The organism is Microbacterium sp. zg-B185, assembly GCF_030246885.1.
GTDB lineage: Bacteria > Actinomycetota > Actinomycetes > Actinomycetales > Microbacteriaceae > Microbacterium.
This window is the reverse complement of sequence record NZ_CP126739.1, coordinates 1,699,256-1,756,926: the sequence shown is the minus strand read 5'-3', so window position 1 is coordinate 1,756,926 and position 57,671 is coordinate 1,699,256. Positions and strand designations below refer to the sequence as shown.

The following is a 57,671-nucleotide window of genomic DNA, read 5'->3' as shown; positions in this document are numbered from 1 at the left end:
CGTTCGTGAAGAATCCCAGGACGAAGTTGTCCTGGCCGCGTCCGGTCCACAGCGCCAGCGCCGCCGCGCCCGCGGTGGCCAGCAGTCCGCCGATCGCGGCGGACGGCGGCGATTTGGTGACCAGTCGGATGATGGTGAAGATCGCCGCCAGACCCACCGAAAGGCCGAGCGACAGCCACAGGTTCCCGGCCTGCGTGCCGGGGTCGTACGAGACGGTGAACGCCACGACGAAGACGAGGCTCGGCAGGACGGATTCCAGGATGCCGCGCCAGCCGCCCATCGCACGCCAGACGACATGGCCGGTGGCTGCGCCTTCCGCCGGATCCAGCCCCGCCCGCTTGGCCGCGCCGCCCAGCGCTGCACCGAGCACGTCGGAAGCGCTCGGCTCGGAGCGCGCGGCGGCGTCCTCAGGATCGTTCCCCGCCTGCGGACGCGGCGCGTCGGTCATGCCGTTCCCGGCGTGGCCGGCATCCGGAGCGGAATCAGATCACGCGGCGGCATGGGGGTCCCGCCCCGCACCACGACGATGGAGCGGAACAGATCCTCGACCTGGCCCGCTGCTTCCACGTCGCCGGTGGCGGCGCCGCCGATCACGCCGCGCAGGAACCACCGCGGTCCGTCCACGCCGACGAAGCGCGCGAGCCGCTTGTCGGCGGCGCCGTCGGGACCGGCCGAGACCGGGACCTCGGCGAGCAGCTCTGCGCCGAGAGGGCCTTCGCGCTCCTCGACGCGGCCACCCTGCTGGCGGATCTGCGCCTTGATCTGTTCCCGGGTCTCTGCCCACAGCCCCGTGCTGCGTGGTGCCGCGAACGGCTGGACCTGCAGCGTGGAGCCGGCGTAGTCGAGCCCGACCGCGACGATGCGCTTGGTCTGCTCCTCGACCTCCAGGCGGAGGTTCAGACCCTCGCGCGGCAGGATCTTGATGCCGCCCAGGTCGATGTAGGGCCGCACCGGGTTCGCCTCGGCTTCGTCGAAGGGTCCGGCGGTGGCGCGATCGGCGAGAGATCCGCCGGTGGGCGCGTCCGAGGGTGTCGGGTCTGTCATGAGGGGACTCCGTTCTTCTGGTACCCGGTCGAGCCGAAGCCGGCGTCCCCACGGGCGCTGTCGGGTAATGCCTCGACCGGGATGAAGTTCGCCCTCGACACCGGCATCACGATCAGCTGCGCGATGCGGTCGCCGACGGCGATGTCGTAGGCGTGCTCGGGATCGGTGTTCAACAGCGTCGCCTTGAGCTCGCCGCGATAGCCGGCGTCGACCGTGCCGGGGCTGTTGACGATCGTGATCCCGTGCTTGGTGGCCAGGCCGCTGCGCGGCACCACGAAGGCGACGTAGCCGTCCGGCAGCGCGATCCGCACGCCGGTGCCGACGAGTGCGCGCTGACCGGGCTCCAGCCGCAGCGCCTCGGTCGAGACGAGATCAGCTCCGGCGTCCCCGGGGTGCGCGTACACCGGGACGTCGGGGGCGATAATGGGGACGTCCACAGTTTCAGCCACGCAATGAGGGTAATGCAGAAGACAGCGAGCGGCGCCCGCGGCAATTCCGTCACCCGCTACCGAGAACGACTCAGCCCGTCCCTGTGGGTGATCGCAAGCGCAGCCGTCGTCGCCCCGATGGCAGCTCTGGTGCTCTCGCCGTTCGACACGACACTCGCGCTGGTCGCCGGAGCGGCGATCGGGGTGTGCTTCATCTGGCTGCTGGTCGCAGGCTCCCCGGTGGTCGAGGTCCGCGACGGAGTCCTGACCGCGGGGCGCGCGCACATCGACGTCGCCTTGACCGGCGATGTCGCGATCCTCACCGGCGACGAAGCCCGCAACGCGCGCGGCCCCGGTTTGAACCCGAGATCGTGGCACGTCATCCGCGGGGGGATCGACGGCCTGGTGATCGTCGCGATCACCGACCCGGACGATCCGGCGCCGTCCTGGGTCATCTCCACGCGGACGCCGGACCGGCTGGCGGCCGCGCTGCGGCGCGCGCAGGCTACGCCGCGCACTCCCGGCAGATAGGACCGTCGGAGTCCTCGTGATCCAGCTGCGAGCGGTGCTTGACCAGGAAGCAGCTCACGCAGGTGAACTCGTCCTCCTGGGCGGGCAGTACGACGACATCCAGCTCGAGGTCGGAGAGGTCCGCACCCGGCAGCTCGAACCCCGAGGGGTTGTCGGCGTCTTCCGCGTCGACCGATCCGGACAGCTTGTCGGGGACGCGCTCTTTGAGCGCCTCGATCGATTCGCTGTCATCTTCGGTCTTGCGGGGGGCGTCGTAATCCGTGGCCATGCGTAAACGTCTCAACTTCCGGGGAATAGCTTGCGTGCACTGACCCTGTCGGGGCGGCGATAGTTTGCACGACCTGAACTCATTTGGCAAATGCACTGTCGGTTCCGGGTCCTGCGTGCCGTGAAACTCGCGGCGCGCGAGAGATATTCCCGTCGTATGGCAACCGCTGTGTAACCATGGGCGCACACCGCTGGATCGGAGGGGCTTTTCGCATGGAACAGCTCAAAGTGATCGGAACCGAGGACGAGGTGCTCGTCCTGGTGACCGAGTCGGGTGAGCGGTTTTCGCTCCCCGTCGATGACGTATTGCGCGTCGAGCTGCGCAAAGCGCGCAGGGAACGCGACGGCGATCCGCAGACCGTGCGGCCCAGCCCGCGCGAGATCCAATCGCACATCCGCGCGGGCATGTCCGCCGACGAGGTCGCCGCTCTGCTCGGCGCGCGCGTCGAGGACATCGCACGCTTCGAGGGACCGGTGCTCGCCGAACGCGAGCACGTCGTCGGACAGGCCCTGGCCGTTCCCGTTCTCCTCGGCGCCGAACTCGATCCGGATATCCACCCCACTTTCGGCAGCGCAGTCCGCGCCAAGCTGGCCGAGGCCGGCGCGTCGGGTGAGCGCTGGACCAGCTGGAAGGGCCCCGGCGGCTGGATCGTCAAGCTGGAGTTCACCGCGAACGAGGTCGACCACGACGCGCGTTGGGGTTTCGACCCCCGGCGCAGCACGCTGTCGCCGCTGAACGCGGACGCGATTCAACTCTCCCGGCAGGGCTCCCTGCCTGAGGGGCTGATCCCCCGGCTCCGCGCGCTCGACGCGTCACCGGCCAAGGACGACACGCGCTTCGACAGCGGCGCCTTCGGTCCGCGGCGGATGCCCGAGGCGGACATGGAATCCCCCGATCTGCGTGAGCCGGTGGCGCCGGCCGTGCAGGAGGCCGCCATGAAACGCGCGACCGCGATGCCGGTCACGTCCTCGGAGACGGCAGATCTGCTCGAAGCGCTCCGCCGACGCCGGGGCCAGCGGGAGCCGCTGCCGGGCACGGAGGAGCTGCCCTCCGCCCGCCCGCATGCGCCCGTGGCGCTTTTCGACGCACTCGAGCCCGGGTATGACGAGACCCCGCGCGCCGACGCGGAGCAGACGCGCGAGCATGACGACGAGCAGCAATCGGCCGTGGCCGAGGCCGCGGGTCGGCGCAAGGGCCGGCCGTCGATGCCGTCGTGGGACGAGATCGTGTTCGGGGCACGCAGCGACGACTGAACCGTCGGTCAGGCGAACGCGCCGAGTCGGATGAGCGGCACGGTCCGCTCCTCGTCGGTGAGCGATCCGTGCTGCCCGACCATCCGCTGGGCGCCCTTGTCCTCGAGCCGGTCGTCGTAGTAGGCGATCCCGGCACGCGCCGCCACCAGCACGTCGCCGATCCGCGGCAGCACGTCGGTGGACACCGGACCGAACAGACCCGCGTCGACCGCTTGGCTGCGCGAGAGCACCCACGAGCGGTCCGATTCGGATTCCGTCCACCTTCCGAGCAGGTCCTCAGACATACCGGGCTCGGCGTACAGGTGCAGCATCCGGGGTTCCCCGCCGATGTGACGGACTCCGTCGAGCAGATCGTCGTCGTCGGTCAGGAGCACGTGCCGATGTCGGGGGACGTCGACCATGCCGTGGTCGGCCGTGATGACCGCACCGGTACCGGGAGCGAGCGCGTCGGACAGGATGCGGGACGCGGCATCCACCCGCTCCAGCGCTGCCACCCACTCGTCGGATTGCCACCCGCGCTTGTGACCGATCGCGTCCAGATCCGGCGCGTAGACGTAGACGAACGCCCCGGGGTTGCGCGCTGCCAGGTCGGCGGCGGTCCGGGTGCGCTCGGCGAGGTCTTCCACAGCGACGAACTGGGCACCGCGCATGATCGCCGTGGTGAACCCGGTGCCGGCGTACTCCCCCTTGGAGACGATGAACGACGGCCGGCCACCGGCGGCGTGCCGCTCGGTGAGCGGCTCCGCGCGCTGCCACGCGATATCCAGACCGTCCGTGTCCCAGCCGCGCAGCTGATTGAGGACGTGGTCGCTGTCCGGGTCGAGCACCCGATACCCGACGATCCCGTGCTCGCCCGGTCGGACTCCGGTCAGCAGGCTGGTCAGCGCGGAGGCGGTGGTGGACGGGAAGACGGTGCGCGCGACATCCTTCTTCGACGCGGCCGAGGACAGGAACCGGGCATGGCCGGCGCGCGCGCCGAGGTTGGCGGCGCCCAGTCCGTCGATGACGAAAACGATGACGCTGCGGGCCGGGGCGAACCAGTCCGACGTGCCATCCAGCGCGGCGATCATCTGCGGCGCGACACCGGTGAGGCTGCGGGCTCGTCGCGGCTCCGCGGGTAGGCTGAGTGACATCGGGGCCAGTCTCGCACACCGGCGGGAGCCCCTCTCCGACCGCCGTCTCCCGAGGCCACATCGTCATGCCCGCATCGCCCACAGGATCCTCGCCCGCCGAGGAGCGCATCGAAGACGTCGACGTCTCCGCCGAGATGCAGGGCTCGTTCCTCGAATACGCCTACTCGGTCATCTACTCGCGCGCGCTGCCGGACGCACGCGACGGGCTGAAGCCGGTGCAGCGTCGCATCCTGTACCAGATGGCCGAGATGGGTCTGCGACCGGACCGCGGCCACGTCAAGAGCGCCCGGGTCGTGGGCGAGGTGATGGGAAAGCTGCACCCGCACGGCGACGCTCCCATCTACGACGCTCTCGTCCGGCTCGCGCAGTCCTTCTCGCTGCGGGTCCCGCTGGTGGACGGCCACGGCAATTTCGGCTCGCTGGATGACGGTCCGGCCGCGCCGCGCTACACCGAGGCGCGACTGGCCCCGGCGGCGCTCGCACTCACCGAGGGCCTGGATGAGGACGTCGTCGATTTCATCCCCAACTACGACGGCCAGTTCCAGCAGCCCGAGGTGCTGGCCGCGGCCTATCCGAATCTTCTGGTCAACGGCGCGACCGGCATCGCGGTAGGCATGGCGACCAACATGGCGCCGCACAACCTCGTCGAAGTCATCGGCGCCGCCATCCACCTCCTGGAGAATCCGGACGCCACGGTCGAGGACCTGATGGAGTTCGTTCCGGGGCCGGATCTGCCCTCGGGCGCGGTCGTCGTGGGTCTAGACGGCATCAAGGACGCGTACACGACCGGGCGCGGCAGCTTCCGCACCCGCGCGAAGGTCGCGATCGAATCGCTCGGGCCGCGTCGTACCGGGCTGGTCGTCACGGAGCTGCCGTATCTGGTCGGCCCGGAGCGGATCATCGAGAAGATCAAGGATGCCGTCCAGGCCAAGAAGCTGCAGGGCATCGCCGATGTCACCGACCTCACCGACCGCCACCACGGGCTCCGCCTCGTCATCGCGATCAAGACCGGTTTCGATCCGCAGGCCGTGCTGGAGCACCTGTATCGGCTGACCCCCCTCGAGGACTCGTTCAGCATCAACAACGTCGCGCTGGTCGGCGGGCAGCCGCGGACCCTGGGTCTGCGCGAACTGCTCCGCGTGTACCTCGATCACCGTCTGCAGGTCGTGACGCGCCGGAGCCGGTACCGGCTGGCCCGCAAGCAGGAGCGACTGCACCTGGTCGAAGGCCTCCTCATCGCGATCGTCGACATCGACGAGGTCATCCAGGTCATCCGCGCCTCGGACGACGGCGAGCAGGCACGGACGCGACTGCAGGAGGTTTTCGACCTCTCGCTCGCACAGGCCGAGTACATCCTCGAGCTGCGTCTGCGTCGGCTCACGAAGTTCTCCCGCCTCGAGCTGGAGACCGAGCGCGACTCCCTCAAGGCGGAGATCGCCGAACTCGAGCGGCTCCTGGGCAGCGACGTGCTGCTGCGCGGGCAGGTCGCCAAGGAGCTCGGCATCGCCGCCGACACGTACGGCACGCCGCGCCGGACGCTTCTGCTGAACGGCGGACCCGTCCAGCCGCGATCGCGCAGCGCCGCCGCCGTCGCGGACCTGCAGATCTCGGACGCGCCGTGCCGCGTCTTCCTCTCCGCGACCGGGCGGATGGTGCGCGCCGAGATGACGGCGGATGTCCCCAACGGCGGGATCGTGCCGCCCGCGCGCCGTTCCAAGCACGATGCCGTCCGCTCCCACGTGGACACCACCAGCCGCGGCGACATCGGCGCCGTGACCACTGCGGGACGCCTCATCCGCTTCTCGCCGGTGGATCTGCCTTCGGTGCCCGGCAATTCCGTGCAGCTGTCCGCGGGCACGCGGGCAGACCACTATCTCTCCCTCGGCAAGGACGAACACGTCGTCGCGCTGGTTCCACTCGTGGAGTCCCCGACGATCGCGTTGGGCACTGCGCAGGGCATCGTCAAGCGCGTCGCTGCGAGTGAGATCGGCCCCAAGCAGGACGCCGAGATCATCGCGCTCAAGCCCGGCGATCGCGTCGTGGGTGCGGCATCCGCCCCCGACGACAGCGAGCTCGTCTTCATCACCTCCGATGCGCAGCTGCTGCGCTTCGAGGCCGCCTCGGTGCGGCCGCAAGGCCGGTCGGCGGGCGGCATGGCCGGTGTCCGGGTGGCGCCCGGTGAGAGGGTCATCGGCTTCAACGTCGTGGACGCCGATGCGACGGATGTGTTCGTGGTGACGCTCGCGGGCAGCACGCAGGCCCTGGCCGGTGCGGATGCCGTCACCGGGAAGGTCTCGGACTTCGCAGAGTTCCCCGCCAAAGGGCGTGCGACCGGCGGTGTGCGCGCGCAGCGCTTCCTGAAGGGCGAGGACACCTTGACCCTCGGCTGGGTCGGCACAGAGCCGCGTGCCGTCGGCGCGGACGGTGCCACGCGCTCCCTCCCGGAGCCCGGCGCGAAACGGGATGCCTCGGGCCAGCCGCTCGAGGGCGTCATCGCCGCGGTCGGCACCGCCGTCCGCTGACCGCGCGCGGTACCGCCTACCGTGGCGGCGGCCGTCACGTGGCATCGGCGGTGATCCGACTGTGCGGGTGAACTCGGCTCCCCTGTCCCGAGGTGCGGGCGGAGCCTCAGATTGCGACAGGCGAGCGGACGAGGTCGATCGAGTCGCGAACGCCGCGACGCCGGGCAAGGGTTCCCCTGTCCCGAAGTGCGGGCGGGGCCGCAGAGTGCGACAGGCGAGCGGACGAGGTCGATCGAGTCGCGAACGCCGCGACGCCGGGCAAGGGTTCCCCTGTCCCGAAGTGCGGGCGGGGCCGCAGAGTGCGACAGGCGAGCGGACGAGGTCGATCGAGTCGCGAACGCCGCGACGCCGGGCCAGGGCTTCCCTGTCACCAAGCGCGGTGTGAGCCGCAGAGTGCGACAGGCGAGCAGAATGAGGCGCCGAGACGCGAGCAACCGCACACCCACGGCGCGAATACACCCGCGCGAGCGCGGGCTCAGGCGTCGATGCGCTCGCGGCCCAGGCGGTCGCTGGAGTCGATGATGAACTCCTTGCGCGGAGCGACGTCGTTGCCCATGAGCAGTTCGAAGACGGATGCCGCCGCTTCGGCATCCGTCATCCGCACGCGCCGCAGGGCGCGTCCGGCGCGGTCCATCGTCGTGGTCGCCAGCTGATCGGCATCCATCTCGCCGAGGCCCTTATAGCGCTGGATGGGCTCCTGCCAGCGCTTGCCCGCCTTGGTGAGCTTGGCCAGCAGGGCGTGCAGCTCCTGCTCGCTGTAGGTGTAGATCGTGTCGTTCGGCTTCGTGCCGGGGTTCGTGACGATCACGCGGTGCAGCGGCGGCACGGCCGCGTACACGCGGCCGTCGTCGATCAGCGGCCGCATGTACCGGAAGAACAGCGTCAGCAGCAGGGTGCGGATGTGCGCGCCGTCGACGTCGGCATCGCTCATCAGGATGATCTTGCCGTAGCGGGCGGCGTCCAGGTCGAACGAGCGTCCCGAGCCGGCGCCGATCACCTGGATGATCGCGGCGCACTCGGCGTTGGAGAGCATGTCGCTGACCGAGGCCTTCTGCACGTTCAGGATCTTCCCGCGGATGGGAAGCAGCGCCTGATACTCGCTGTTGCGGGCGAGCTTGGCCGTGCCCAGCGCGGAGTCGCCCTCGACGATGAACAGCTCCGAGGAGGCGACGTCGTTGGTGCGGCAGTCGGCCAGCTTCGTCGGCAGCGACGAGGACTCCAGCGCGTTCTTGCGGCGCTGCGTCTCCTTGTGCGTGCGGGCGGAGATGCGCGCCTTCATCTCGGAGACGATCTTGTCCAGCAGCTGCGCGGCCTGGGACTTGTCGTCGCGCTTGGTCGAGGCGAACTTCGCGGCCAGCTCCGACGCCACGACATTCGCGACGATCTGGCGGACGGCGGGCGTACCGAGGATCTCCTTCGTCTGGCCCTCGAACTGCGGCTCCGGCAGACGAACGGTCAGCACGGCGGTCAGACCCGCGAGGATGTCATCCTTGTCGATCTTGTCGTTGCCCACCTTGAGCCGGCGCGCGTTCTGCTCGATCTGCGAGCGGAGCACCTTCATCAGGCCCAGCTCGAACCCGGCCTGGTGCGTACCGCCCTTCGGCGTGGCGATGATGTTGACGAAGGACCGCTGCACCGTCTCGTAGCCGATTCCCCAGCGCAGCGCGATGTCCACGACGCACTCCCGGGCCAGCTCGGTGGGAACCATCGCGCCGGTGGGCTGCAGGACCGGGACGGTCTCGGTGAACGTGCCGGTGCCGGTCAGACGCCACGTGTCGGTGATGGGCGCATCGGGCGCGAGGAACTCCGCGAACTCCGAGATCCCGCCGTCGAAGCGGTAGGAGTTCTCGACCGGCTCGTCCCCGCGCTCGTCGCGGATGACGATCTCGAGACCGGGGATCAAGAACGCCGTCTGCCGCGCGCGCTGCTCCAGTTCGTCGAGGTGGAACGCGGCATCCTTCGTGAAGATCTGCGGATCCGCCCAGTAACGGATCCGGCTGCCGGTGACGCCCTTGGCCACCTTGCCGACCACGCGCAGCTCGCTGCGGTCCTCGAAGGGTGTGAAGGCCGATTCCGGGCTGCCGTTGGCGAAGACACCCGGTTCGCCGCGATGGAACGACATCGCCCAGGTCTTGCCGCCCCGGTCCACCTCGACGTCCAGTCGCGCGGAGAGCGCATTCACGACGGAGGCACCGACACCGTGCAGGCCGCCGGATGCCGCGTACGAGCCGCCGCCGAACTTGCCGCCGGCATGCAGCTTCGTGAACACCACCTCGACCCCGGACAGGCCGGTGCGCGGTTCGATATCCACCGGGATGCCGCGTGCCCGGTCACGGACCTCGACACTGCCGTCACTGTGCAGGATCACGTCGATGCGACTGCCGTGCCCGCCCAGCGCCTCATCGACAGAGTTGTCGATGATCTCCCAGAGGCAGTGCATGACACCGCGAGAGTCGGTCGAGCCGATATACATGCCCGGGCGCTTGCGGACCGCTTCGAGTCCTTCCAGCACCTGCAGATGGTGGGCGGAATACTCGGAGGTCACAATCGTCAAGCGTATCCGCGGTGGTCGGGAGCCCTATGCACAGACACGGGGAACGGGCCGCGCGTACGCGCTGAGCGAAATGTGATGGCTTCCGGGCATTCCCCCATGGATCGCGTGGTTGTATGTGAGGACCCGCAAGGGATCGAGACGAGCGACGCTTACGAGGAGGACCCGAGATGAACACGCTTTCGACACCGACCGAGCCCGCCGTCCTCGAGTACCGCCTGACCGCGCTGGACCGGTGCGACTCGTGTGGAGCACAGGCCTACATCGCCGCCGAGGTCAACGGCAGCGAGCTGCTGTTCTGCGCCCACCACGGTCGCAAGTACGAAGAGAAGCTGCGGTCGATGGCCACCAGCTGGCACGACGAGACGGCTCGACTGCTCGAGTCCGTCTGAGTCCTACCGGCCCGGATACGCCCGCCGCACCAGCGGCGACACGCGCACCAGGAGCTCCTCGCCGACTGTGCCGATCGTCTCGGCCAGATCGGTCGCCGACGTCCCGTCCGGACCGACGACGGCAACCCGCTGCCCCACCGCAGCCCCGCGCCAGGGCGCGACCATCGTGTGGGTCGCGCCGACGTGCCGAACCTCGCGACGGTCTCCGGCCACCTCGAGGTGGGCATGCTGGGCAAGCGTCGAGGGAAGTCCGTGCAGCGAGCCGACGCCGAGCGTGACGGCGTAGTCCGCGACGTGCGTGACCGTCGCGACGAGCGAGGCGACCGGACGGATGCCGAGCTCGTCCTGACCGGGTCCGCCGGCGGGACGGATGCCGTAGCAGAACGCCCCGACCCGGGCGAGGTCGTAGCGGAACTCCGGCCGGGCGAACGAGGCGGCGCTGGCGGACAGGTGGCGCACGTCCAGCGCGAATCCCGCCGCCTCCGCCGCCGTGACCGCGTCCTCGAACAGGGCACGCGCGGTGTCGTCCTCCGCGTCGCTCGCTTCGGCGATGTGACTCCAGACACCGACGACGCGCAGCAGGCCTTCGGTCGCGAGGGCCTGCGCCCGGCCGAGGATCGCGTCCCACTCCTCCGGACGGATGCCGTTGCGGTGCAGGCCGGTGTCGATCTTCAAGTGCACCCGGGCAGGCGCGCCGGCCGTGCGTGCCGCGGCCGCGATGTCTTCCAGGAAGCCGGCGTCGCCGACCCCGAGGTCGATGTCCGCGGCCAGGGCCGCAGTGATCTCGTCCGCCCCGACGGTGAGCCACGAGAAGACGCGGGCCTTGGGGCCGACCGCGGCGCGGGTCCGAAGCGCCTCGCGCACGTCGAACGCGCCGAACCAGACGACGCCCTCGGCCGCAGCTCTGGTCACCACCGCCGTCAGGCCGTGTCCGTAGGCGTCATCCTTGACGATGAGCATGAGCTGCGCCGGGGCGACCCGCGCTCGGACGACCGCGATGTTGGCGGCCAGCGCGTCCAGGTCGACCTGCAGTTCTGGCGCGGTCACGGCGTGTACTCCCGTCCGGCGCGCAGGCCGACAGCGGTGACGAGTTCGGCCGCGCTCAGCCCGGTCGCCGCCGTCCATTCCGTCAGAGCCGGCGCGCCGTCGGCGGGGTCGCCGAAGAACAGGACCTCATCGCCCCGGCGAACCCGCGCCGACCCGACGTCCACCACGCAGACATCCATCGCCACCCGACCGACGATCGGATGCCGCTCTCCGGCGATCACAACCGAGGCCGCATTGCCGAGGGCGCGCACGATCCCCTGCGCGTAGCCGCCGGTGACCAGCGCGACCGTGGTGTCCGCGATCGCACGATGGGTGAAGCCGTAGGAGACGCCCTCGCCCGCGCGGAGGCGCTTCAGGCTCAGCACCCACCCGCTCAGGCTCAGCACCGGTGTGAAGCCGGGAGTCAGCCCGTACACCGCCTCCGGCGCGGTGGCCACGCCGCTGTCAAGCCGGCGCGCAGCGTCGATGACGCCGTCCAGGTCCGGCGCGGCGACGTCGTCGACCAGAAGAGCGGCGGCGCCCGCTCGCAGTGCGATCGGCGCGACCACGTCCACGCCGTGGCCCCACGCATCCGCCCGCAGGTCGATGACGCCGCCACGCCCACTGGCCAGGACCGCGCGCAGATTCCGCTCCACCGCGCCGCGGGATATCCGCGCCACCGGGGCGGTGCGCGCACCCGTGCCCGCGTCGGACGACGCGCGTCCAGGGATGCCGAAGGTCACGCCATCTAGACTATCCGGGGTCCTGTCCCCCACCCCGGAGCACGCATGCCCTCTCCAGGCCTCGGCCTCGCGCCCCGCCTTCGCTATCTCGCCGGCCGCGCACGCCGCATCGACGTCGGCTCCGTTCTGGACCGTGCGAAGGAAGCCTCCGCCCAGCACGGCAAATGGACCCCCGCGATCGTCGTCGACATGCTCTGGCAGGCCGGCCTGCGCAACGTGGGGTTCCAGGACTACATCGACTACGACTTCGCCGCCCTCAGCCGCGCGGAGCGCGCGACCTACATGACGCACCCGGTGTCCAACCAGCTCTCGCAGAAGTACGACGATCCGGCGTTCCGGCACATCTTCCAGGACAAGATCGAATTCGACCGTGTCTTCAGCGAGTACCTGCATCGGGAGTGGATGGTCGTCGAGGAGGACAACGCCGAACGGGTCCGCGCGTTCACGGAGCGCCTGGGCACCATCGTGACGAAGGAGCCGGTCGGACAGGCCGGGACCGGTGTGCACCGCTACCACGCCGCCGAGATCGAGGACTGGGCGGCTTTCCACCGTGGCCTGCTCGCGCGCGGCGAGCTGCTGGTCGAAGAGGTGATCCAGCAGCATGCCGCCCTGGCCGCGGTGTGTCCTGGGACGGTCAACACCACCCGCATCACCGCGTTCTTCGACGGCGAGAAGACGCACATCCTGGCGATGGCGCAGAAGTTCGGACGCGGTGCCGTGAGTGATCAGATGACCTTCGGCGGCTTCTACACGATGCTCGACGACGACGGCCGCGCTGTCGGGCCGGGATACGACTCCCATGGACACGTCTACGCCGCCCACCCCGACTCCGGGTTCGTCATCGATCAGTTCCAGCTGCCCATGATGGAACAGGTGCGCGCGTTCATCGACCGCGTGGCCCGCGTGGTGCCCCAGGTGCAGTACGTCGGCTGGGACGTCGTGGTCACACCCGAAGGGCCCGTGCTCGTGGAGGGCAACTGGGGCGCCGGCGTCTACGAGAACAAACCCAGTGTCACCGGCATCCGCACCGGCCACAAGCCGCGGTATCGCGCCGCGATCGGCTTCTAGGCGGCGCGGACCACACCCAGCGGCGTGGACTGGTGGCCCTGACCGAGCGGGTTGTCCTTCAGGATCTCGACCAGGCGCCGTTCGCCGGCCCTGTCCAGCGTAGAGCCGAGGATGTTGCCGCCGAGGTCGTTGATGTCCACGACCGCCACCTCGGGGACGCCGCCGAGGAGATCCTTCAGATGCTGGGCGACCGCGCGCGGACGCTCGGGACCCAGCACGACCGCCCTGTTGTACGGGGGGATGGTGCCGCTGGTGGGACCGTCGATCGCGCGGGCCTTGTCCCCGGCGATGCGGTAGAAGTCGCCCTTGCGCCCGAGCGCCTTGGTGATGGCAGAGACGGCCGCGGCGAACAGAATGCGCGGGGTTCCGCACTCGCGAAGGGCCATCTCCATCGTCTCGGGCATGCCGAGACCGATGCCGTAGGGCGTGCGCGTGACGTACTTCGACAGGAACAGCGCCAGACGCCGCGGCTGGATGTCCTCGAGCGGGTAGGAGCGTCCCTGCGTGATGGCCACGATCTTCTCCGTCACGAAGAACAGATCACCGGGCTGCACGATGTCGGCCGCGTACTCGCGGATGAAGGCGTCCAAGTCGTCTCCCGGCATGACCACGCGCGTCCGGATGGGGATGCGCGCGTAGGAGGTGCCGTCGATCTCGACGCTGAGCGCCTTTCCCGCGTTGGCCTCTGCCATCACTCGAGGTAGTCCCGCAGGGACTGAGAACGAGACGGGTGCCGCAGCTTGGCCATCGTCTTGGACTCGATCTGGCGGATCCGTTCGCGGGTCACCCCGAACGTGTCGCCGATCTGATCGAGGGTCTTGGGCTGACCATCGCCGAGCCCGAAGCGCATGCGGATCACGCCCGCCTCGCGCTCGCTCAAGGAATCCAGCAGCGACTCGAGCTGGCGCTGCAGCATCGTGAAGCCGACGGCGTCCGCCGGAACGACCGCTTCGGTGTCCTCGATCAGGTCGCCGAATTCGCTGTCGCCGTCCTCGCCGAGGGGGGTGTGCAGCGAGATCGGCTCGCGACCGTACTTCTGCACCTCGATGACCTTTTCGGGGGTCATGTCCAGTTCGCGGCTGAGCTCCTCGGGAGTGGGCTCGCGGCCCAGATCCTGCAGCATCTGGCGCTGCACACGGGCGAGCTTGTTGATGACCTCGACCATGTGCACGGGGATGCGGATCGTGCGGGCCTGGTCGGCCATGGCGCGCGTGATCGCCTGGCGGATCCACCACGTGGCATACGTGGAGAATTTGAAGCCCTTGGTGTAGTCGAACTTCTCCACCGCGCGGATCAGACCGAGGTTGCCCTCCTGGATCAGGTCCAGGAACTGCATGCCGCGGCCGGTGTAGCGCTTGGCGAGCGACACGACCAGGCGGAGGTTCGCGCCGAGCAGGTGCGACTTCGCACGCTGACCGTCGCGAGCGACCCACTGCAGGTCGAGTCCGACCTGATTGGACTTCTCGGCGGCCGTCATGTGCGACAGCTTCTCTTCGGCGAACAGACCCGCCTCGATCCGCATCGCGAGCTCGACCTCTTCGGCCGCGTTCAGCAGCGGGACCTTGCCGATCTGCTTCAGGTAGTCCTTGACCGGGTCGGCCGTGGCTCCCGTGATCATCGTCGAGTAGACGGGGACATCCTCGTCGTCCGACGAGGAGATGACGATCGCGCCGGTGGGCAGCGGCTCGGTGAAAGCCGGCTTCGTGGTCTCTTCGTCCTCGTCGTCCTCTTCCGCCTCCGCCGTCTCGGCTTCGGGCTCAGCGGCGGCTTTGGCCTTGGCCTTGCCACGCGGCGCGGCGCGAGGCTTCTCGTCCTCGTCCACGACGTCATCGAGCGCGACGACGTCGTCTTCGATGTCGACCACGTCGTCGATCTCGACGTCATCGACGAGCTCATCGACGGGCTCGTCGTCGGTCGCCTTGGCGGCGCGGGACTTCGCTGCGGTCTTGGTCGCTGCGGTCTTGGTAGCGGCCTTCGCCGGAGCCTTGGCGGCACCGGTCTTCGTGGCGGCCGTCTTGGCTGCCGCGGTCTTGGCGGCGACCGGCTTGGCCGCGGCCTTCGTGGTCGTCGTGGTGGACTCGTCCGCGGGAGCGACCGCCGCGGGGTCCTTCGCGCTACTTGCGCGTGCTGTGGTCTTCGTGCCTGAGGTCACGGTTCGCCTTTCACCAGCGGGAACGTGTGTCGTCGGTCCCCCGGTAGATTTCGGACACTAGTAAGACCCTTGTCAAGTCCCAACTCTGCAGAGATTGCCTCACGGAGCTGGTTGACAACGGGCCAGGTCATCTATTGTCGCACATCCCTCGAACACATCCGACGATGCGACCGACACTGCGGATACAACGCGCTGGGCGCCGTGCGCATTCCGCCCGGCTCAGGCTCCGCGCTTCTCGTCGTCACCGGAAGGCCGGGTCGCGAGGAACCTCTCCAGCTCTGCCGCCAATTCGTCGGCGCTGGGCAGATCGCCGGTGTGGATCATCGGCGATGCGAGCGTCGAGCCGGCCATGTACGAGTCGTAGCGCTCCTCGAGTCCCTGCACCATGCGCGAGAGCTCATCGCTGCCGGCGACCTGCTCGTCCACCTTGGCCAGGTAGTCCCGGTTCTCTTCACGCAGGTCGTCGCCGGCGAAGACGAGCCCCGTCGCGACGGTGAGGCTGTCCAGTCCAGCGAGGGCGGCCGCCGGGTACTCGGTGTCGCCGAGATAGTGGGGCACGAGCAGCACGAAGCCGGCGACCAGGGCGCCTACCTCCGCGAATCGGTACTCGAGGAGATGCCCCGCCGTGGCCGGCACCTGGGTGTGCGGCTGCCAGACCGAATGCGCCTCGGTGAGCTCGCTGCGGGTTCCGCTGACGGTGGTCCCGATCGGCCGGGTGTGCGGGACGGGCATGGGGATCGCGTGCACCCATGTCACGGACTTCACGTCGTACGCCGCGGCGAAGTCGAGCACGGCGTCGGTGAACGAGTCCCACGCGAAGTCGGGTTCGTAGCCGGCGAGGGTCAGGAAGGGCTGACCGAGCGAGTCGTGTGCGAACGAGAGCTCCAGCCGCGGCGGCCGGTAATCGGTGAGGTGGTCCTGGTCGAAGGAGATCAGCGGGCGTCGCGCACGGTAGTCCAGGAGCACGTCATTGGAGAAGACGGCCAACGGCGTGGGCTCCAGGTCGTCGCGGAAGTAATCGACCATGCGGCTGACCGCGCTGCCGGCGTCGGTGAAACCCGTGAGCGCGATCACGAGCGGCAGCCCTCGTGGAATCGGCGGAGCGGATGCCACGCGCTCGTAGAGCGGAGCGGATTGAGCCATGCACCCATGCTACGAGCCACGCCCCGTGGCGCGGGCCACGCGCATCCCGCTCAGAGCGAACAGAGCGACAGGGGCCGAACCTAGGATGGAGTCCATGTCGTTCCCTGACCTCGAATTCAGCACCGATCCGATCCGAGAGTCCCCGGCGGACGCCATCCTGCTGGCGCTTCCTGCCCTGGACTCCGACGCAGGCCCCCAGCTGGAGGACTGGCCCGGGCTCGCAGCGGCACTGGCCGCGGTCGGCTTCACCGGCGCGGCATCCTCCTACCAGCGCGTCTACGCGCCGGAGAGCACAGCACTTCCGCTTTCCGTGGTCGGGATCGGCGCGAAGCCGGACGCGGCGGCGGTCCGGGACGCCGTGGGCACCGGCATCCGCACCCTCACCGGCTTCGACACGGTCAGCGTCGCCGTCCTCGCCGACGGTGCGGACCTCTGGCGCGCAGCGGCCGAGGGCGCCTCGCTCGGCGGCTACCGGTTCGAGGGCTACAAGTCCGAGGCGCCCAAACCGCGCGCGGCACGCGTCGTGGTACACGGTGCGGCAGCCGCGGCAGATGGCGAACTGGCTGCGATCGCGGCGGCCGCCGATGCGGTGGCGCTGGTGAAGGACCTCGTCTCCATCCCGGCCGAATGGCTCGGACCCGCCGACTTCGCCGACCGCGCGACCGCGGCAGTGGCGGATCTGCCGGTCAGCGTGGAGATTCTCGACGAGACGGCGCTGCGCGACGGCGGCTACGGCGGCATCCTGGGTGTCGGACAGGGATCGGACCGCCCGCCGCGTCTGGTGCGCCTGGACTACGCGCCGGCCGGCGCGTCGCGGCATGTCGCTCTCGTCGGCAAGGGCATCACGTTCGACACCGGCGGGCTGTCGCTGAAGCCGGCGGCGTCCATGGTGGGTATGAAATACGACATGTGCGGCGCCGCCACGGCTTTGGGCGTCCTGCGGGCCGTGGCCACTCTGGGGCTGCCGGTACACGTCACCGCATGGCTGTGCATCGCGGACAACATGCCCTCCGGCCGGGCCACCCGCCCGGGCGATGTTCTGCGGATGCTGGACGGCACAACCGTCGAGGTGCTCAACACCGACGCGGAGGGGCGTCTCGTCCTCGCCGACGGGCTCGCCGCCGCCAGCCGCGAGCACCCCGACGTCATCGTCGACGTCGCCACCCTCACCGGTGCGATCACGACCGCCCTCGGCACCCGGCATACCGGCGTGATGGGCGAGGATGCCGCTGTCGCGGCCTACCTCTCGGCAGCCGAGCAGGCCGGCGAGCTGGCTTGGCAGCTGCCGCTCCCGGCGCACATGGTCGATGAGCTGGACTCCCCCATCGCGGATCTGCAGAACGCCAAGATCGGAGACCCGGCGGGCGGATCGTTGTTCGCCGGACTGTTCCTGAGACATTTCGTCGGCCGCGTCTCGGACGACGCGGATGCCGCGCGCATCCCGTGGGTGCATCTGGACATCGCCGGTGTCGGGATGAACAAGGGCAGCGGCTACGGCTTCACCGACAAGGGACCGACCGGAGCGACCGTGCGCTCGCTGATCCGCTTCATCGCCGGTGAGGAGGCGCGATGACCGAGCACCGCTTCGACATCGTCGTCCTCGGTGGCGGCAGCGGCGGCTACGCGGCTGCGCTGCGTGCCGCCGAGCTGGGCAAGTCGGTCGCGCTCGTCGAGAAGGACAAAGTGGGCGGCACCTGCCTGCATCGCGGCTGCATCCCGACGAAGGCTCTGCTTCACGCGGCTGAGGTCGCCGACGTGACCCGCGATGCCTGGAGCATGGGCATCCGCGCCTCTTTGGAGGGCATCGACGCCGACGGAGTGCGGGCCTACCGGGAAGGGATCGTCGCGAAGAAGTACAAGGGGCTGCAGGGTCTGGTCACGGCGCGCGGCATCACCGTCGTGGCCGGTGAGGGGCACCTCGAGCCCGGACCCGCCGTCCGGGTCGGAGACGACCTCTACCGCGGCACCGAAGTGGTGCTCGCCACCGGGTCCTACAGCCGCACGCTGCCCGGCCTGCAGATCGGCGGCCGGATCCTCGCGAGTGAGCAGGCGCTGGAGCTGCGCGAGATCCCCGAGCGCGTCATCATCCTCGGTGGTGGCGTCATCGGCGTCGAATTCGCCAGTGTCTGGCGCTCGTTCGGTGCCGAGGTGACGATCGTCGAGGCGCTGGATCACCTCGTCCCGAACGAGGACGTCGCAATGAGCAAGGCGCTGGAGCGCGCCTTCCGCAAGCGCGGCATCGCCTCCTCGCTGGGCGTGCGCTTCGCCGGTGCGACGCAGACCGACGATGCCGTGACCGTGACGCTCGAGGACGGCACGTCCTTCGACGCGGACTATCTGCTCGTCGCCGTCGGCCGCGGGCCGGTGACGGCCGGGCTCGGCTACGAGGAAAGCGGCGTCGTGCTCGATCGCGGCTACGTCACGACCGATGAGCGACTCCGCACCGGCGCCGAGCACGTGTGGGCCGTCGGCGACATCGTCCCCGGGCTGCAACTGGCCCATCGCGGATTCCAGCAGGGCATCTTCGTGGCCGAGGAGATCGCGGGGCTGCACCCGGTCCTGGTTCCGGACACACAGATCCCCAAGGTCACCTACAGCCACCCCGAAGTCGCCTCGGTCGGCCTCACCGAGGCTCAGGCCGTGGCCGCCGACGGCGCGGAGGGGATCGTCTCCTACGAGTACAACCTGGCCGGCAACGGCAAGAGCGAGATCCTCGGCACGGCCGGGCTGGTCAAGGTGGTCCGGCGCAAGGACGGGCCCGTGATCGGCGTCCACCTGGTGGGCGACCGGGTCGGCGAGCTCATCACCGAGGGGCAGCTGGCCGTCGGCTGGGAGGCGCACCCCGAAGACATCGCGCCGTTCATCCACGCGCATCCGACCCAGAGCGAGGCCCTCGGCGAGGCGTTCCTCGCCCTGGCCGGCAAGCCCCTGCACGCGCTCTGACCGCTCGCGGCGCGAGCACACCACCGCATCACTAAGCTAGGAACGACATCGGCATTCTGAAGGAGTCCTGCACATGAGCACTTCCGTCGTCCTCCCCGCGCTCGGCGAGAGCGTCACCGAGGGAACGGTCACCCGCTGGCTCAAGAACGTCGGCGACACCGTCGAGGCGGACGAGGGACTGCTGGAGATCTCGACCGACAAGGTCGACACCGAGATCCCCTCCCCGGTCAGCGGTGTGATCGAAGAGATCCTGGTGCAGGAGGACGAGACCGTCGAGGTCGGCGCCATCCTGGCCAAGATCGGCGAGCCCGGGTCCGCGCCCGCACCGGACGCCACCCCGGCGGACGCCGAACAGCCTGCCGAGCCGGCTGCTGCACCCGCGGCCGCTCCGGCCGCCGACGCTCCCGCTGCCGCTGCCGATGCCGAAGCTCCCCCCGCGGCCGCAGCAGCCGCGCCTGCCGCGGGAGGCAAGGACGTGGTACTGCCCGAGCTCGGCGAAAGCGTGACCGAAGGCACCGTGACGCGGTGGCTGAAGAACGTCGGTGACAGTGTCGCGGTGGACGAGGCTCTTCTGGAGATCTCCACCGACAAGGTCGACACCGAGATCCCCTCACCGTACGCCGGAGTCCTCCAGGAGATCCTGGTGCAGGAGGACGAGACGGTGGCCGTCGGTTCGCCGCTCGCCCGCATCGGCGACAGCGCACCCGCGGCCGAAGAGGTCGCGCCCGCGCCGGCTGAGACTCCCGCGCCGGCTGAGGCTCCTGCCCCTGCACAGGCAGCGCCTGCCCCGGCACCGGCACCGGCAGCGCCCGCCCCTGCACCGGCAGCGCCTGCCCCGGCGGCGCCCGCAGCCGCACCGACAGCCCCTGCCCCTGAGCCGCCGGCAGCCGCACCGGCGGTATCCGCACCGGCTGCCGCGGACGACTCGGACGTGACGGCTTACGTCACGCCACTCGTTCGCCGACTGGCCCAGCAGCAGGGCGTCGATCTTTCCACGGTCACCGGCACCGGCGTCGGCGGACGCATCCGCAAGGAAGACGTGCTCAAGGCCGCCGAGACCGCGGCTGCCCCCGCGGCTGCGGCGCCGGCGCCCTCGGCCCCGGCCCCGGCCCCGGCCACCGTCGAGATCTCGCCGCTCCGCGGCACGACTCAGCCGATGTCGCGTCTGCGCAAGGTGCTCGCCGAGCGCGCCGTGGCGTCGATGCAGTCCACCGCGCAGCTGACGACCGTCGTGGAGGTGGACGTCACGAAGCTCGCCTCCCTGCGTGACGCCGTCAAGGCGGACTTCCAGGCCAAGACCGGCGACAAGCTCTCGTTCCTGCCCTTCTTCGCGTTGGCTGCGGCCGAAGCGCTCCAGGCGAACCCCGTCGTCAACGCAACGGTGGACGGCGATCAGATCGTCTACCCGCCGTCCGAGAACCTCTCGATCGCGGTCGACACCGAGCGTGGACTGCTGACACCGGTCCTGCGGGATGCGGCATCCAAGAACATCGCCCAGATCGCGCACGAGATCGCCGACCTGGCCGCCCGCACGCGCAGCAACAAGCTCAAGCCCGACGAGCTCGCCGGCGGGACGTTCACGCTGACGAACACGGGCTCGCGCGGCGCGCTGTTCGACACCCCCGTGGTGTTCCTGCCGCAGTCGGCGATCCTCGGCACCGGCGTGGTCGTCAAGCGTCCCGGCCTGGTCTCCGTCGACGGCAAGGATGCGATCGCCATCCGCTCGTACGTGTACCTCGCGCTCTCGTACGACCACCGCATCATCGACGGAGCCGACGCCGCGCGATTCCTTGCTGCCGTTAAGGCGCGCCTCCAGGACGCCGCCTTCGAAGGTCAGCTCGGCATCTGAGGTAGTCACTGCTGCGCGACGTCGTAGACGTCGCGCAGCAGCCAGCCCCCGTCGGAGTGCACCAGCACCACCAGCTGCGGCGGCGTGCCGGTGGCCTCGGCCCGCAGCACCGCCGCGCCGCCGAACTCATCCAGCAGCGTGACCGATCGCTCCCCGGACGGCAGGTCCACCACGCCCGGCGGGAAGGATGCTCCTGGCGCCTCGAGCACCGCGCCCAGGCAGTCGGGCTCGCCGTTGCACGCGACGCGGGCGGTGAGCAGAGAATCCGCGATCGACGTCAGGTCGTCGCCGCCGCCGTCCACCACCGGCGGCGGCGGCGTCTCCTCGGCGGACGGGACATCCGCGCCCGACGTCGGCTGCGGAGTCGGGCCGGGCGACGGGCCGGGGACGGCCGTGCCGGCTGCCGGATCAGCGGCCGATGGACCGTCCGCTGTTCCCGGCCAGAGCACGCCGGCCACCACGACGGCGCAGGCCAGTCCCCCGGCGACCAGCCACTTCCGGCGGCCGGTCGGACGGCGAGCCCGCAGCGTGCGCCACAGTCCGGTCGTGACGCGCGAGACCAGGTCCGCCCAGTCCGAGTCGACATGCCGCGCCAGCGTGAACGGCCACGCGGCGACGGGGTCGGCGGCTTCCGGCGCCGTGGCGCCCTGTTGCGGGCGTGCCGCGACGCTGCGCGCCCGCCTCGGCCCGAAGCTCGTGGTCGCCAGCGCCGCCGGTGCGGCCACGGCGAAGAGGCGCTCCTCCGCCCGCTCGAGTTCACGACGCAGGCGGCGGGGATCGTCCGCGACGACGACCACGTCGGCGAGGGCATCGGCCACCGCCGGCACGCTGTGCGCCAGGTCGCCGAGCAGGCCTATCGTGGCCTCTGCGGCGGGACTGTCGCGGCTCCCGCACGCGAACACGGGACGCCCCACATCGGTGAGCCACCACGAGCCGCGTGCGTCGGCCGACTCCGGCAGCTCGGCGAGGCCTCGAAGAAGACTCACGCCGAGCGTCACCGCCTCCGGCGGCGACAGCTCCTCGTTGCCCGGACCACGTCGTGCGAGGAAATCCTCGATGCGCTCCGTGCACACGGGCAGCAGGACGTCATGGCCGTCCGGCCGGCGCAGCACATCCAACGGGGCGAGCACATGACCGTCCGCCCCGGCGCTCCACCCCGGCCAGTCCGCTCCGAGCGTCTCGGCATCCACCGCGACGCCCATCTCCCCGCCCGGGCCGGACACCAGCGAGCCGGGCCACGCGGAGTCCTTCCCGCTCTGCAGGGCGCGGATCACCCGGTATCCGCGACTCAGCCGATCCTGCGCACTGTCGGTCACCACTCGAGCCTGATCCGCGCAGCGGAACCGTCTCGGCCGGCAGGGGCCGTCTGTGCAGCACCCGGCGGCCTCCGGCGCTGGGGAGGAGCCGAACACCCCCGCGCGGAAAGGTAGGCTGTGCTCATGGCAGCACGCAGTACCTCGCCCGAGAAACGGCCCGGATTCTTCTCCCAGATCCGCACTCTGTTCACGTTCACGCAGAAGGCCTATCCGTGGCTCCCCTGGCTCCTGGCGGCGATCCTGCTCACCGGGATCGGCGTGGGTGTGCTCGTAGGCTTCCTGCTGCCTCCGGTGGCGATCTGGAGCATCATCCTGTGGAGTCTGACGGGCCTGATGCTCGGCGTGCTCGGGTCGCTGATGACGATGACCCGGCTCTCCACCAACGCCATGTACAAGCAGATCGACGGGATGCCGGGTGCCGCCGGTCACGTGCTGTCGACGTCACTGGGACGCAAGTGGCAGTCCAGCGAGATGCCGGTGGGTGTGAACCCCAAGACCCAGGACGCGGTGTACCGCGCGGTCGGCCGTGGCGGCATCGTCATCGTCGGCGAGGGCTCCCGCGGCAGACTGACGCGCCTCATCAACGATGAGCGCTCGAAGGCCCAGCGCGTGGCCACCGGAGTGCCGGTGCATGTGTTCTACGTGGGCCACGGCCAGGACGAGGTCCCCATCGCGAAACTCGCCTCCACGATCAAGTCGCTGCCGACCAAGATCGACCGGGCCACCATGGCCGCGGTCATCAAGCGACTCAGTTCGGTGTCGCAGTCGCTGGCGTCCCTGCCGATCCCGAAGGGCATCGACCCCACCAAGGCGCGCGCTCCCCGCCCACGCTGACGCCTCCTGAGCGCTACGCGCGAATGAGGACGGTACCGGCGACCTTGTCGTGCAGTCCGCGCTGATCGGCGTCCCAGATGACCGCGGGGATCACCACGATCAGCAGCGCGGTCCGGATGATCGGACGCCACAGCCCGACCCACGATCCGTCCACCCGGACCACCCTCATCCCGAGGATCCGGTGCCCCGGGCTGCCTTGGATCGTCGGGATGAAGACGATCTGGATCGCCGCGAAGATGGCCAGGATCGCGAGCGGGTCCCACCCGAAGAACCCGGAGATCAGGTAGGCCGCGCCGTAATCGATGAACAGCGCGCCGACGCGGCGCCCGAGGCGTGCGATCGAGCCGCTTCCGGCCGGTGGACGGCCCAGCCGTTCGCCGGGATAGCTCTGCGCTTCGTGAGTCACTCCCCCAGCGTAACCAGCCGTTCGTAACATGCCGGAAACATAGGTGGAACTGGCGGGCAATGCCCCCCGGGTACGGTGCCAATGACGCCCGCGCTGCGGGCGGCAGTCCCGATGCCCTACCTCTGGAGTCTCCATGTTCAGTGATTCATCCGAGGTGCTGAAGTTCATCAAGGACGAGGACATCAAGTTCCTCGACATCCGTTTCACGGACCTTCCTGGCGTCCAGCAGCACTTCAACATCCCCGCATCCACGGTCGATGAAGAGTTCTTCACCGTGGGTCAGCTGTTCGACGGCTCCTCCATCCGCGGGTTCGCGAGCATTCACGAGTCCGACATGCAGCTCATCCCGGACGTGTCGACGGCGTACGTCGACCAGTTCCGTGAGGCGAAGACCCTGATCATGATCTTCGACATCTACAACCCGCGCACCGGCGAGATCTACTCGAAGGATCCCCGCCAGGTCGCCAAGAAGGCGGAGAAGTACCTCGCCTCGACCGGTATCGCCGACACCGCATTCTTCGCGCCCGAGGCGGAGTTCTACATCTTCGACGACGTGCGCTACGAGGTGAAGCAGAACTCGAGCTTCTACAGCGTCGACTCCGAGGAGGGTGCCTGGAACACCGGACGCGAGGAAGAAGGCGGAAACCTCGCCAACAAGACCCCCTACAAGGGCGGCTACTTCCCGGTCTCCCCCGTCGACAAGCAGGCCGATCTGCGTGACGACATCAGCCTGAAGCTGATCGAGGCGGGACTCATCCTGGAGCGCGCTCACCACGAGGTGGGCACCGGCGGCCAGGCCGAGATCAACTACCGCTTCGACACCATGGTGCACGCGGCGGATGACATCCTGAAGTTCAAGTACATCGTCAAGAACACCGCCGAGCAGTGGGGCAAGACGGCGACGTTCATGCCGAAGCCCTTGTTCGGCGACAACGGTTCGGGAATGCACACCCACCAGTCGCTGTGGCTCGACGGCAAGCCGCTGTTCTACGACGAGGCCGGCTACGGCGGACTGTCGGATCTGGCGCGCTGGTACATCGGCGGCCTGCTCGCCCACGCCCCGGCCGTGCTCGCCTTCACGAACCCGACGATGAACAGCTACAAGCGTCTCGTCAAGGGCTACGAGGCGCCGGTCAACCTCGTGTACTCGGCGGGCAACCGCTCGGCGGCGATCCGCATTCCGATCACCGGATCCAACCCGAAGGCCAAGCGCATCGAGTTCCGCGCGCCGGACGCGTCGAGCAACCCGTATCTGGCCTTCGCCGCGCAGATGATGGCGGGCCTGGACGGCATCAAGAACCGCATCGAGCCGCACGAGCCCGTGGACAAGGACCTGTACGAGCTTCCCCCCGAGGAGGCGAAGAACATCCCGCAGGTGCCGAACTCGCTGCTGGACTCGCTGGATGCTCTGGCGGCCGACCACGAGTTCCTGCTCGCCGGAGGCGTGTTCACGCCGGAACTGATCGAGACGTGGATCGAGTACAAGATCGAGAACGAGATCAAGCCGCTCTCGGCTCGCCCGCACCCGTTCGAGTTCGAGCTGTACTTCGGAGTCTGATTCCGAGGGGTCTTAGGGACCGCACTCCCGGTTCCGAGGCCAGCAATTTACTGAGCCCCAGACAGCAGATGCCGTCTGGGGCTCAGTCTATCTCTGGGCGTTTACGGACGGCTACGGGGAGTAAACGGACAGGTTCTCGGACAGTGCGGATGACCGCTTCCGCGCACGCGCAGCGACGGCAAGAGGCACAGGCGAGACGCGGCGGGCCCGCAGCGTGTGGTTCGCTGCTCGGATGGCCGCCGTGATCGCCCTATCTGACGACGACGAACCCTTCGACGAGGGCGAAGAAGAGGCGTCCGCCGACGAGGGCGACGTGCCGGCCGACGACACTTCGGGAGAGACCCCGCAGCACACGCGCATCCGTTTCACGATTCGTGGCGACGACGGCGAGCCGCTGGACCCGAAGGATCTGACCGCGTTCAAGGGGGCACTCCCCTCGGGTTCGCTGGGACGAATCTTCGACGACGACTTCATGCGGTCTGTGACCAGCCCGTTCATGCAGCAGATCGAGACGCTGAAGCTCAGCGACTCCCTGATAAGGCTCCTCGGCCAGACGTCCGACCCCGGTGCCTTCGGGTCCGACGGGCTGAAGGTCACAGGCCTTACTAGCAACGCCTTCTTCTCGCCCGAAATGAATGCGTCGACATCGCAGTTGATCTCCTCGGCGATCGACCCTTCCGCGTGGGTGAAGGACTACGAGGGGCTCGCCGGCGCCGCACGGATGGAGAACATTCCGCCACTCATCGACACCGGCTGGATGAAAGACCTGCCCGGACTCACCGGTGTCGGGTCGATCACTGGCAACCTGTTCACGGACGCGCAGATGCAGGCGATACTCCCGGCGATCGTGATGCCGGATCTCGGCTTGCACATCGGCTTGCCGTCGTTCATCACCGACTTCGATGTCGAGCCGCTCCTCAGGTCGCTGAAGCTGCAGCGAGTTCCGTCGAACTGGGTGGACATTGACCTCGATCCTGACGACGCGAAAGAGTCCATCCGCGCGGTGCTCGCCGACGGCATCCCGCTCGGCTGGGTGCCAAGCGAACGGGTGGTGCAGCTCCTGCTGAACGCGCCGGATGCGCGTGCGCGTCGAGGGATCATCACCAACAACCGGCGTGGAATCCTCAATGACTGCGACGAGGTGCTCGGCGCGCTGCCGGCACCCCGCGCAATGAGATACGCCGACAAGCTTCGTCGAGCCACCGCTGCGCTGCGCGACGGTCACACCGACGCCGCGCAGGCGCTTGCGACCAACATCCTCGACACGCTCGTCGGCCACTTCATCGCCCCCGCGCTCGGGGTGCCGCGAAGCACGTTGGTGAATCCGACGTGGAATCATAAGCTGCTCGCGGACGGGTGGCGCCTCGCGCTGTCGTTGCTGCCGCTCGAGACGGTCATGCGGGGCCAGTTCGACGCCGACCACACCGGCACGGGCTTCCGCCGCAACGCCACCGTTCACGCGGTGACCGAGCGGCAGTACAACCGCATCAACGCCACCATCGCGATCATGCTCGCGACCTCGGTGCTTGCCTGCGCGGTGAGGGACACCAGCGCCTTCGACTGACCCGCTGAACTCTCCGCGGACGGGCCACCGTGCCACAGGGGTGGTGGGTCACGTCGGCGTGACCGCGAACGACCAGATGCACGCGCTTGCCGTCAGGCGGCCCGCGCAAGCCTGTTGTTCGCGAACGCCGACGAGCGCCCGCGCCGGGTTTCGCTGCGCGAGCTCGCCGATCTCGGCTCGGCCGCCGATCTCGTCGTCCTGTCCGGCTGCACCACCCCGGTGGGCGGCCCTCAGGACGGCGAGGGCCTCAACGGCATCGCCCCGACGGCGGCACTCGCCGGAGCCAGCGCGGTGAACGCCAGCCTTTGGCCGGCCGACGATCGGGCGACGCGGCTGTCTCTGACGACTCTGTACGACGTGATTGCTGAGGCCGCTGATGCCGGCTGCATGCTTAGGGCCGAAATGTTCACTGGCGCTCATCACGGCAGCGGCGGATCGTTGCTTGTATGACTCTGCAGGACATCGGCGACATCGGCGACATCGGCGACATCGTCCACGAGGACTGCGGGACGCTGTGGCGACGGAAGCCGGGCGCGACCTCGAGCTTCGCGGAGTTCCTCCACTTCCGTGAGCACTGGCTCGAGCTCTTCCAGGAGACGGACTGGAACCCGTGGCGGAAGGAAGAGTTGGCGCCGCAGATGGCCCGCGCCGACCAGGTCGGCGAGGAGTGGGAGCGGGCGGAGCCGGACTTCCGACCGCTGACCAAGCGGCAGGTGAGCGCGCGCATCGCCGCGATCAAGCGCCGAGTCCGGGTCGAGGGAGATAAGAACGAGGCCCGCTGGGAGCGGGACAAGGTCCGCTACGATGCCGAACGCGAGAGGGCGCGGTACGCGCTGCTCGAGCGGGAGGCCATCCAGGCGAACCTCGAACGCGAACTCGCCGGCCACCGGTCGGGCGCCCTGTTCCCAGCGATGTCGGGCGACCGACGAACCAAGGCGAACCTCGAACGCGAACTCGCCGGCCACCGGTCGGGCGCCCTGTTCCCAGCGATGTCGGGCGACCGACGAACCAAGGCGATCCTCGAGCTCGAGGCGAAGCGCGAGCACTGTGCCGCCGAACTCCAACGACTCTCGATCATCGTCGGAGACCGCGAGGAGGTTGTCGACGCAGACGGCAAGCTCCCGGCCGACCGCCGCCGGTGGAACGTCATCTGGTACCGGCACCTGCGGATCGAATGGGTCGGTGAGCTCAAGGAATCAATCGCGGCGCAGCAGCTGAAGATCGCCGGCACGAAGGACCGAAAAGAGAAGTCTACGCTGCGCGTCCATCTAGGGTCCGATCAGCGCCGGATGGAGACGCTGCTGGCCGTCCCCCGGCTCGAGGCCGAGCAGATGTGCGCGGACTGCTACACGCCGGCATTCCAGCACACCTCGGGAGGCCACATCTACGAGACGCGGCCCTGCCCGAATTGGCCCATGAACGCGGCCCGGATGGAACGGGTGCGGGAGATCCTGCGATCGGTGGCAGAGCGGAAGTCACCGACGGTACCGGAACCGCCCAAGCCGCAGCCGCTCGCGACGCTGCCAGGCGAGCTCCCGATCGCCGAGGTCATTGAGAGACTCTCGGAGCTTCGAGCCGAGCATCCGGACGCCGTCGTCAGGAAGGGCCGATTCAGCCGTTGGGAGATTTGGCCCGGGAACGTACCCGCACGGTGAGCCCGCGGCTCCGGATTGGACGTGAGAAGCGGGTCCGTGGTCCGAAATCGTCACCTAGACTGCGGGGCTCCACACGATTGGAGTTCAGATGATGACCACCACAAGGCAGTTCCTCGACGTCCGCATGCCGGGCCGGGAGTTCACTCTGGAGGGCGATGCCGCGTTGCTGTTTCAGGCGAAGGCGAGGCTCGGGCAGCCTTTCGACTTCGATGTCCCGGGTGAGGACGGGCCGATCCGCGTCGACTTCCACGGCCTACGCACGACGGCCCGACGGGTACCGGTCCCCGATTCGCCGACAACGGTGGGGGACGCGTAGACGCCGGACTGCTCGGACGCCGACGACTCAATCGTCCTCTTCGGCATCCGCCGGTTCCCACCCGAGCTCGCGCGCGAGCGCCGCCAGCACCAGGTCGCCCGATCTGCCCTCGTAAGGCGACTCGTTGCCGATCGACAGCGCCCCAGCGGTCACGATCGCCGCGTCGCGCTCGCCGACGCGGCTGACGATGCGGTCATAGACGCGGCCCGCCTCGTAGGCGACCATCGGGGCGTTGTGGTGGGCGCAGCGCGGTCCGCAGAGCTCGTCCTCCTCGTCAACCGCCCGCGAGAGCGCCTTCCGGAATTCCGCCGGCTCCCACGATTCGGACGTGCGCAGCCACTCCATCACCGTCGAGTGATCGGGGATGCGGGCGTCGCAGGCCTTTCGGAGCTCCCGGTCGGTCGAGCCGGCCGCCCTTTCGGCGACGTCCGCCGGCGTCGCGGTCATCGGGTTCAGGCCGAACACGATCCGGAACACGACGTCGGTGACCGCGCTCAGCGGCAGGTCGGAGCGTTCGTCGAACGCCTCGCCGAGCGTCTCCGGCTCGTCGAGGCCGCGCTGGATGTAGGAGACGAACTTGTTCAGCCCGTGCGTTGCCGCCTTCTCGCGGTTCATCCCTTGGATGCGCTTGTACGCCGAGATCGCGTCCCGCGCTGCCATCCAGGCCATCCGGTAGATGTGCCCGAGCGCAAAGGAGTCGGCCGCCTTCGCCGCGTGGGCGCGCAGGCGCTCCTGGTGCTGCGCGGCGGGGTCGGGCAGGTCGTGGACCGCGAACTCGTAGGAGAGGTAGCGGATGGCTTCCTCCGCCACCAGCCGGCGCGAGAGGCCCCTGCCCTCGGCGCGTTCCGTCGACCAGAGCCGCTCAAGCGACAGCCCGCGACGGAGATCCGCCGCGAAGGTCTCGAGCCGGCGGGCGACCGGCCCCTCGCCGCGCGCGGCGAAATGGGCGCGGTCCGCATAGAGACCGCTTCCGAGCGTCGCCGGCTCGTCGTCGTCCCACACGAAGGCATTCGTGGGAGACGACGGATGGACCGCCAGAAGATCGGAGTGCCAGGCGTCGACGAAGAACTCCCGAGCGGTTTCAGAGTTCGGTGCGATCGATCCGTCGCCGTAGCGGACGGGATGAATGAGACCTGACGGTTGGCCGGCGGCGTGGATCACTGCCAGAGCTGCGACGCGCGTTGCCACGGGTGCCTGGTCCAGCGCGTACCCGCCGTCGTCCTCGGTCGCGCCCGGATACCTCGTCTCGATTGCCAGGCGGCGTGCGGCATCGAGATCCGCCGCGCTGGCACGCCGAAGTTCTTCCGCCGCACGGGCGCTGGCTTCGCGTTCGGCCTTGCGTTCGCGGTTTGCGCGGGCGGCTGGATCCAGGACTCCCGCGGCGCGCTCTTCGAGCGTTCCGTTGCAGGCGCGGCACCGGACATAGTTGCCCCGGCGCGCCTCAGTGAGGGTCTGACGAGAGCTCAGGGTGAGCGGCGCACCGCAATCTGCACAGTGGAACTCCGGCGCAGTGGCGATAACGCCGGCCGCTGCCGCGTAGTACGGCGTGCCCGACCACGAGGCGTAGTCGAGATCGGAGACAGCTCGGGCCCAGACGATGTCGCCAGTGTCGGCGGAGAGTCCCTCGTACTCCCAGTACCGCTCCCCCAACGCCCTCAGCGCATCCGGCGCGTCCGGATTCGCGGCTAAGAAGAGAGCGAAGTCGGCGGGCAGAACGGTCTCCGGCATGATTGGATCGTATCCGCGCGAACAGACAACCACGGCCGCTGCCGCACCGGTCGGTCCCCTTCCCTCGGAGCTCAGCCTCGTCCGTGGCCATCGGCGCTGACCGCCTCAAGTGTCTTCATCAGTCGCTCGAAGTCCCTCGGGACGGGCAGGCCGGCGCGTAGTCGAGCAGGGCATCACAGCTAAAGGCGACCCGGAACCCCGCGGGTAGCCAGTCCTTCATGGCGCTTGGCGTCCCCCGTCCGCGATTCCCGCTCCTCACGGTGCCAATCGTGCAGCTCCCAGGACGGGCACTCGGCACGACACGTTCTGCGGGCAGGTACTCGATGATGTCGGCCCCTAGAGTGCCGTCGGCGTCAGCCCACTCACCCGGCGCAGTCCAACGCTCGCGTGAGAGAAGACGTGAGGTACTGCGACTCGCGTCGCGGTAGCCGATGTCATGCGACGACTCTCGAGTCGTCGTATGAACCTGAGGGACTTGAATCCCTGACCCCCTGCATGCCATGCAGGTGCGCTACCAGCTGCGCCACAGGCCCGGATGGTCTCGCGTCGTAACCAGAACCCCGGAATCTGGCCCTTCGGCTTCACTCCAGTGGTGATGTGAACCAGCATACGCGATCGGTATTCGAGGGTTCTGGATGGTACTCGAGGGCTCTCGGCGAATCTGAACCGTCCAGTAGACGACTACATCTCGAGTCCCCCGGCGTAACACCAACTCGACCGCGAGAGACTCGGTCATCGCGGGTGGCGTCGGCACGGAATGCGTCAAGGTGGGGCCGCCGACCGATTCGGATAGTTGTCGGCTCCGCACGGGATCGCCCGTTGCGTGTCCTGATAGGCGCTCCACGGGCTCGCCCCCTGGATCGATTCTGCTTCAGGAATCCTTCATGGCCGTCGTCGGCGTGATCCCAGTCGAGGGGCTGCCGGATGTGTTCGTGGTCACTCGCCGCATACGGACCGTCGCGACTCGGCCCCAACGAGCGTGCTGGACATCGAGCGGTGAGCGATCCTGCGGGCCATTCGCCTCATGGAACGTGACGAGCCATGGACTCTGTGTACGCGACGTAATCGAGAATGTCGGTTCGGGCTTTCAGTTCGCGGCGATAGAACTGATCGCCACGCTCGGGACGAAAGAACGGACTGACACGCCACCACATATCGCCCTTCGCAGGTGGGAAGATGCCCCGTCGCTTTGCTTTTGTTCGGACCGCAGCTCGGCCTTCGATGCCGAACGGCAGGAATGGGCTCGTTCCCCAACCGAGCGGCGCGGCATAGACGGGTAGTCGGATAGCCATGGCAAGCGCATAGGGATAGGTGCCTTCGCGGATATGGAATCGGTACTCATTCTTCGCCGCATCCCGCTCAGCGTCAGTTGTCGCGCCGAAGAACTTCAGTTTGATGAACTGGCGATGGTCCTCTTCGTGGTTGCAGCCCCAGAGCTTGACGAGAGCACTCCTTGAGAACGCCTTGGCAAAGTCGCCACGCGCTGCACCACCGAGCACCGTGGTCAACCTAAAGTCGTATATTCGTGGGTCCATGTCATTGGGATCGCGGTCGCTAGCCGTAGCAAAGTGGTCGTAGGTATTCCGCAGCACGGGGCCGCCCGACCAACCGTGGGTGAAGAAGTGGAGTTCCTCGATTGCACCTGCGCGCTGGTGCCCGATGAATGAGTACAGATCAAGAATCCCGGCGATGGAAGACACGCGATCCGGTGTACTTTTCGGCGGCAGCGATCCGTTCCAGTCCTTGTACTCCCGGAGCTCAAGGTCTTCGTAGTCGAAGTAGTAAAGATCCGTGCCAACACGCCTCTTGCGCGGGTGTGCGAAGTACCAGGGCCACTCCAGCGAGTTGTCCCGTCCACGAATGTAGATCACGATCGACATTTGAACCTCCTACGCATTCAGGTCTCAATTCTGAGCTTGGCACCAACGTGCTCCTGGTCTGGTGCTGCGACAACAGCTGCAAATGTCAGCAGGCGTTGTCGCAACATTCGTGTTGCCTCAGCCGGGGGTTAGCGGCTTCCGTTTATGGCCGCAAAGATCCCGTATGGCGCGTTTATGGATACGTGAGCGGACCCGTCGGTTCTGGCTCCATCCGGTGGGCGCTTAACCGTTCGGTTAACGATCCGCGATCCGAACCGTTCCGATTGATTCGCCATTCTTCACCACCGCATCTGCGAGACCAGCTTCCCGCCGGCCTCGTTGGACCGGGAACCGTACACTAGCGAACTTAAGTATTCTCCAATGTCGTCCGGGACGCCGGCTGGCTCGCTGCTTCCGTCCTGCGCTCCACGGCTGGACCACGGTCGCTCACTCATCCCGCCCGCCTCTCTTGGCGCCCATTGACGAGGTTGTACTCGCGCCGAGCATGCCACGCTCGCGCACGTGTTGCTAGGCACGAGCGGGAAGTGTACGCATCCGCGCGGAATCGTCTCAACATGTCGGGCCCCGGGGAGCTGCAACGCCCCCGCCGCCTGAAGTGGTTGGGCAGCGGTGTTACCGCTGTGGTCACTGCGGCGGATCGCTCCGTGCAGCGCCCTACGGGGGACCGAGGCCAAGAAGCACGCTCGGCGGTATATATACGGCGCGTGTCGGCGGCGCCCGAACTCTGAACGATTTCGCCGCGCCGCTACTGTGCAGTTTTCGAGCCCCGTCGACAGTGCGTGCAGTTCCGCACCTGACCATCGGGGCCGACGAGACGGACAGAATTCGAGCTCGCCAAGGACTGGCTTGGGCGTGAACGCAGCATCTCGACGGGGGGAACGCATGCCGATAGTGTCGAGGACAACAGAGGCCCAGACGGATCTGATTGCAGTGGGCCAACTCTGTTCCCAAAAGGGGGTAGCCGAATGCCCGCACCAAAGGCCCTGCTGGACTTCTCAGGCTATGTCGGCGTTTTGCCTTATGCGAGCGAGCTGACCGGGACGTTCCAACCGATGATCGGCTGGAAGGGCAAACGCTCAGCAGATCGCTTCAACGCGGCTGCCGCACGCGAGGCACGCACATTGCTGAACCGGTTCGCGCAGAGCTTCGAGCCCGATGTCGCCATGCCGGACCGCGCCGATGATGGTCAGGCAGGCGATCCCATCGGGCTCAATGTCGGCAAGGTCCCCTCGAGATTGAGAGCGCAGGGGGGAAGCCGGCTGCTTACGATCGTCGCCCGTTCCCTTCCGCCTGAGCCGCCACCCGAGATAGGGCGCGCCTGGAGCGACTTCATCAATCCAGACTTCTTGGGCCGAGCGCTCGAAGAGGAAGAGAAGGAGCTCGAGGTCGAGCTGAAGAGGTTCGCGAGGATTCGGAACTTCGCGTCGCAGGCGCTGGCCCTCGCGGAGAGCGAGTCCCGTCTGGCCGCTGCCTTACTCAGGCTCGTCGAGTCAAATGAGGAGAGGATCCTCAGCGGCATCTTCTACTTCGCGGACGTCAAGGCCCAGATGAGCAAGAGTCTCGAGGATCTGCGCTCGGGCTCCGACGTAGTCGTGCCGGGCCTGGATCCCGTAAACCACGACCAGTTGTCCGGCGGCGTCATCTCACCGCTCGGGATCATTCACTTGTACCGGCAGTACTACTTCGAGCTCGACAGTTTCCTTGGAAGCCCGGTCCAACACGTCTGGCTGGCACCGGGCGCCACCGTCGAGTTGTACGAGATCCATACGCGTCGCGAAGTCACAGATCGCCTCTTGTCGCGCTTGACCGAATCCGTCCGGACGTCGGAGCAGACCACCACGATGCGAGACGAGCTGTCTGAGTCGTCCAAGGAGGACTCGTCCAACGATCTGAGCCTCGGCGCCTCTGTCACCGCGTCCTATCCCAAGGTCTCCGCAACCGCAAACTTCGACATGTCGCGCAGCCAGGCACGATCGCGCGAAGTCATCCACACGCAGTTGCGCGAGCAGTCGACCAAGATCGCGACGTCGATCCGCAACAATTTCCAGTCCGTGTTCCGGTCAACCACCGAGTTCACTGACACCTCGTCAATCCGGCACGTCTTCAACAACCCAGGAGATGATCTTCAGAACTTCGAGCTGCGACGCAAGATGCGTCAGGTGGCGGTCCAGGTCCAAGACATCGGGTCCTATCTCTCCTGGCAGACCTATGTCGACGATCCCGGTCGCGAGCTCGGCGTCTCGACCCTCGTCCATGTCGCCAAGCCGGCCTCCTTCGACTCCATTCCCGATCCGGAGCTGCCCGCCCGGCACGAGCCGTTCGCCGAGAGCGACAGGGCGCTGACCATCCCGTTCCTGCCCGTCGACGGCGGGGCGGACAATCGCGGTGAGGTCTATCGCGACGGGGTCGAAGAGAACGACGAAGAGTTATGGGGCAGCCTCGAGAAGATCCAGGCAGACTTTCCGCAAACTGTCATCTGCGCGAAGCCGAACCACACCTTGGCAGCCGTCGAGCTGCGTCCGACCGATGCCGTCCAGCTGTCAGTGCACGACCTCGTCAACCTGCCCGGCGCGGAAAGCAGGGCGACGTTCCGGGTTCATCTGGACCTGGTCAGCTTCAACGGCCAGCCGCAGCTGAACGTGCCGATGGTGCTCCATTGGGCGCCCAACGACAATGCCAACGCCGAGATCGATGCGACGATCAAGGAGATCGAGACCAACCGGACCAATGCGATGCGGGCAGAGACGGAGAAGGCGTTCGTCGAGGCGGTCAAGGAGCGGACCACCGCCATCAGCAAGATCGTCCGGAGGCCGTCGACCGACCTTCGCGAAGAGGAACGGATCGTCGTCTACCGCAGGCTCGTCCAGGACATGTTGATGGCCAAGCTCAACCTGCCCGACGATCGCACCCGTCATCTCGCGGCGGAAGTCATCAACGCCATCTTCGACGTCGAGAAGATGCTGTACTACGTTGCGCCCGAATGGTGGCGCCCCCGCCTCCATCGCTCGACCCAGGACTATGCCCCCCAGGGTCACGGTGCGACGACATTGCCGCTCGTCGGGTGGGGCGGCACGCGGGAGGTCGGCCGCGATAACTACATGATCACCGAGGAGTCCGAGCCGAGTCGGCTCGGCTCGTCCCTGGGTTGGCTGCTTCAGCTCGACGGTGACAACATGCGCAATGCCTTCTTGAACGCGCCCTGGGTGAAGGCGGTCATCCCGATCCGCCCGGAGCAGGAGGAAGCCGCCCTCAAGTGGTTGACCAGCGCGGGGGTCGAAGGCGCTGACGGGCTCGACGCCGCATACTCCGGCGATCCCTCCGAGGTGACGCTGGATGGGACGCCCTACAACGACCTGACGATCGGCGAGGTCCTCGAAGACCTGGCGGCTCGGATCAGACACAAGCACGAAGCGGCGCAAGAGATCGTCGAGTACGACCTGGGCGACAACAACTCGGTTCGAGCAAGGCCCGTGGATCGAGTCTTCGAGTACGGATTCAACCCACTACAAGGCGGCTTCTCACTTCCCAATGATGACCAGTTCCCCATCGTCGACCAATGGGTCGAGGTCCTGCCAACCGACCAGATCGTGCCCGTAGCCGTCGCCTATGACCCGCTGACTGGAAGAATGATCTGAAGATGGTCGATCCCGATCGGTGGCAGAAAGACTATACGAATGCCATCGCGTCGGACGTGATCGCGCACATCGAGGGAGAGTCGTACTTCGGTGCCGTGGCCAAGGCACTCGACACGGCCCAGGGAACGGCCCATGCCATCGTGATCACGGGCCACCTTGGCTGTGAAACGAGAGTACATTCAGCATGTGGAGCCAGCGAAGACGCTGCGATACCGGCTGGGGCGCGAGCCGTTCTGGTGGCTCGGCGCTGGAGTCGTTATTGGGGTAGTCGGGGCTGGCCTCGGCACCCTACTCGCCTCCAAGACGTCGGAACCCTGGTCAGACCTGTGGTCTGACGTCGCTGGCGCTGGGGTCGGAGTCGTCGCGGTCGGCATGGTTGGTGGCGCCCTCGCTTTCTCATGGAGAGCGATCGAGAAGCGGCGCGAAGAGGAGGCGTTCGTCAAGGACAAGCTCCGTGCTGAGTTCACGGAGCTCATCGTCCTTTACAACGGCGTCAAGTCCGTTCGCCGTGCGCTCCGTGCCTTGGGGCTCGACGCGAAGCTCCATCTGGATCCGGAAAGGGTCAAGAAGAACATGGCGGCGGACGAGCGCTACTACGAGCCGGAGAGTTGCCAGGGCGTCAAGGAGCTGGAAGTGGTTGGGCGAGCCGTGGAGCTTACGCGCGAGCAGGTTGTCGGATTCCAGGAGCAGATGGGACGTTTGAACGAGCTTCAGTTGGGATACGAGGCGAAGAAGCGGCAGTTCGATCAAGCCGATCTCCTTGGAGAGGACCGGGCAACTGTTGTCGCGAAGTTCGAGGACATTGAGAGTTGGCTCAACCGCCTTGTCGGTCTGTGGGAAGCGCGTGGCTGGGATATTCGCGAAGGCACGAAGCTCGTCGAGGTTTCTCCATGCATCCAGCCGCTGGTCCGCCGGCTGCACTTCAGGCACTATTTCACCAGGCCCATGCAGGACATCACGGACGTGTTCAACTCGCACCTCTTCGGTGCACCGCGGACGAGAGCGCGTCGCAGCGTTCGCCGCCCGTAACGGGTCCTGTCCGCGCAGTCAGCAGTGCTGACTCGAGTTAAGCCGCTTGCGCGGCCAACTTCGCTAGAGGCGACGTAGTCCAGCGGTTGTGCGCCGCGGCCGCCTGCGAGGTGAGGTGCCACGTCGATGGACCCGGCACGGTGGTAATCCAAGTCGTTGAGACTCGAACCCCTGACCCCCTGCATGGGATTCACATTGTCACGCTAAGCAACCACGCCGTCGCGATGACTATTCGATGGCTGGATCCGTCCGGACACCGCAACGACGCCCGGGAACGCTTGAGATTCCAACAGTCTCGGGTGAGCTTGGCAGGATTTGAACCTGCGACCCCCTGGAGGATTCGGGCGATTTCCGAATCTCACCGGATGTCTTGAGAACCCTCGTGTTCCCTTGTGCTTGCAGGGAACCGGACGGTTCGAATGCTCCGATTGTATCGGGTTAGCCGCGGTCGTCCCTGGGTGATTGAGGTGGGAAAGTGATGACCTTCACGCCTCAGGCAGGTCGACGACGCCGTCGGTGGAAGCTACCCTGACGTTGCGTCTGCCATCCCGATCAATTGGCAGTAGCGCCCTTGGCGGCCTTCGACGTTGCATCGGTGCCCTTCGCGATGAGATCCACGATTTGATTCAGCTGTTCGTTCGTGGGTCCCGCGTGTTTCGCCGCGTCCCGGTTGCTGAAGCGCGACAACGTGTTCTTGATAAAGACCGTGTCACCAAGAACGCGACGCACCTCTTTGCGCTCGCCGTCATCCGCGCCGGCGTAGAAGGGTTCGAGAGCGGCGAGCGCGAGCTTGACGTCTTCCGCGCTGTCGGCCTCCCGAAAGTGTCTGCGTGCCTCGATCGTGAGGAATGAGCCGACGCCTGCAAGAGCCAGCACGAGGGCGCCCCGGAGAATGCCGTCGCCAACTGTCAGCGTGAGGTCCTTATCGATCGCCACCCATAGCACCCAGCCGCCAACGACGACGGCGAACGCGAAGAAGACGAAGGAAGCCCATCGCAACCCGTGAGCGTTCCACCGTTCGCGCTTCGCCCGCCCGGCCCAATCTGCGGCGGTGAGGTGGCCCGCTGCTTGTTCGACCAGGCGGCGACCGGCCAGTGCCGCCGTCGACAGTAGCTGGATGTGCGCCGTCATCTCTGCATCGAGGGCGCCATCACGCATCTCCCGTTCTTGCTCCCAGCTGGCAAGCGCATTCGCCCACTCTCGGCGCAATTGCTCGTCTGCGGTGGCGACCGCCTGGCTGATGGTCGCCGCGTCTGCCGTGAGCTTGACTCGCTGAGCGTCCACCTCATTGGTGAGTTGCGCGAATTCGCGCGTCTTTGCGACGACCTCCTCATTCAGGGCGGCGACCGATGCCCGAAGCTCCTCAAGCTCCTGCTGACGAGCTGCGACAGCAGTATCGAGGGCTGCGACGTAGCTGTCGTTCACCTGCCGCGGCGGTGGCCCGGGCAGTTCGCGCACCCGCGATCGAAAATCGTTCATGTACGACTGCTGCGACCAGACCGAGAATGACTGCTCGTCCGCCGAGAGCTGGTTCAGGATGTCTCGAATGGCATTGAGCGTGTCGTCATACAGAGCAGGCTGCGCGTTCGTCTTCGACCGCGTCGCCGCCTCCAGCAAGGTGATGACCTGGAGTCGGGACTCCTCATAGGGCTGCTGGGAGTACTTGACCGTTTCAAGTGCCGCACGCTTGAGCTCGATCAGCCCCCACACCTCGTGCTGTCGATACCGCTCGATCTGGGTCTGTGCCATGAGTGGAATGTATCGGCGGGTACCGACATCCGTATCGCGACGTGCGGGCAGTCAGCGCTCGACCTTGTGTCGCCCTGCAGCGTCTGACCGCGTCCTATCCGCTGATCCTAGGGTTGCGCGCTCTCGCAGACTACGTCGCTTCAGCACGGGCCTTTTGGCGCGTCGAACTCTCGCTCGATACGATCTGGAAAGAGCTCGCGCCCCGCTGCTGTGCGGGGAAGCGGGCTCTTGTCTATGACGATAGGGGATGCGATGTCGCGGCTTACTGATCTCCTGCGCGCTGCGAAGCAGCTGGATCCGCAGCTCGGGGCTGATCTTGAGGAGGAGCTCAAGCCGCTCCAGAGGCGTCTCCCCTTCGGCCTCCACTTCGAACGCCACGCCCCCGGAAGCTGTCGAGCTCCCCGGCCACAAGATTCGGAAGACGAGCAAAGTCCGAGTGCTTCCGCCTCGCGGGTCGACTGCGCGCGGCGATCAGCGCCTGTGGCGGGTCGAGTCCATAGCCGGCGAGGTTGCCGAGGTAGCGCTCCTCGATTCTGCGGAGTCCGAGACCGCCACCGTGCCAGTCGACGACCTCGTCCTAGTCGCGGAGTTCCGCGACCGGATCTACCCGGGTCTTCGCCCTGACGGCGCTGTCAAGCGCGGCGGAGGCAAGCCGTTCCACACCGTCATCAGCGGCGAGAATTTCCACGTTCTGAAGCAGCTGACATTCACCCACGCGAAGGCCGTCGACGCGATATATATCGACCCGCCATATAACACCGGTGCACGTGATTGGCGCTACAACAACGACTACGTCGAGGGCGACGATCTCTATCGGCACTCAAAATGGCTGGCGTTCATTGAGCGCCGCCTGAAGATCGCGAAGCGGCTCCTGAACCCCAAGGACTCAGTGCTGATCGTCACGATCGACGAGAAGGAGTACCTGCGGCTCGGGCTGCTGCTGGAGCAAACGTTCCCCGAAGCCGAGATTCAGATGGTGAGCACTGTGACGAACCGAAAGGGTTCAGCGCGCGCCGGTGGGTTTTCTCGGGTCGACGAGTATCTGTACTACGTCCGGCTAGGGACAGCCGAGATCGTGCCGACCAGCATCGACGTGATCGGTCTGGGGTCGGGGATAAGTAAAGAGCGACTACCCGACATCTGGAACCAGCTCATGCGACGCGGATCGGGTTCTGCTCGTTCAGATCGACCTGCACTCTTTTATCCGATCTATGTGGACCCCGTGCGCCGCACAATCGCCCGGATCGGTTCACCACTCCCTTTGGATCAGCACAGATCGACGGCCCCGAGCGTGTCGGGACTTGACACAGTGTTGCCCATGCGATCGAACGGAGCCGACGGAAGGTGGTCAGTCGGACCCGACGCTCTCCAGAAGCTCGTCGAGCGGGGGTATGCGAAGGTTGGTACGAAGAGCCGCGCTACCGGACTCTGGACGATCAACTACGTGATCGCTGGCGACATCCAGAAGGTCGATATGTCGGTCACCCAGAGCCGGTCGGGCCCATCTGCGTGGAAACGGCGACGGACCCGGTCGGTGACAGTGACCTGATTGGGGACACGCTTGGACCGTCGTCGCAAAGGCAGCCCAGCCAGCCCGGATCGCCGCATCAACAGCCCGACGGTGTTCTGACCGACGGTGACCTCGTGTGACCGCTGCAACTCTGCGCGTACCCGCATCCGGCCGTAGGTGCCGTAGGACGCCTCGTGGATCTGGCCGATCAGGTCGGTCAGCCACGCGTGCCGGATCGATCTCGTCGACGGGGCTCGCGATTTCCACTCGTAGTATCCCGATGTGGAAACGCCCAACGCGAGGCAGGCCTTCCGGATGCGGACTCCGTCAGCGTGGAGCTCGCCCACGAGACGGAACCGGTCTTTTGGGGGCACCACCTGCTCCACGGCGGCGGCCGCCTTCCGGAGGATCTTGTTCTCCTCTTCCAACTCACGGATACGCCTATTCGCGGAAACCAGCTCAGCCGACGGCGCGCGCCGGGACGGCGGTCTCACGTCGCGGTCCACAAGATCTTGCTGTTTCCAGCGGTAGAGACAGGACTGCGCGATCCCGAGTGCCGCGGCAACGTCGACGACGGTGCGTCCCGACCTCACCAACTCGAGCGCACGTTCACGGAACTCGGACGGATACGGTCTTGGCATACGACCACTTGTCCTTTAAGAAGCAGCCACATCCTCTCAACCAATCGTTCCGGGAAACCGGGGCATGACCACCGAGCGGATCATGAACGTGAACTTCTGGGGTCCGTGAACATGTGCAGGACGTTCCTGGCATCCCTGAGCCCCGGCCGATCGCGGCGTCGAGCAATATGTCACGCCTGTCCGCTCTGATCCCCATCGCAGGACAGACGCTATACGGAACCAGCAAGGGTGCGGTCAAGCAACTCAGCGGGGCCTTGACGCTCGGCTGCACGGCACGAGTGTCGAGATCACCACGATCTTCCCCGGCAACATCGCACCCCGCGCGACCGGTGCGGCGGCGAAAATGCCTCACGTGATGGTGAATGTGCGCCCGGCCTGTGCAGACCATTCGATCGCTTCCATCACGCCAAGACAGATGTCGGTGGACTGCTGATCGAGAGTGGCGTCGGCGCCGTCCGTCACGAGTCTGACAAACCTCTCGACCTCGCCAACCAAGGTGTGCTGCGGCGCGGACACCACATGCCGAGCGACCTCATCATCGTGGCGCTCAAACTCGATCAGCCGCGGGCTTGCGATGTGGTCGATGGAGAGCGTGCCCGCCTCGCCGCTGATCTGACTCGGCACGCGCGACGTCGTGATCTTCGAGTATTCGAGCGACACTACAAACCCGTCGTATGTCGCCAGCGCGACCCCGGCTCCGTCAGCGCCTGAGCGGACGATGACCGATGTTCCGCTGATCCGCCGGGGCATCCCGAACAGGCTTGTCATGGCGTGCACGCAGTACACGCCGAGATCACGCAGTGCGCCGCCGCCCATCTCCGGATCGAAGATATTCACCTGGTCTCCGGCGAGGACGAGGTCGTAGCGGGCTGATCGTGAGATGTGCCGAAGAGTCACCTGACGAATCGGTCCGACCTGCGGGAGGAGTTCTTTGAGAAGCGCCGTCCCCGGATCGTAGGCGGTCCGCATCGCCTCGAGTAGCACGACGTTGCGTTCTGCAGCAAGCTCGACAAATTGCCGCCATCGTGCCGCGGTGTCGACTGCGGGCTTTTCGACGAGCACGTGTTTGCCGGCGTCGATGGCGTTGCGTACTTGGTCTGCGTGGACGGCGTTCGGCGATGCGATGTACACCGCGTCCACGACATCCGACTCGAGGAGCGCCGCGAGGCTGGTCACTGACCCCGACGCACCCAGCCGGTCCGCCGCGAACGCTCCGCGTTCTGAGTCTCTGGAATAGACGACGGAAAGGTGTACGCCATCTACTTCACGCACCGCGTCGGCGAACAGCTGCGCGATCGGTCCTGTCCCGATCACTCCGACCCGGAGTCCACGCGCGCCACTGAGCATGGCTATCGAGCGGCTGCGGCTTCGAATTCGACGGCCGCGGCGTCGCTGGCCGGGTCGACGAGCATTGCCTCGAGGACGGATGGGTGAGCAGTGATGTGCCTGATCCCGACGAGAGCAAGGTCGGCGGCGACTGCGGGGGTGCGGACGCTCGCGACGAGCACATTCGTGCCGGACTCTGCTATCGCACGGTGCATGCTGCCCACGAGGTCGAGTGCGTCGAGGCCAGAGTCGCTGAGCCTTCCGAAGTAGGGGGCGATGTAGCGGGCGCCGATTGACGCAGCCGCCACCGCCTGTGCGATCGTGTACACCGCAGTCATCAGAACCGGGGTACCAGCACGGGCGCATTCTGCCGCAACACGAAAGCCTGTCGCTGTCGCCGGGATTTTCACGATGACGCGCTCCCCGAGCTCACGAATCTTCACCGCATTTGCGTGTATCTGCGCTCGGGTTGCACCGGTCGCCTGGAAGAAGATCTCCTCAGCGCCGGCGTCCGTGAACCGCTTATGCAGCTCCGCGATATCGCATGGCCGATGCCCGTCCTTGTGAAGGATGGTGGGGTTCGTGGTCACGCCGGTGATGATGCGATCCTTCAGGAGGGCAGTCACAGCGTCGATGTCGGCGCTGTCGGCGTAGAGCTTCACGCGGTTCCTTCCGGCAGGCGGTGGGGGCGGTCCGGCTGTTCCCTTGGAAGGCCCGGTCCGTCGACAAGTGCGCGGTATCGCGCGCGCGCAATTGCGTATCGGTCTTCACGTGGTGGGGTTGAGGTGGTGGTGGCGGGCGCCCACGCGTCGCGCACCTCGGTGACGTCACCCGCAGCGAGCACGGCGGCCGCCTGGACGCAGGCGCCGCGGGCGGTCGCCTCCGAGAGGTCCTTCGTGAGCACTGGGGTCTGCAGGATGTCGGCGAGGAACTGTCGGTAGGCGAGCGATTTCGCTCCCCCGCCGACGACCGTCACAGAGCCGTCGGCGGGCGCGCCTGCCGACCGGATCGCGTCGTGCCCGCTGACGATCCCGAACAGAACGCCTTCGAATGATGCGCGCGCGATATCTCCGCGGGTTGTCGCGGTCGTCAATCCGCCCAGCACACCGGTGGCGTCCGGGCGGTTCGGTGTCCGCTCGCCATCGAGGTACGCCAGGAACGCCGGTCGGTCGTCACTGTCTGGCGCCTCGAGCGCGAGTGCGGCAAGGTCGTCGAGTGATACCCCGAGCCACCTGGCGACGGAATCGGTCACTTTGGTCGAGTTGAGCGTGCAGGCGAGCGGCAGGTACCCGCCCGCAGCGTCGGCCACGCCGTCGACGTCGCCGCGATGGTCGAACACCGGCGAGGACGATTCCGTGAAGACCACGCCGGAGGTGCCGAGACTGTAGACAACATCTCCTTCACGCACTCCCACCCCGAGGGCCCCGGCGTGCTGATCGCCGGCTCCAGGACCGACGATGACGTCGGAACGCAGGCCCAGCGACGCCGCGATTTCCGGAAGGATCCGGCCTGCGAGCTCGTCCGGTCCGAGAACCTCGGGGAGCAAGGCCGCCCAGTCGAGGCCACGGGCGACGAATTCGTCAAGCAGATCCACACGCCACCGCCCCTGATGGGCCGCGTAGTATCCCGTACCCGATGCATCAGATCGGTCCGTGACCGCGCGGCCGGCAAGACGGTACGTGAGGTAATCGTGCGGCACGAGGATCTTGCTCACCATGTCGAGCAAGTACGGCTCGTTGTCCGCGACCCAGGCCAACTTGGTGATCGTGAACGCCGCCGTCGGCACGGAACCGATGGCATCAGCCCACCCGCTGCTGCCCAGCTCTTCGAGCATCTGCTTCGCCTGCGGCGCTGACTCGGTATCGTTCCAGAGCTTCGCGCGGCGCAACGGCCGTCCGTTGCTGCCGAGCAGAACGAGTCCGTGGCACTGCGCCGCGACGCTGATGGCCATGATCTCCCGTGCCGACACCCCGGCATCTTCGACGGCACGGCCGAGTGCGCTCTCGAACGCGCTCCACCAGTCGTCGGGGTGCTGTTCGCTCACGGGGGGGAACGTGACAGGATGCGGCGCGCGGCCCGTTCCGCGAAGCTCGCCGCTGTCGGCGTCGCGAAGCTCGACCGTGCAGGACTGCGTGGAACTGTCCACGCCGGCAACGAAGCTCATCTGCTCATCCTGCGCGGAATCAGGCCGACGTGGGAGCGTCGATGCGATCCAGTGGATCGGGAAGGTCAGTGATCAGCCCGACTGCCCCCGCCGGGTGCGTCTCCAGAACCTGGTCCCACCCGTACCCGCGGCGGCGCATCAGGATGTTGGCGAGGGCATCCCCCCACGCAGCGGTCACGAGTGTGCTTCCCATCGCGATCACCCCGCCCGGGTCGCCGTCGCCTTCGGTGGTCAGCGTGACCGTCAGGTCCGCCAGGCGGCCGAGGCTGGACGAAGGCGCCGCCGTGATCGCGACCACCTTGACGGAGCGACGCTGTGCCCGGGTGGAGAAGTCATTGATCTCGCTCGACTCGCCGCCCCGGGAGATCGAGATGAGTACATCGCCGGGGGCGAGGGCGCCCATCGTGCCGTGGAGGGCGTCCATGGGATTGATGAACACGGACGGTGTCCCGCAGACGGCGAGCAAGTGAGCCATGCGCCGCGCGATAGCACCAGAGGTACCCGAACCGGTGACGAAGACCTTGCCGCTGCAGTCCTGCAGCAGGTCGACGACCTCGATGAACGTGTCATCGATCTGGTCCGCGACGGCGAGTACTGCGGCGCCTTCGTTGCGCACGATGAGCCGGGCGGCATCGAGAATGGTCGAATTCGTGGACATGATTGAGTCCTTTCGGTTACGCGGCGTCCCACGCCGCGTGGCGGAGCGAGGCCGGAGTCAGGGAGGCGGGGTTGAGGAGGGTGCCGTCGGCGGTTCCATTGCTCATCACGAGGACGTCATCGGAGACCTCGCAGATCTCCTCCTCCTCGCTTGAGACCACGATGACTGTCAGTCCGTTCTCGTGGGCAAGGCGGCGAACCATGTGATGGATGTCGGCCTTCACCCCAAGGTCAACGCCTTTGGTGGGCTCGTCCAGGAGCAGCACCTTCGGGTTCTGGGCCAGCGCTCGGGCGAGCAGGACCTTCTGCTGATTGCCGCCGGAGAGCCTCTCGATGGGCCCGTTGCGATCGCCTTTGACTTTGAGCTGGTCCATGTACTCCGCAGCGATGCCTTTGAGCCGCGAGCGGTCGAGCCTCCCCCACCGATAGGCGCGGCGCAGCACAGGCAGGAGAGCGTTGATGGACGAGTCGAGTTGCGGGATGATGCCGTCGACCTTGCGCTCTTCGGTGACATACACCACGCCCGCCTTCCTCGCTTCGTGCGGTCCGCGCGGGGCGAACGGCTTATCGAACAGCGTGACGTTTCCGCCTCTGATCGGGTCGAGGCCGACGAGCGTTCGAAGCAGCTCGGTCCGCCCCGATCCGACGAGTCCGTAGATTCCGAGCACCCGCCCCTCGTGAGCACGCAGCGTCACGTCGGAGAGGGCGCCGGTGCGGAGCCCTTCAATGGCCACAGTCACCGGGCGAGTGGACTCGACCGCCTCCTGAGGGACACGCGCCTGACGTCCGATGAGCTCAAGGGCGTCCTCCCCGGCGATCGCCGTGATGACGTCCTGCCGCGAGACTTCACTCACGTTGGCATTGATCCGGACCTCTCCGTCGACGAGCGCCACGACCCGCGAGGCCACGGCATACAGCTCCTCGAGCTTGTGGTCAACGAGGATGATGCCGATGCCGCGAGACGAAAGCGACTTCACGATCTCAAGGAACCGGTCGACTTGAGCGCCCTCCAGGCTTGTGGTCGGCTCATCGAGTAGCAGAAAGCGTGCGTTCCGGTGCGTCGCGATCGCGATCTCCAGCAACTGCCGGGTGGCGACCGGATAGCTGCCGACCTTGGCATCGGGATCGACGTCGAGACCGAACTCGGTCGTCAGCGCCCGGGTCCGCTCGCGCATCTGGTCCTTGCTGAGAAGGCCGGCGCGGGTCCGTTCATGTCCGAGGAACGCGTTCTGCGAGACGGTGAGGTTCGGTAGGAGCGAGAGTTCCTGGTACACCGTCGCGATGCCGGCATCCAGGGCATCGATCGGGGAGCCGAGGGTCTTCGGCTCCCCATCGAGAAGGACCGCTCCGGAGACCGGTTTGATCGCTCCGGAGATGACACGCATGAGGGTGGATTTGCCTGCGCCGTTATGGCCGACCAGGCCGATCACCTCACCGGGTCTGACGGCGATGGACACGCCTTTCAGCACCGTCACGCCCGAGTAGCTCATGGCGACATCCCGGACCTCGAGGCCCGAACCGGCCGCTCCGTCCATCGCGGCACCGGTGGCCGCATCCATCGCCGTCATGTCAGCCGACCTCGCCCGGTGCGGGGGTCTCGCCGGAGACGAACATCTTCAGCGGGAGCAGGATCTCGGGCTCAGGGGTGTCACCGTCGACCCAACCGCGGATCTGGTCGATGACCTGCTGACCGTACGATTCCGGTTCCTGAGCGACACAGCCCATGTACTGACCGGTGAGCGGCTCTTCCGAGGCGCAGAAGCCATACAGCTGCACATCGGGATGCCCCCCAAGACCTTGCAGGGCGCCGTACGTACCCGGGCCGGTGCTGGCGAAGATGACGTTGATGTCAGGGTTGCCGCTGAGCATCTCCGTCGTCGCGGCCAGGCTGTCATCGGGCTTCACGTTGCCGTCGACCTTTGCGACGACCTTCGCGTTCGGGTTGGAGGCGATGCCGGCTTCGAAGCCCTCATCGCGCAGGACCGTCGGAACCTCGTCGGGTTCGGTGACGAAACCGACGTTGAGTGTCGCGTCAGCACCCAGGTCGGTCAGCACCTGCTCGGCCATCTGCGTGCCACCGGCGGCGTTGTCTGCGCCGAGGTACTGAACGATCGAAGCGCCTTGCGCCTCAAGAGACTCCGGCGAGACGATCACGTTGACCGTGAATACCGGAACGCCCGCGTCGTTCGCGGCCTTGACGATCGCCGCGGCCGGCTCCGACTTCACAGCGTTCAGCGCAAGGGCGCACGGGTTCTTCTGCAGCATCGACTGCACCTGGGACAGCTGCGCAGCGTCGTCGTCGTTCGCGACCTGAACCTCAACCTCGAACCCCTGCTCTTCGCCCTGCTCCTCGAAGCCCTGCTTCATCGCGATGTAGTAGGGATTGGTCAGGTTGGGAAGGGCGACAGCGATATAGGGGGTGTCCTCGTCGCACGCGGCAGGTCGAGGAATCGACCCATCTGATGCTGTGGGCGCTGTGCCCGTGCCGGTGTCGATGGCGCCGGAACAGCCGGTGAGCAGGAGGAGGATCCCCGCTGCCGCGGCTGTCAGTGTGATGCGTCGTCGCATGATTGCTCCTTAGTTGCAGTGGTGACGTTCTTTCGGTGGTGACATGGTGAGCCTGGTGGTATCCGTGGCGAGTCGGCCCTTCTCGCCGGGTCTGGTCAATGGGTGGACGGTGCGGGTCCGGCTGATCCGCCTGCGGGTACCGTCGATCCGGCCGAGGGAGCTGCGAGCCCCGTCCCGGTCGTCCCGCTGCCGCGATTCGACTCCTGACCCGGCGAACGCCGGAACCGGCCCAGGAGGGCGGCGAAAGAGAGCTGACGTCGATGGGTGTCGATGATGACGCCGCCGAGGATGATCAGGCCGATGACGAGCGGCTGCCAGTAGCTCTGCACGCCGACGACGTTCATGCCGTTGGAGACGGTCGCAATGAGGAGCGCCCCGAGCAGTGCGCCGCTGATGGATCCGATGCCGCCGAACAGGCTCACACCGCCGACGACGGCGGCAGCGATGGAGTAGAAGAGTTCGTTGCCGGATCCGGCGCTGGGGTATCCGACCATGAGCCGGCTCGTCACGATCAGGCCGCCCATCGCCGCGCACAGTCCACTGAGTGCGTAGGCGAGGAGGATGACGCGGCCGCTGTTGACGCCCGCCAGGCGGCTCGTCTCGGCGTTGCCCCCGACTGCGTAGATGTGTACGCCGGTGGCGGTGAACCGCAGCACGAAGCCGAAGATGATCGCGGCCACAGTAGCGAGGATGACCGGCATCGGGATGCCCCAAAGCGCACCTCGACCGATGATGGCGAAGAACGGGTCTGCGACGTTCACGGAGCCGCCGCCGGTGAGGATGAGCGGGATGCTCGCGGCGACGCCGAAGGTCGCGAAGGTCACGATGAAGGGCGGAAGTTTCAGGTAGTAGATCAACGCGCCGTTGATCGAACCGACGAACAAGCCGGTTGCGATGGCGATAAGCACAGCCGCCCACCAGGGCAGACCCGCTTGCATGGAAAGGGCGGCGATCATGCCGGTCAGCGCGACGTTCGAGCCAGTGGAAAGGTCAATGCCACCTGTGAGCAGCACGAACGTCTGCCCGAGTGCCAGGAATGCGATCACCGCGCCGTTGAGGAGAAGGACCTGCGCGTTCTCCAGCGTGCGGAAATTCGGTGACAGGAAGCCGAACGCGATCACGACCAGCACCAGCACAGCCGCGATGCCCACCTCATTCGGTATACGTCGACGCATCGTCCTCTGCCTCCTTGCAGCCGGTCCCCGGCATATCTGTGGGATTTCATTCGCTCAGATGAGCGGCAGCGCTGCCCATATGTGCGATAGTAGAGTCATGAAGACGAAACCGCAACCTCTCAAGAACGGAAGCCCCCTGTTGGCGCGTGCACGGTCGAACCAATCCGACGAGCTGACGGTGGAAGAGCGCAGCAAGTTGCTCGCCGTAGCACGCCGCTTTTACCTCGAGGATCAGAGCAAGATCCAGATCGCCGCGGAGTTCCAAATCTCGCGTTTCAAGGTCGCGAGAATGCTCGAACTCGCCCGCGCGCAAGGGCTGGTCACGATATCCCTCAATGACGACGGAGCCGTCGACTGGGACCTCTCCCAGCAACTCGCGCAGCACCTCGGGCTTGCTGAAGTTATCGTCGTACATGCCAACGGCGACACGGAACAGGTGCGCAAGCGAGTCGCCGCGGCCGCCGCAGAATTCCTCAGCTCGACCCTCCGCGACGGCGAAGTGCTTGGCATGGCGTGGGGGCGCACGCTGAGCGCGCTGACGACGTCGCTGCCCCGCCTTCCACGAATGTCGATCGTCCAACTGACCGGCGCCGCCGGATCTGATGTCGGTCAGTCGCCCGTCGAGCTCGTACGCCTCATCGCCCAGAACTCCGGCGGGTCGGCACATCCGATCTTCGCCCCGCTCGTCGTCGAGACCGCCGAGACCGCGCGCTCGCTCCGCCAGCAGCCGGATATCGCGCGGGCGTTCGCGATGTTCGCAGATGTGACGACCGCGCTCGTATCGGTCGGCTCTTGGAACCCGCCGGACTCGCAGCTCTACGAGTTCCTACCGCAGGGCGAGCGAGAAGACCTCGTTGCAAGAGGGGTAGTAGCGGAAGTGTCGGCGACGCTGCTGGCCGCGGACGGCGCCGAGATCGCAGACGATTTCGTCGACCGGACAATCGCCGTGTCTTCCGCTCAGCTACGTGCGATCCCCCGCGTCCTCGCCGTCGCTGCCGGCGCTCGGAAAGCGGTAGCTGTTGCCGCCGTTGCCCGTGCCGGGCTGATCACAGGGCTCGTGACCGACCACACACTTGCCATCGAGGCACTCGCGGCAGCGTCGCCCCGCCCGGGGGGGAGCGCATGAGTCTCAGGATCGGCGGATCGCTATGGTCGGTTCCCCACGAACGCGTCCGCAGCGAAGCGGATCGGCTCGTCGCCGCCGGCCTCGACGTGTGGCACTGGGATCGTTCCGACGGAACCATCGGTCCGGCAGGCGGATTCGCCGCCGAGCTCGCCCGCGAGATTGGCGAGGCAACAGGAATCCGCTCTGAAGCTCATTTGATGCTTGCAGACCCAAGGCCCGAGCTCTATGCCTGGACGGCATTCGCCGAACTCGTTGTCGTGCACGTAGAGAGTCCACATTGGCGCGAGTCGGTCGATCGGATCACGGCATCCGGGGTGCGGGCGGGCGTCGCAGTATCCCCCGGCAGCGCCTTGCCGGCCGATCTCGCCAGCGACCTGGCAGTTCTCGTAATGACCGTCGAGCCCGGAAATGCCGGGACGGGCTTTCTTGAGGAGAGGCTCCGGTTGCTCGATGAGCTCGTTGACTATCCCCTACGCGGCATCGATGGAAGCGTGGACCACGAAAGGGGCCGAGCCGCTCGAGCTCATGGCGCAAACTGGATAGTTAGCGGTACAGCCCTGACCTCCGCGCACGATGCACGTGCGTGGCTTGCTTCGTTCCGCGATAGCGGCGACTCGAACCCTGACCCTATACAGCTCGACCCGCTCTGAGACTCCCCGGAATACCGACGGTGGGCGAGAATCCCACGGTAAATCCAGCGCATTGGCTACGACGACTGCCCGCAATTCCGCGGGACGAGAGCCATGGCCTCCGTCTCAAGGGCACCGCACCTGGCCTGAGCGTGAAGGAAGTGTGAACTACCGCTGTTCCCGCTTCGCTCACGCCTCGGCGAGGCCGATACCCCGGAATCACGGGGAATCCGGGCCATCAGATTGCCCTGGCCGACGGCGGATATCTGGAGATCTGGGGCTCAGGACTTCACGGCTCAGAGGCATCCGAACTCCGTTCGCGCGATGGGGCTCAGGATCGGTGGGATAGCCAGGCGGCGACAGTGGATCGCCAGCGCTCATGATCGGAGTTCCACGTCATCGTGTGATCCGCGTCGAAGAGTTCGAGCTGAACGAGATCTGCACGCAGCGCTGCAAGCTGGCGAGAGACGGCAGGCGGCGCCGAGTCGTCGTTCTCTCCGTGGAGGATCAGAGTTGGGACGACGAGCTCATATGCCCGTTGGATCCAGTCGAGATCCCGGAGAGGGATGCTGCCAGGCAGACCGATTGCACGAGCAAGCAGGGGCGATGTGAGCCACGGGAGCGCAAGGAGCCCCGCCGCGGCCGGCAGCCCGGCACGAGCGCAGTTCGCCTTGATCGTCGCGACCCAGTCGAGAACGGGCGACTCAAGCACGAGCCCGGCTATCAGCCGCCCGTAACGCGGCCGTGCAGCGAGCTGGAGTGCGACCTGCGCTCCCATCGACCAGCCGAAGAGAACGAGCTGACGCGCGCCCTGATCGATGGCGTACTGGATCGCAGCGTCGACGTCGTCCACTTCAGCGGCGCCGAGCGTTGACCGACCACTTCCGTTCCTCGGGCCTTCGCCGTCATTCCGGTAGGTGGCGACGAGCGACGTGTAGCCCTGCTCGGAGGTGACCTGCACTCCGCGCAGCGTTCCCGCTCGCGGGCTGCCGAGCCCGTGGATATGGATTGCCCAGGTCGCCGGGTGCTCACCGTTGCCATCGACGCGCCACGCCGGTGCGACGCCAGACGGAGTGGGGATGCCCACGTCGTGAGCGGTGAGACCTGCATCGGCTGGCGTCATGAAGCAGATTCCGCTCCACGACGCGCGCCCGTGTATTGACGGGCTAAAGCCCGGTGCGGTCCCCGTGACAACGCGTGCGACGCGCCCAGGTCCGCGATCAAGAACCTCATCAGATAGTTGTAGCCAGCCGCCGCCTAGGAACAACAGGGTAAACACACCCGAGGACTCAGTTTGGTCGGTTCGGTCGAGCACGATCGCTTGCCGGTCGCCATCCTGTTCGACGCCACGGATGGGCAGATCGAATCTGCGCGAGCTCGGAGGGGCGGTCAGTCGGCGCCCGATCACCAGTCCAAGGCCCAATGCCGAAGATGTCACGACAGCCACCGCGCCTGCCAGCGCGATCGGGCCTCTCACGCCGCACCTTGCTGCGACTCGTGCCGGGAGGCGTGCTCCCCCGACGCGTCAAGTCCAGCTCCGTCGGCCCCGAGGAGATGCCGCTCTGCACTCTCGAGAACGAGTCGATCGTTCGCGCTCAGAGAGAACGACACTCGCGGGTCGATCATCGCGTCGCGAATCTCGACGACTTTCCGATGCAACTGCGCCTCGAGATCCTCCGTACGCACGGGTGCGGCATCCGATTGGCTCAATCCCGGCCGGACGATCGTCGCCGCTCGCCATGCGGGCGACAGTTCGTTGATGAGCGTGCGTGTTCGCGCCGCCCTCCGGCGCGCGCTCAGGTAGCGCACTGTCGGCTGCCCAGCGAGTCCGACGCAGAGGAAGAGGAAGGTCAGGAGGTAGAGCGGGCTATACGCGATCGAGACAGCACCCATCACGTCGACTCGCCCGACAAGGTGCGCGACGTCCATGACGAGGACCACGACACAGAAGACGACTCCGAGGAGCGCGCCGACGACGAGAGAGCCGGCTGGCAAACGCTGGACACCAGTACTGAGCCCATACTGGCGACTCGCGAGAACTGCCATGGTCCCAACGACGATCCCGTAGTAGCTGAACTGGATCATCGAATATGCAGCGGCCGCAGGTTGCGCTCCGAGATCGATCATGAAGTTGGTTGTCGTATCGCCACGGTCGATGAGTAAGAAGGCGACCACGACGCCACCCAGAGCAACAAGGAGGGTTGTGGGGCCGAGCGCAACGCGGACAGGGCTGGGCTGATACTCCCCCGCTTTCATGATCCCCCGGCCAAGAAAAAAGATCCCGATCATCAGCGCGCAATCCCCGATGAGTGTCGCAACATTCGAGCCATCGAGGAGTGCATCGAGGGGCCGATAGACCGCATCAACATTGATTGTCATGGCGACGGCGATCGTGATCGCCGCGTAGGTGATGCTTCGTTCGGCTCGTCCACGGCGCAGGATGAGCAGGCAAAGATGCGGAAGCAGTCGCAAGAGCTGGCCGAAGTGCTGGCAGCGCTCGGGCTGTACTCCTAAAGACAAATGTTTCCCCCGAGCTTGCCGAGCTGCTTGCCGCCCATGGTGACCCGCCAAGTATGCCGACGTACCGCGGCGACGCGATGGAGACCCTGCGAGCCATGAACGTGGTCGAGAAGCTCTGCGCCACCCCCGGAGGCGGTCGCAAGGCGTGAAGCCATGGACCGCTACTTCAAGATGTGGGCACCGACCTCAGCTTCGGCAGCCCGGGCACTGACGGCGACGCGCAGGAGGACGCCCCTGCGGGCGCACCCGGCAACAAGGGTTGCGGGTGGCGCGCCTGAAGCGGCTAGGCCATCGACCGACGACGTTCGATCAGTATTGAACCGCTCCAGGAACTGGTCCCACATAATGGCCTCATGCTGGAGCTGACGGCCAATTCGCCCGACGAGTGGGAGGAGGCATCGAAGCGTGCTGTTGTGTCGCTTCGTGCGGACGCGCTCGGCGGAGACTTTCGTGGATCTCTCGCGAGAGAGGACCTGAGCGGTGCCTTCGCGCTGGTCCGCGCGCGATCATCACCCCATCGACTCTCGAGAACGGCACCCCTCATTGACGGATCGGCCGACTCCGGGATCCTGCTCCAGTTCAATTTAGCCGGCACGTCGTCCGCGCAGCAGCACGGCCGGTCGGTAGCCGTTGCGGCTGGCGAGGCGACGATGTATGACACGAGGCAGCCATACGAATTGGCGTTCCCAGAAGCGATCGACTCGGTGCTGGTGCAGATTCAGCGCGACCACTTGGCATTGTCGGAACGCGGCCTGTCCTCTGCGATGACAACGCCTATCGATCACCGAGTTCCTCAGTGGGCTCTGATGCGCGAGTACCTTCAGGTCGGACTTCGCTATAGCCTCCCGTCAGAAGATGGGACGGTTCGCACTCTCGTGGCGGACACGCTCGGTCAGCTCGCGATCTCCATTGCCCGCACGATCGCGGGCCAAGGAGGTGACGGTGACAGCGCGCGGTCGGTCGCGCTCTTCGCTGACTTGCGGCGCACAGTCATTCGGGAACTTCCCAATCCCGACCTGTCGGTGGGTTTCCTCGCCACCGTTCACAGCGTCTCTGTTCGGACGGTTCACTCGGCCTTTACGACGAGAGGAACCACTCCGGCAGCGTTCATCCGCGCGATGAGAATTCGCCGCGCCTGTGGCTTGCTTCGCGGCACGGACATTTCAATCGTCGACATTTCGGCTGCATGCGGCTTCGCGGAAACTAGCACATTCGTGCGCGCCTTTCGCCGCGCCATCGCGACGACGCCAAGTGTCTATCGGCGGAGCCGGGAGGCGCCTCCTCGGGAATTGCAGGAATCGCCCGGATTGGGTGCACTGAATGCCTCGATGGGTCAAAACGAGCCCCCATAGGGTGTGGTCACGATCAACCGACATGAAGGAAGACAATGAGCACACGAGTCGCTGCCGTGCAGGCGGAGCCGGAATGGATGGATCTCACCGCTACGACCGACAAGACGATCGCGCTGATGGCCGAAGCCGAGTCACAGGGCGCCCGCCTGGTCGCTTTTCCTGAACTATGGCTGCCCGGCTATCCCGTCTTCCTTCTGAGCACGAACGCCTTCGAAGAGCTTCCCTACGTCGCCCGATACCGGGCAGAAGCACTGGCCGTCGACGGACCGGAGATGCTGCGAATTCGGGCTGCGGCGCGGGATCTGGGAATCATCGTAGGTTTCGGGTTCGCAGAACGTGGCGCGAGCACCCTATACATGTCTCAATGCGTCGTCGATGAACACGGAGCGATCGTCTTGCACCGGCGAAAGCTCAAGCCGACCCACGTGGAGCGCATACTCTTCGGTCAAGGCGACGGGAGCGACTTGCAGGTGGTGCAGACGAGCGTGGGAAGGATCGGAGCCTTGAACTGCGCGGAGAACATGCAGCCGCTGTCCAAGTTCGCACTGATCGCTCAAGACGAGCAGATCCGCATCGCATCATGGCCGCCGCTCAACTACTTTGGTGGGGCGATGCTCAGCGCAGAGGGCACGATCGCGCTAAATCAGTCGAATGCCATGGAGGCGAGCGAGTTCGTCCTGATGTCCTCGCAGATCGTCACTGAGAAGGGCGTCGCGGTATTCAGCTCAGAGGCGGGCGGCGAAGCCCCGCCATTCCGGGGTGGCGGTTACGCCCGGATCTTCGGTCCCGACACGACGCTGTTGAGCGACACGCTCCCGCCGGATCAGGAAGGAATCGTGTATGCCGACATCGATCTTGGCTTCATCGATATCGCCAACCACTTCTTCGATCCGGTTGGGCACTATTCACGTCCGGACATCTTTCAGGTGACGATCGACCGCCGCCGCAAGGCGGCGTTCGAGGAACTCGTGACAGCGGACACACGCTCATACCCACCCCTTGACGCCGACGATTAGCGCAACTCGGCCCCGCACAGTGATCATTTCAGCGACGCCACCGCGGGCTGGGCGTAAATGCCGGCGTCCGGTCGCGTGGCGCAACACCGGCTGCCTTAGAGCGCAGTATGATTCACGTCTGCGAGCCGCACCAGTTCCAGCCGCGCCCGCCGTGACGAGCCCGACCGTTACTTGATCTCTCTTGGCGTTGTCGTCGTGCGGTAGACGGGCGGACGACCGGCCCACCGGCGATGTTCATGGCGAGGTTGATCTGGCGCAGGCTCACTACAGGATCGAGAGCCCGTCGTTCACGGATGGAGACCGCTGCCGCGCCCCGCGCACAACCGCTTCCGCGCGCGCGATGGAGCAGTCGGGTTGGTGCTCATAGGGTTAGACCCACGCTCACCAAGTCGCGACGCCAGGGCCATTGAGCGGGCGACCAGCCGCCCCGAAGTACTCGACACCGATTGAGTCCGGTGTGTCGCAATCCTGGGAGAACTCGACACCTCGGTAGTACATACGCATGTCGTATCCGATGCGATGCGTTCCTTCTCGATCGTTTGCCCGCGGATCGGCTGACCTTCCCGCCCGTGCGGCGCTCGCAACACTATCCCGACGTTCTCGCCCGAGTGTCGCGGGTGAGGTGCCCCCGGGCCGCATAGAAGGCGACCGTTTTCGGCTGACGATCCCGTCGCGATCGGCCGTGTGGTCGTCCGTTCACGAGACATCATCATTGAAGATCGTGTGGGGGTCGCGGTCCTTCCCCGGACGGTGAAGCGATTGCCACGAAGCCGCTCGAAAAGAACGTCGCCGCAACGAGGATATGAGCGGCGCTGCGGGCTGTCCGCGCGATCAGTTGCTGTCGGCACTTACGGGCGGCCAGGAGGAAATTCGCCGGCACCGAGCTTCCGGAGGATGTTGGTCACTACATGTTCCGGTGGATCAGTGACTAAAACGCTTGCGCCGTGCTCGTCGTCCTCGAGGGGTTCAAGCGTGTCCAGCTGGCTCGTCAGCAAGGACGTCGGCATGAAGTGTTCAGCCCTCGTCGCCATCCGACGTGCCAGAACCTCCGCCCCGCCAGAGAGGTGCACGAAGAAGATCGAAGCTGGTGATCTCGCCTGCAGTCGCTCGCGATAGGCACGTCGCAGCGCGGAGCAGGCGACGACGGGTGGCGAGCCACGGCGACAGCTCCCCGCGATCTGGTCTGCCACTCGGTCGAGCCACGGCCATCGATCGTCATCGGTCAGCGATTCGCCTCGCGTCATCCGTTCCACGGCATCAGCCGAGTGCAGGTCGTCCGCATCGTAGAAGAACCGCCCCATCCTGTCGGCCAGGAGTCGGCCGACAGTGGACTTTCCGCTCCCGGAGACGCCCATGACTATGATCGGAGTCTTCGGCTGCAGATCGGTCACCAGTCGTGCACCGTGCCGTCGAGCAGGCGGTTGTAGGGCAGGTAGGCCTGCGCGTAGGGATACTTGCCCGATTCGTCCACGTCGAGCTCGACGCCCAGGCCGGGTGCATCACCGGGGTGCAGGTACCCGTCAGTCCAGGTGAACGACTGTTGGAAGACCTGGTCGGTCCGCGCGCCGTGGCGCATGTACTCCTGGATGCCGAAGTTGTGGATCGACAGCCCCAAGTGCATGGCAGCTGCCATGCCGACGGGCGAGATGTCGGTGGGTCCGTGCATGCCTGACTTGATCTGGTACATGGCTGCGTAGTCGAGCGTCTTCTTCAGCGGACTGATGCCACCCATGTGCGTGACCGCGCCACGGACGTAGTCGATGAGCTGATCGCGGATGATGTCCTTGAAATCCCAGATCGTGTTGAATATCTCCCCGATCGCGAGCGGGGTGGTGGTGTGCTGCCGGACGAGTCGAAGCGACTCCTGATTCTCGGCCGGCGTGCAGTCCTCGAGCCAGAAGAGGTCATAGGGCTCGAGATCTTTACCGAGGCGAGCGGCCTGGATGGGGGTCATCCGGTGATGCCCGTCATGCAGCAGGGGCAGGTCTGGACCGAACTCGTTGCGTACCTGCTCGAAGACGCCAGGTAGGTGATTCAGGTATGCCCGGGTGTCCCAGTCCTCCTCGACGGGTTTGGTACCGCGGCGAGCCGGCTCGTGGTCGTACCGCACCGTTGCGTCGCCGACATCGGCTCCCTGAGCGGCGATGCCGTAGATCGCCTTGAGCGTCGGCACACCCGTCTGCACGCGAATGGCCTTGAAGCCCTCTTCTTGGTGCGCACGGATCGAGTCGAACAGCTCGGGCAGCTCCTTCCCGGACGCGTGGCCATACG

General features: G+C 66.8%; 48 protein-coding genes, 1 tRNA gene and 1 pseudogene (2 of these 50 running past the window's edge). 21 read left to right on the top strand and 29 right to left on the bottom strand.

Annotated elements, in window-relative coordinates; genetic code table 11:
• The 3 genes in view from QNO12_RS08420 to dut are tightly spaced (each overlapping or abutting the next) and all read right to left on the bottom strand, a layout consistent with a single transcriptional unit that may run on beyond the window.
• A protein-coding gene (locus QNO12_RS08420; protein WP_257503775.1) for a DUF3159 domain-containing protein crosses the window boundary here: on the bottom strand, positions 1–448 show its 5' portion. It extends 314 nt beyond the left edge of the window; the window shows 448 of its 762 coding nt (coding positions 1–448); its start codon is at positions 446–448; its stop codon lies beyond the left edge, outside the window.
• A complete protein-coding gene (locus QNO12_RS08415; RefSeq protein WP_257503776.1) occupies positions 445–1,044 on the bottom strand; it encodes a DUF3710 domain-containing protein in 600 nt (199 codons plus the stop codon). Before QNO12_RS08415 ends, QNO12_RS08420 begins: the two co-directional genes overlap by 4 nt.
• Positions 1,041–1,493 (bottom strand): dUTP diphosphatase, encoded by a 453-nt coding sequence (gene dut / locus QNO12_RS08410; protein WP_257503777.1) that lies wholly within the window; start codon positions 1,491–1,493, stop codon positions 1,041–1,043. The genes QNO12_RS08415 and dut overlap by 4 nt, the downstream gene beginning before the upstream one ends.
• A 12-nt stretch (positions 1,494–1,505) precedes the next feature.
• Between dut and QNO12_RS08405 the strand changes: the two genes are divergently transcribed.
• A complete protein-coding gene (locus tag QNO12_RS08405; protein ID WP_257503778.1) occupies positions 1,506–2,003 on the top strand; it encodes a DUF3093 domain-containing protein in 498 nt (165 codons plus the stop codon).
• Here QNO12_RS08405 and QNO12_RS08400 read toward each other — a convergent pair.
• The gene (locus tag QNO12_RS08400; protein ID WP_257503779.1) at positions 1,978–2,271 is read right to left on the bottom strand and encodes a DUF4193 domain-containing protein; all 294 of its coding nucleotides are present in this window, start codon (positions 2,269–2,271) and stop codon (positions 1,978–1,980) included. The two genes, QNO12_RS08405 and QNO12_RS08400, sit on opposite strands and share 26 nt — an antisense overlap.
• Before the next feature lie 212 nt (positions 2,272–2,483).
• Between QNO12_RS08400 and sepH the strand changes: the two genes are divergently transcribed.
• Positions 2,484–3,524 carry a septation protein SepH gene (sepH, locus tag QNO12_RS08395; RefSeq protein ID WP_257503780.1) on the top strand — a complete coding sequence of 347 codons (1,041 nt, stop codon included), beginning with the start codon at positions 2,484–2,486 and terminating at the stop codon, positions 3,522–3,524.
• Between the two features lie 8 nt (positions 3,525–3,532).
• Here the strand turns inward: sepH and QNO12_RS08390 are convergent, their stop codons facing one another.
• The gene (locus tag QNO12_RS08390; protein ID WP_257503781.1) at positions 3,533–4,657 is read right to left on the bottom strand and encodes an alkaline phosphatase family protein; all 1,125 of its coding nucleotides are present in this window, start codon (positions 4,655–4,657) and stop codon (positions 3,533–3,535) included.
• Positions 4,658–4,722: 65 nt separating this feature from the next.
• On the opposite strand from QNO12_RS08390, the gene QNO12_RS08385 reads away from it, so the two are divergent.
• The gene (locus tag QNO12_RS08385) at positions 4,723–7,179 is read left to right on the top strand and encodes a DNA gyrase/topoisomerase IV subunit A (RefSeq protein ID WP_257503782.1); all 2,457 of its coding nucleotides are present in this window, start codon (positions 4,723–4,725) and stop codon (positions 7,177–7,179) included.
• A gap of 475 nt (positions 7,180–7,654) precedes the next feature.
• Here the strand turns inward: QNO12_RS08385 and QNO12_RS08380 are convergent, their stop codons facing one another.
• A complete protein-coding gene (locus QNO12_RS08380; RefSeq protein WP_257503877.1) occupies positions 7,655–9,727 on the bottom strand; it encodes a DNA gyrase/topoisomerase IV subunit B in 2,073 nt (690 codons plus the stop codon).
• Positions 9,728–9,900: 173 nt separating this feature from the next.
• Here QNO12_RS08380 and QNO12_RS08375 point away from each other — a divergent pair, with 173 nt between their 5' ends.
• Positions 9,901–10,122 carry a DUF7455 domain-containing protein gene (locus QNO12_RS08375; RefSeq protein WP_257503783.1) on the top strand — a complete coding sequence of 74 codons (222 nt, stop codon included), beginning with the start codon at positions 9,901–9,903 and terminating at the stop codon, positions 10,120–10,122.
• A gap of 3 nt (positions 10,123–10,125) precedes the next feature.
• Here the strand turns inward: QNO12_RS08375 and QNO12_RS08370 are convergent, their stop codons facing one another.
• On the bottom strand, positions 10,126–11,169 hold the full coding sequence (locus tag QNO12_RS08370) for an alanine racemase (RefSeq protein WP_257503785.1): 1,044 nt from the start codon (positions 11,167–11,169) through the stop codon (positions 10,126–10,128).
• The gene (locus tag QNO12_RS08365) at positions 11,166–11,891 is read right to left on the bottom strand and encodes an alanine racemase (RefSeq protein ID WP_257503786.1); all 726 of its coding nucleotides are present in this window, start codon (positions 11,889–11,891) and stop codon (positions 11,166–11,168) included. Before QNO12_RS08365 ends, QNO12_RS08370 begins: the two co-directional genes overlap by 4 nt.
• Before the next feature lie 45 nt (positions 11,892–11,936).
• Here QNO12_RS08365 and QNO12_RS08360 point away from each other — a divergent pair, with 45 nt between their 5' ends.
• On the top strand, positions 11,937–12,959 hold the full coding sequence (locus tag QNO12_RS08360) for a sugar-transfer associated ATP-grasp domain-containing protein (protein WP_257503787.1): 1,023 nt from the start codon (positions 11,937–11,939) through the stop codon (positions 12,957–12,959).
• Here QNO12_RS08360 and QNO12_RS08355 read toward each other — a convergent pair.
• The 3 genes from QNO12_RS08355 to QNO12_RS08345 form a co-directional block, all read right to left on the bottom strand.
• On the bottom strand, positions 12,956–13,651 hold the full coding sequence (locus QNO12_RS08355; RefSeq protein WP_257503788.1) for a coenzyme F420-0:L-glutamate ligase: 696 nt from the start codon (positions 13,649–13,651) through the stop codon (positions 12,956–12,958). The genes QNO12_RS08360 and QNO12_RS08355 overlap by 4 nt on opposite strands.
• Complete coding sequence (locus QNO12_RS08350) at positions 13,651–15,111, bottom strand: RNA polymerase sigma factor (protein WP_257503789.1); 1,461 nt, start codon at positions 15,109–15,111, stop codon at positions 13,651–13,653. Before QNO12_RS08350 ends, QNO12_RS08355 begins: the two co-directional genes overlap by 1 nt.
• Before the next feature lie 219 nt (positions 15,112–15,330).
• A complete protein-coding gene (locus QNO12_RS08345; protein ID WP_257503790.1) occupies positions 15,331–16,254 on the bottom strand; it encodes a proteasome assembly chaperone family protein in 924 nt (307 codons plus the stop codon).
• A gap of 94 nt (positions 16,255–16,348) precedes the next feature.
• On the opposite strand from QNO12_RS08345, the gene QNO12_RS08340 reads away from it, so the two are divergent.
• The 3 genes from QNO12_RS08340 to sucB all read left to right on the top strand — a co-directional run bounded on the left by QNO12_RS08340 (position 16,349) and on the right by sucB (position 21,046).
• Entirely contained in the window at positions 16,349–17,827 is a 1,479-nt protein-coding gene (locus tag QNO12_RS08340) for a leucyl aminopeptidase (RefSeq protein WP_257503791.1), read from the top strand.
• A complete protein-coding gene (gene lpdA, locus QNO12_RS08335) occupies positions 17,824–19,197 on the top strand; it encodes a dihydrolipoyl dehydrogenase (protein ID WP_257503792.1) in 1,374 nt (457 codons plus the stop codon). Before QNO12_RS08340 ends, lpdA begins: the two co-directional genes overlap by 4 nt.
• Before the next feature lie 73 nt (positions 19,198–19,270).
• A complete protein-coding gene (gene sucB, locus QNO12_RS08330; protein ID WP_257503793.1) occupies positions 19,271–21,046 on the top strand; it encodes a 2-oxoglutarate dehydrogenase, E2 component, dihydrolipoamide succinyltransferase in 1,776 nt (591 codons plus the stop codon).
• Positions 21,047–21,051: 5 nt separating this feature from the next.
• Here the strand turns inward: sucB and QNO12_RS08325 are convergent, their stop codons facing one another.
• Positions 21,052–22,362 (bottom strand): hypothetical protein, encoded by a 1,311-nt coding sequence (locus QNO12_RS08325; RefSeq protein WP_257503794.1) that lies wholly within the window; start codon positions 22,360–22,362, stop codon positions 21,052–21,054.
• A gap of 123 nt (positions 22,363–22,485) precedes the next feature.
• On the opposite strand from QNO12_RS08325, the gene QNO12_RS08320 reads away from it, so the two are divergent.
• Positions 22,486–23,196: a DUF4191 domain-containing protein gene (locus QNO12_RS08320; protein ID WP_257503795.1), complete on the top strand. Its 711-nt coding sequence runs from the start codon at positions 22,486–22,488 to the stop codon at positions 23,194–23,196.
• 13 nt (positions 23,197–23,209) lie between these two features.
• Here QNO12_RS08320 and QNO12_RS08315 read toward each other — a convergent pair whose 3' ends face one another.
• Complete coding sequence (locus QNO12_RS08315) at positions 23,210–23,632, bottom strand: RDD family protein (RefSeq protein WP_257522608.1); 423 nt, start codon at positions 23,630–23,632, stop codon at positions 23,210–23,212.
• Between the two features lie 103 nt (positions 23,633–23,735).
• Here QNO12_RS08315 and glnA point away from each other — a divergent pair, with 103 nt between their 5' ends.
• From glnA to QNO12_RS08290, 5 genes and pseudogenes are all read left to right on the top strand, one after another.
• Entirely contained in the window at positions 23,736–25,160 is a 1,425-nt protein-coding gene (glnA, locus tag QNO12_RS08310; protein WP_257503797.1) for a type I glutamate--ammonia ligase, read from the top strand.
• Between the two features lie 232 nt (positions 25,161–25,392).
• Positions 25,393–26,724, top strand: a complete 1,332-nt coding sequence (locus QNO12_RS08305; RefSeq protein ID WP_257503798.1) for a hypothetical protein — start codon at positions 25,393–25,395, stop codon at positions 26,722–26,724.
• A 108-nt stretch (positions 26,725–26,832) separates the two neighbouring features.
• Positions 26,833–27,174 (top strand): annotated as a pseudogene (locus tag QNO12_RS08300) (CHAT domain-containing protein); the annotation flags it as partial.
• The gene (locus tag QNO12_RS08295; RefSeq protein WP_257503799.1) at positions 27,171–28,379 is read left to right on the top strand and encodes a hypothetical protein; all 1,209 of its coding nucleotides are present in this window, start codon (positions 27,171–27,173) and stop codon (positions 28,377–28,379) included. The pseudogene QNO12_RS08300 and the gene QNO12_RS08295, both read left to right, overlap by 4 nt.
• A gap of 88 nt (positions 28,380–28,467) precedes the next feature.
• Positions 28,468–28,695 carry a hypothetical protein gene (locus QNO12_RS08290; protein WP_257503800.1) on the top strand — a complete coding sequence of 76 codons (228 nt, stop codon included), beginning with the start codon at positions 28,468–28,470 and terminating at the stop codon, positions 28,693–28,695.
• A gap of 27 nt (positions 28,696–28,722) precedes the next feature.
• Here the strand turns inward: QNO12_RS08290 and QNO12_RS08285 are convergent, their stop codons facing one another.
• From QNO12_RS08285 to QNO12_RS08275, 3 genes are all read right to left on the bottom strand, one after another.
• Complete coding sequence (locus QNO12_RS08285) at positions 28,723–30,423, bottom strand: hypothetical protein (protein ID WP_257503801.1); 1,701 nt, start codon at positions 30,421–30,423, stop codon at positions 28,723–28,725.
• 461 nt (positions 30,424–30,884) lie between these two features.
• Positions 30,885–30,956: transfer RNA gene (locus QNO12_RS08280), tRNA-Ala, on the bottom strand.
• Between the two features lie 489 nt (positions 30,957–31,445).
• Complete coding sequence (locus tag QNO12_RS08275; protein ID WP_257503802.1) at positions 31,446–32,303, bottom strand: hypothetical protein; 858 nt, start codon at positions 32,301–32,303, stop codon at positions 31,446–31,448.
• A 965-nt stretch (positions 32,304–33,268) separates the two neighbouring features.
• On the opposite strand from QNO12_RS08275, the gene QNO12_RS08270 reads away from it, so the two are divergent.
• Positions 33,269–35,938, top strand: coding sequence for a hypothetical protein (locus QNO12_RS08270; RefSeq protein ID WP_257503803.1), 2,670 nt, complete (start codon positions 33,269–33,271; stop codon positions 35,936–35,938).
• 186 nt (positions 35,939–36,124) lie between these two features.
• Positions 36,125–36,967: a hypothetical protein gene (locus QNO12_RS08265; RefSeq protein ID WP_257503804.1), complete on the top strand. Its 843-nt coding sequence runs from the start codon at positions 36,125–36,127 to the stop codon at positions 36,965–36,967.
• A 552-nt stretch (positions 36,968–37,519) separates the two neighbouring features.
• Here QNO12_RS08265 and QNO12_RS08260 read toward each other — a convergent pair.
• Entirely contained in the window at positions 37,520–38,716 is a 1,197-nt protein-coding gene (locus tag QNO12_RS08260; RefSeq protein ID WP_257503805.1) for a hypothetical protein, read from the bottom strand.
• Between the two features lie 436 nt (positions 38,717–39,152).
• On the opposite strand from QNO12_RS08260, the gene QNO12_RS08255 reads away from it, so the two are divergent.
• Complete coding sequence (locus QNO12_RS08255) at positions 39,153–40,265, top strand: DNA methyltransferase (RefSeq protein WP_257503807.1); 1,113 nt, start codon at positions 39,153–39,155, stop codon at positions 40,263–40,265.
• On the opposite strand, the gene QNO12_RS17020 is transcribed toward QNO12_RS08255, so the two are convergent.
• From QNO12_RS17020 to QNO12_RS08220, 8 genes are all read right to left on the bottom strand, one after another.
• On the bottom strand, positions 40,157–40,867 hold the full coding sequence (locus QNO12_RS17020; protein WP_350338523.1) for a transposase: 711 nt from the start codon (positions 40,865–40,867) through the stop codon (positions 40,157–40,159). The genes QNO12_RS08255 and QNO12_RS17020 overlap by 109 nt on opposite strands.
• 348 nt (positions 40,868–41,215) lie before the next feature.
• Positions 41,216–42,181 carry a Gfo/Idh/MocA family protein gene (locus QNO12_RS08250; RefSeq protein WP_257503808.1) on the bottom strand — a complete coding sequence of 322 codons (966 nt, stop codon included), beginning with the start codon at positions 42,179–42,181 and terminating at the stop codon, positions 41,216–41,218.
• A 35-nt stretch (positions 42,182–42,216) separates the two neighbouring features.
• A complete protein-coding gene (locus tag QNO12_RS08245; RefSeq protein WP_257503809.1) occupies positions 42,217–42,855 on the bottom strand; it encodes a transaldolase family protein in 639 nt (212 codons plus the stop codon).
• Complete coding sequence (gene xylB, locus QNO12_RS08240) at positions 42,852–44,357, bottom strand: xylulokinase (protein ID WP_257503810.1); 1,506 nt, start codon at positions 44,355–44,357, stop codon at positions 42,852–42,854. Before xylB ends, QNO12_RS08245 begins: the two co-directional genes overlap by 4 nt.
• 19 nt (positions 44,358–44,376) lie before the next feature.
• Positions 44,377–45,015 (bottom strand): KpsF/GutQ family sugar-phosphate isomerase, encoded by a 639-nt coding sequence (locus tag QNO12_RS08235; RefSeq protein ID WP_257503811.1) that lies wholly within the window; start codon positions 45,013–45,015, stop codon positions 44,377–44,379.
• 16 nt (positions 45,016–45,031) lie between these two features.
• Complete coding sequence (locus QNO12_RS08230) at positions 45,032–46,582, bottom strand: sugar ABC transporter ATP-binding protein (protein WP_257503812.1); 1,551 nt, start codon at positions 46,580–46,582, stop codon at positions 45,032–45,034.
• A 1-nt stretch (position 46,583) separates the two neighbouring features.
• On the bottom strand, positions 46,584–47,582 hold the full coding sequence (locus QNO12_RS08225; RefSeq protein ID WP_257503813.1) for a substrate-binding domain-containing protein: 999 nt from the start codon (positions 47,580–47,582) through the stop codon (positions 46,584–46,586).
• Positions 47,583–47,677: 95 nt separating this feature from the next.
• Positions 47,678–48,733, bottom strand: a complete 1,056-nt coding sequence (locus tag QNO12_RS08220) for an ABC transporter permease (RefSeq protein WP_257503814.1) — start codon at positions 48,731–48,733, stop codon at positions 47,678–47,680.
• 121 nt (positions 48,734–48,854) lie between these two features.
• On the opposite strand from QNO12_RS08220, the gene QNO12_RS08215 reads away from it, so the two are divergent.
• On the top strand, positions 48,855–49,883 hold the full coding sequence (locus QNO12_RS08215; protein WP_257503815.1) for a sugar-binding transcriptional regulator: 1,029 nt from the start codon (positions 48,855–48,857) through the stop codon (positions 49,881–49,883).
• Complete coding sequence (locus tag QNO12_RS08210) at positions 49,880–50,533, top strand: beta/alpha barrel domain-containing protein (protein ID WP_257503816.1); 654 nt, start codon at positions 49,880–49,882, stop codon at positions 50,531–50,533. The genes QNO12_RS08215 and QNO12_RS08210 overlap by 4 nt, the downstream gene beginning before the upstream one ends.
• Before the next feature lie 310 nt (positions 50,534–50,843).
• Here the strand turns inward: QNO12_RS08210 and QNO12_RS08205 are convergent, their stop codons facing one another.
• A complete protein-coding gene (locus QNO12_RS08205; RefSeq protein WP_257503817.1) occupies positions 50,844–51,989 on the bottom strand; it encodes an alpha/beta hydrolase family protein in 1,146 nt (381 codons plus the stop codon).
• Positions 51,986–52,984, bottom strand: a complete 999-nt coding sequence (locus QNO12_RS08200) for a DUF6545 domain-containing protein (protein ID WP_257503818.1) — start codon at positions 52,982–52,984, stop codon at positions 51,986–51,988. Before QNO12_RS08200 ends, QNO12_RS08205 begins: the two co-directional genes overlap by 4 nt.
• Before the next feature lie 401 nt (positions 52,985–53,385).
• Here QNO12_RS08200 and QNO12_RS08195 point away from each other — a divergent pair, with 401 nt between their 5' ends.
• Together QNO12_RS08195 and QNO12_RS08190 are read left to right on the top strand one after the other, a co-directional pair.
• Positions 53,386–54,384 carry a helix-turn-helix domain-containing protein gene (locus QNO12_RS08195; protein WP_257503819.1) on the top strand — a complete coding sequence of 333 codons (999 nt, stop codon included), beginning with the start codon at positions 53,386–53,388 and terminating at the stop codon, positions 54,382–54,384.
• 35 nt (positions 54,385–54,419) lie between these two features.
• Positions 54,420–55,400: a carbon-nitrogen hydrolase family protein gene (locus QNO12_RS08190; protein WP_257503820.1), complete on the top strand. Its 981-nt coding sequence runs from the start codon at positions 54,420–54,422 to the stop codon at positions 55,398–55,400.
• Between the two features lie 848 nt (positions 55,401–56,248).
• Here QNO12_RS08190 and QNO12_RS08185 read toward each other — a convergent pair.
• Positions 56,249–56,791 (bottom strand): gluconokinase, encoded by a 543-nt coding sequence (locus tag QNO12_RS08185; RefSeq protein ID WP_257503821.1) that lies wholly within the window; start codon positions 56,789–56,791, stop codon positions 56,249–56,251.
• A protein-coding gene (gene manD / locus QNO12_RS08180) for a D-mannonate dehydratase ManD (protein WP_257503822.1) crosses the window boundary here: on the bottom strand, positions 56,788–57,671 show its 3' portion. The gene runs 355 nt beyond the window's last position; 884 of the gene's 1,239 nt are visible here — the last part of the coding sequence; its start codon lies beyond the right edge, outside the window; it ends in the stop codon at positions 56,788–56,790. Before manD ends, QNO12_RS08185 begins: the two co-directional genes overlap by 4 nt.

Coding starts and splice junctions, on each gene's coding strand:
- QNO12_RS08215 (WP_257503815.1), top strand. CDS start 48,855: ATGAAGACGAAACCGCAACCTCTCAAGAACGGAAGCCCCCTGTTGGCG.
- QNO12_RS08400 (WP_257503779.1), bottom strand. CDS start 2,271: ATGGCCACGGATTACGACGCCCCCCGCAAGACCGAAGATGACAGCGAA.
- sucB (WP_257503793.1), top strand. CDS start 19,271: ATGAGCACTTCCGTCGTCCTCCCCGCGCTCGGCGAGAGCGTCACCGAG.
- QNO12_RS08195 (WP_257503819.1), top strand. CDS start 53,386: ATGCTGGAGCTGACGGCCAATTCGCCCGACGAGTGGGAGGAGGCATCG.
- lpdA (WP_257503792.1), top strand. CDS start 17,824: ATGACCGAGCACCGCTTCGACATCGTCGTCCTCGGTGGCGGCAGCGGC.
- QNO12_RS08305 (WP_257503798.1), top strand. CDS start 25,393: ATGGCCGCCGTGATCGCCCTATCTGACGACGACGAACCCTTCGACGAG.
- QNO12_RS08385 (WP_257503782.1), top strand. CDS start 4,723: ATGCCCGCATCGCCCACAGGATCCTCGCCCGCCGAGGAGCGCATCGAA.
- QNO12_RS08210 (WP_257503816.1), top strand. CDS start 49,880: ATGAGTCTCAGGATCGGCGGATCGCTATGGTCGGTTCCCCACGAACGC.
- QNO12_RS08235 (WP_257503811.1), bottom strand. CDS start 45,015: ATGTCCACGAATTCGACCATTCTCGATGCCGCCCGGCTCATCGTGCGC.
- QNO12_RS08375 (WP_257503783.1), top strand. CDS start 9,901: ATGAACACGCTTTCGACACCGACCGAGCCCGCCGTCCTCGAGTACCGC.
- QNO12_RS08345 (WP_257503790.1), bottom strand. CDS start 16,254: ATGGCTCAATCCGCTCCGCTCTACGAGCGCGTGGCATCCGCTCCGCCG.
- xylB (WP_257503810.1), bottom strand. CDS start 44,357: ATGAGCTTCGTTGCCGGCGTGGACAGTTCCACGCAGTCCTGCACGGTC.
- QNO12_RS08285 (WP_257503801.1), bottom strand. CDS start 30,423: ATGCCGGAGACCGTTCTGCCCGCCGACTTCGCTCTCTTCTTAGCCGCG.
- QNO12_RS08340 (WP_257503791.1), top strand. CDS start 16,349: ATGTCGTTCCCTGACCTCGAATTCAGCACCGATCCGATCCGAGAGTCC.
- QNO12_RS08230 (WP_257503812.1), bottom strand. CDS start 46,582: ATGACGGCGATGGATGCGGCCACCGGTGCCGCGATGGACGGAGCGGCC.
- QNO12_RS17020 (WP_350338523.1), bottom strand. CDS start 40,867: ATGCCAAGACCGTATCCGTCCGAGTTCCGTGAACGTGCGCTCGAGTTG.
- QNO12_RS08415 (WP_257503776.1), bottom strand. CDS start 1,044: ATGACAGACCCGACACCCTCGGACGCGCCCACCGGCGGATCTCTCGCC.
- sepH (WP_257503780.1), top strand. CDS start 2,484: ATGGAACAGCTCAAAGTGATCGGAACCGAGGACGAGGTGCTCGTCCTG.
- QNO12_RS08355 (WP_257503788.1), bottom strand. CDS start 13,651: ATGGCAGAGGCCAACGCGGGAAAGGCGCTCAGCGTCGAGATCGACGGC.
- glnA (WP_257503797.1), top strand. CDS start 23,736: ATGTTCAGTGATTCATCCGAGGTGCTGAAGTTCATCAAGGACGAGGAC.
- QNO12_RS08275 (WP_257503802.1), bottom strand. CDS start 32,303: ATGTCGATCGTGATCTACATTCGTGGACGGGACAACTCGCTGGAGTGG.
- QNO12_RS08295 (WP_257503799.1), top strand. CDS start 27,171: ATGACTCTGCAGGACATCGGCGACATCGGCGACATCGGCGACATCGTC.
- QNO12_RS08190 (WP_257503820.1), top strand. CDS start 54,420: ATGAGCACACGAGTCGCTGCCGTGCAGGCGGAGCCGGAATGGATGGAT.
- QNO12_RS08260 (WP_257503805.1), bottom strand. CDS start 38,716: ATGGCACAGACCCAGATCGAGCGGTATCGACAGCACGAGGTGTGGGGG.
- QNO12_RS08320 (WP_257503795.1), top strand. CDS start 22,486: ATGGCAGCACGCAGTACCTCGCCCGAGAAACGGCCCGGATTCTTCTCC.
- QNO12_RS08405 (WP_257503778.1), top strand. CDS start 1,506: ATGCAGAAGACAGCGAGCGGCGCCCGCGGCAATTCCGTCACCCGCTAC.
- QNO12_RS08360 (WP_257503787.1), top strand. CDS start 11,937: ATGCCCTCTCCAGGCCTCGGCCTCGCGCCCCGCCTTCGCTATCTCGCC.
- QNO12_RS08315 (WP_257522608.1), bottom strand. CDS start 23,632: ATGTTACGAACGGCTGGTTACGCTGGGGGAGTGACTCACGAAGCGCAG.
- QNO12_RS08390 (WP_257503781.1), bottom strand. CDS start 4,657: ATGTCACTCAGCCTACCCGCGGAGCCGCGACGAGCCCGCAGCCTCACC.
- QNO12_RS08290 (WP_257503800.1), top strand. CDS start 28,468: ATGATGACCACCACAAGGCAGTTCCTCGACGTCCGCATGCCGGGCCGG.
- QNO12_RS08270 (WP_257503803.1), top strand. CDS start 33,269: ATGCCCGCACCAAAGGCCCTGCTGGACTTCTCAGGCTATGTCGGCGTT.
- QNO12_RS08225 (WP_257503813.1), bottom strand. CDS start 47,582: ATGCGACGACGCATCACACTGACAGCCGCGGCAGCGGGGATCCTCCTC.